Annotated in this window: 48 protein-coding genes and 1 pseudogene (1 of these 49 running past the window's edge); 29 read left to right on the top strand and 20 right to left on the bottom strand. The window is 65.9% G+C overall.

Annotated elements, in window-relative coordinates:
* The 4 genes from kdpD to Q8R75_RS10415 form a co-directional block, all read left to right on the top strand.
* Window positions 1–1,662: the 3' portion of a two-component system sensor histidine kinase KdpD gene (gene kdpD, locus Q8R75_RS10430; RefSeq protein WP_305614015.1), read on the top strand. Its footprint begins 1,140 nt before the window's first position; only the last 1,662 of its 2,802 coding nucleotides appear in the window; the start codon falls outside the window, past its left edge; it ends in the stop codon at window positions 1,660–1,662.
* Complete coding sequence (kdpE, locus tag Q8R75_RS10425; RefSeq protein ID WP_305614016.1) at window positions 1,659–2,375, top strand: two-component system response regulator KdpE; 717 nt, start codon at window positions 1,659–1,661, stop codon at window positions 2,373–2,375. The genes kdpD and kdpE overlap by 4 nt, the downstream gene beginning before the upstream one ends.
* 817 nt (window positions 2,376–3,192) lie before the next feature.
* Window positions 3,193–4,947, top strand: coding sequence for a PQQ-dependent dehydrogenase, methanol/ethanol family (locus Q8R75_RS10420; protein WP_305614017.1), 1,755 nt, complete (start codon window positions 3,193–3,195; stop codon window positions 4,945–4,947).
* 163 nt (window positions 4,948–5,110) lie between these two features.
* The gene (locus tag Q8R75_RS10415; protein ID WP_305614026.1) at window positions 5,111–5,470 is read left to right on the top strand and encodes a cytochrome c; all 360 of its coding nucleotides are present in this window, start codon (window positions 5,111–5,113) and stop codon (window positions 5,468–5,470) included.
* 60 nt (window positions 5,471–5,530) lie between these two features.
* On the opposite strand, the gene ppc is transcribed toward Q8R75_RS10415, so the two are convergent.
* Window positions 5,531–8,314 (bottom strand): phosphoenolpyruvate carboxylase, encoded by a 2,784-nt coding sequence (ppc, locus tag Q8R75_RS10410; RefSeq protein WP_305614027.1) that lies wholly within the window; start codon window positions 8,312–8,314, stop codon window positions 5,531–5,533.
* Window positions 8,315–8,496: 182 nt separating this feature from the next.
* On the opposite strand from ppc, the gene hemC reads away from it, so the two are divergent.
* The 7 genes from hemC to Q8R75_RS10375 all read left to right on the top strand — a co-directional run bounded on the left by hemC (window position 8,497) and on the right by Q8R75_RS10375 (window position 15,438).
* Window positions 8,497–9,504: a hydroxymethylbilane synthase gene (hemC, locus tag Q8R75_RS10405; protein ID WP_305614028.1), complete on the top strand. Its 1,008-nt coding sequence runs from the start codon at window positions 8,497–8,499 to the stop codon at window positions 9,502–9,504.
* A complete protein-coding gene (locus Q8R75_RS10400; protein WP_305614018.1) occupies window positions 9,501–10,304 on the top strand; it encodes a uroporphyrinogen-III synthase in 804 nt (267 codons plus the stop codon). The genes hemC and Q8R75_RS10400 overlap by 4 nt, the downstream gene beginning before the upstream one ends.
* Entirely contained in the window at window positions 10,301–11,416 is a 1,116-nt protein-coding gene (locus Q8R75_RS10395) for a uroporphyrinogen-III C-methyltransferase (RefSeq protein WP_305614019.1), read from the top strand. Before Q8R75_RS10400 ends, Q8R75_RS10395 begins: the two co-directional genes overlap by 4 nt.
* Window positions 11,416–12,579, top strand: a complete 1,164-nt coding sequence (locus Q8R75_RS10390; RefSeq protein WP_305614020.1) for a heme biosynthesis HemY N-terminal domain-containing protein — start codon at window positions 11,416–11,418, stop codon at window positions 12,577–12,579. The genes Q8R75_RS10395 and Q8R75_RS10390 overlap by 1 nt, the downstream gene beginning before the upstream one ends.
* 52 nt (window positions 12,580–12,631) lie before the next feature.
* Window positions 12,632–13,699, top strand: a complete 1,068-nt coding sequence (locus Q8R75_RS10385; RefSeq protein WP_305614021.1) for a YjgN family protein — start codon at window positions 12,632–12,634, stop codon at window positions 13,697–13,699.
* On the top strand, window positions 13,680–14,729 hold the full coding sequence (locus tag Q8R75_RS10380) for a M48 family metallopeptidase (RefSeq protein WP_305614022.1): 1,050 nt from the start codon (window positions 13,680–13,682) through the stop codon (window positions 14,727–14,729). The genes Q8R75_RS10385 and Q8R75_RS10380 overlap by 20 nt, the downstream gene beginning before the upstream one ends.
* Window positions 14,730–14,805: 76 nt before the next feature.
* Window positions 14,806–15,438, top strand: coding sequence for an OmpW family outer membrane protein (locus tag Q8R75_RS10375; RefSeq protein WP_305614023.1), 633 nt, complete (start codon window positions 14,806–14,808; stop codon window positions 15,436–15,438).
* Window positions 15,439–16,093: 655 nt separating this feature from the next.
* On the opposite strand, the gene hemF is transcribed toward Q8R75_RS10375, so the two are convergent.
* The 7 genes from hemF to Q8R75_RS10340 all read right to left on the bottom strand — a co-directional run bounded on the left by hemF (window position 16,094) and on the right by Q8R75_RS10340 (window position 23,928).
* Window positions 16,094–17,017 (bottom strand): oxygen-dependent coproporphyrinogen oxidase, encoded by a 924-nt coding sequence (gene hemF, locus Q8R75_RS10370; RefSeq protein ID WP_305615198.1) that lies wholly within the window; start codon window positions 17,015–17,017, stop codon window positions 16,094–16,096.
* On the bottom strand, window positions 17,014–18,276 hold the full coding sequence (gene purD, locus Q8R75_RS10365) for a phosphoribosylamine--glycine ligase (RefSeq protein WP_305615196.1): 1,263 nt from the start codon (window positions 18,274–18,276) through the stop codon (window positions 17,014–17,016). The genes hemF and purD overlap by 4 nt, the downstream gene beginning before the upstream one ends.
* A gap of 77 nt (window positions 18,277–18,353) precedes the next feature.
* Window positions 18,354–19,943, bottom strand: coding sequence for a bifunctional phosphoribosylaminoimidazolecarboxamide formyltransferase/IMP cyclohydrolase (purH, locus tag Q8R75_RS10360; RefSeq protein ID WP_305615194.1), 1,590 nt, complete (start codon window positions 19,941–19,943; stop codon window positions 18,354–18,356).
* Window positions 19,944–20,000: 57 nt separating this feature from the next.
* The gene (locus Q8R75_RS10355) at window positions 20,001–20,237 is read right to left on the bottom strand and encodes a helix-turn-helix domain-containing protein (protein ID WP_305615192.1); all 237 of its coding nucleotides are present in this window, start codon (window positions 20,235–20,237) and stop codon (window positions 20,001–20,003) included.
* Between the two features lie 49 nt (window positions 20,238–20,286).
* Window positions 20,287–21,321, bottom strand: a complete 1,035-nt coding sequence (gene dusB / locus Q8R75_RS10350; RefSeq protein ID WP_305615190.1) for a tRNA dihydrouridine synthase DusB — start codon at window positions 21,319–21,321, stop codon at window positions 20,287–20,289.
* Window positions 21,322–21,430: 109 nt separating this feature from the next.
* Window positions 21,431–22,606, bottom strand: a complete 1,176-nt coding sequence (locus Q8R75_RS10345) for an FAD-dependent monooxygenase (protein ID WP_305615188.1) — start codon at window positions 22,604–22,606, stop codon at window positions 21,431–21,433.
* A complete protein-coding gene (locus Q8R75_RS10340; protein ID WP_305615186.1) occupies window positions 22,603–23,928 on the bottom strand; it encodes an aminopeptidase P N-terminal domain-containing protein in 1,326 nt (441 codons plus the stop codon). The genes Q8R75_RS10345 and Q8R75_RS10340 overlap by 4 nt, the downstream gene beginning before the upstream one ends.
* A gap of 185 nt (window positions 23,929–24,113) precedes the next feature.
* On the opposite strand from Q8R75_RS10340, the gene Q8R75_RS10335 reads away from it, so the two are divergent.
* The 7 genes from Q8R75_RS10335 (at window position 24,114) to Q8R75_RS10305 (ending at window position 30,637) form a co-directional block, all read left to right on the top strand.
* A complete protein-coding gene (locus Q8R75_RS10335; protein ID WP_305615184.1) occupies window positions 24,114–24,785 on the top strand; it encodes a thermostable hemolysin in 672 nt (223 codons plus the stop codon).
* Window positions 24,782–26,257: an AMP-binding protein gene (locus tag Q8R75_RS10330; RefSeq protein ID WP_305615182.1), complete on the top strand. Its 1,476-nt coding sequence runs from the start codon at window positions 24,782–24,784 to the stop codon at window positions 26,255–26,257. Before Q8R75_RS10335 ends, Q8R75_RS10330 begins: the two co-directional genes overlap by 4 nt.
* Complete coding sequence (locus tag Q8R75_RS10325; protein ID WP_305615180.1) at window positions 26,244–26,924, top strand: iron-containing redox enzyme family protein; 681 nt, start codon at window positions 26,244–26,246, stop codon at window positions 26,922–26,924. The genes Q8R75_RS10330 and Q8R75_RS10325 overlap by 14 nt, the downstream gene beginning before the upstream one ends.
* Complete coding sequence (locus tag Q8R75_RS10320; RefSeq protein WP_305615174.1) at window positions 26,921–27,730, top strand: SDR family oxidoreductase; 810 nt, start codon at window positions 26,921–26,923, stop codon at window positions 27,728–27,730. Before Q8R75_RS10325 ends, Q8R75_RS10320 begins: the two co-directional genes overlap by 4 nt.
* A gap of 13 nt (window positions 27,731–27,743) precedes the next feature.
* Window positions 27,744–28,388: a tetratricopeptide repeat protein gene (locus Q8R75_RS10315; RefSeq protein WP_305615173.1), complete on the top strand. Its 645-nt coding sequence runs from the start codon at window positions 27,744–27,746 to the stop codon at window positions 28,386–28,388.
* 79 nt (window positions 28,389–28,467) lie between these two features.
* Window positions 28,468–29,151 carry a response regulator transcription factor gene (locus tag Q8R75_RS10310; protein ID WP_305615202.1) on the top strand — a complete coding sequence of 228 codons (684 nt, stop codon included), beginning with the start codon at window positions 28,468–28,470 and terminating at the stop codon, window positions 29,149–29,151.
* A gap of 19 nt (window positions 29,152–29,170) precedes the next feature.
* Window positions 29,171–30,637, top strand: a complete 1,467-nt coding sequence (locus Q8R75_RS10305; protein ID WP_305615171.1) for an ATP-binding protein — start codon at window positions 29,171–29,173, stop codon at window positions 30,635–30,637.
* On the opposite strand, the gene Q8R75_RS10300 is transcribed toward Q8R75_RS10305, so the two are convergent.
* Both Q8R75_RS10300 and Q8R75_RS10295 read right to left on the bottom strand, forming a co-directional pair.
* Window positions 30,624–31,319, bottom strand: coding sequence for an N-acetylmuramate alpha-1-phosphate uridylyltransferase MurU (locus tag Q8R75_RS10300; RefSeq protein WP_305615169.1), 696 nt, complete (start codon window positions 31,317–31,319; stop codon window positions 30,624–30,626). The genes Q8R75_RS10305 and Q8R75_RS10300 overlap by 14 nt on opposite strands.
* Before the next feature lie 10 nt (window positions 31,320–31,329).
* On the bottom strand, window positions 31,330–32,334 hold the full coding sequence (locus tag Q8R75_RS10295; protein ID WP_305663649.1) for a phosphotransferase: 1,005 nt from the start codon (window positions 32,332–32,334) through the stop codon (window positions 31,330–31,332).
* A gap of 210 nt (window positions 32,335–32,544) precedes the next feature.
* Here Q8R75_RS10295 and Q8R75_RS10290 point away from each other — a divergent pair, with 210 nt between their 5' ends.
* The 4 genes from Q8R75_RS10290 to rsmA are packed head-to-tail and all read left to right on the top strand — an operon-like array spanning window position 32,545 to window position 38,681.
* On the top strand, window positions 32,545–35,502 hold the full coding sequence (locus Q8R75_RS10290) for an LPS-assembly protein LptD (protein WP_305615165.1): 2,958 nt from the start codon (window positions 32,545–32,547) through the stop codon (window positions 35,500–35,502).
* Window positions 35,503–35,515: 13 nt separating this feature from the next.
* Complete coding sequence (locus Q8R75_RS10285) at window positions 35,516–36,844, top strand: peptidylprolyl isomerase (RefSeq protein WP_305615163.1); 1,329 nt, start codon at window positions 35,516–35,518, stop codon at window positions 36,842–36,844.
* Window positions 36,841–37,869 (top strand): 4-hydroxythreonine-4-phosphate dehydrogenase PdxA, encoded by a 1,029-nt coding sequence (pdxA, locus tag Q8R75_RS10280; protein ID WP_305615161.1) that lies wholly within the window; start codon window positions 36,841–36,843, stop codon window positions 37,867–37,869. The genes Q8R75_RS10285 and pdxA overlap by 4 nt, the downstream gene beginning before the upstream one ends.
* A gap of 2 nt (window positions 37,870–37,871) precedes the next feature.
* On the top strand, window positions 37,872–38,681 hold the full coding sequence (rsmA, locus tag Q8R75_RS10275) for a 16S rRNA (adenine(1518)-N(6)/adenine(1519)-N(6))-dimethyltransferase RsmA (RefSeq protein ID WP_305615159.1): 810 nt from the start codon (window positions 37,872–37,874) through the stop codon (window positions 38,679–38,681).
* A 5-nt stretch (window positions 38,682–38,686) separates the two neighbouring features.
* Here the strand turns inward: rsmA and Q8R75_RS10270 are convergent, their stop codons facing one another.
* A complete protein-coding gene (locus tag Q8R75_RS10270; RefSeq protein WP_305615157.1) occupies window positions 38,687–38,884 on the bottom strand; it encodes a DUF2892 domain-containing protein in 198 nt (65 codons plus the stop codon).
* A 192-nt stretch (window positions 38,885–39,076) separates the two neighbouring features.
* Between Q8R75_RS10270 and Q8R75_RS10265 the strand changes: the two genes are divergently transcribed.
* Genes Q8R75_RS10265 through Q8R75_RS10245 form a run of 5 tightly spaced genes read left to right on the top strand, consistent with a single transcriptional unit; the run spans window position 39,077 to window position 47,146 of the window.
* Window positions 39,077–40,702 carry a ShlB/FhaC/HecB family hemolysin secretion/activation protein gene (locus Q8R75_RS10265; protein ID WP_305615155.1) on the top strand — a complete coding sequence of 542 codons (1,626 nt, stop codon included), beginning with the start codon at window positions 39,077–39,079 and terminating at the stop codon, window positions 40,700–40,702.
* Window positions 40,699–41,517 carry a peptidylprolyl isomerase gene (locus Q8R75_RS10260; protein WP_305615153.1) on the top strand — a complete coding sequence of 273 codons (819 nt, stop codon included), beginning with the start codon at window positions 40,699–40,701 and terminating at the stop codon, window positions 41,515–41,517. Before Q8R75_RS10265 ends, Q8R75_RS10260 begins: the two co-directional genes overlap by 4 nt.
* A 12-nt stretch (window positions 41,518–41,529) precedes the next feature.
* Complete coding sequence (locus Q8R75_RS10255; RefSeq protein ID WP_305663648.1) at window positions 41,530–46,557, top strand: RNase A-like domain-containing protein; 5,028 nt, start codon at window positions 41,530–41,532, stop codon at window positions 46,555–46,557.
* Window positions 46,550–46,843: a contact-dependent growth inhibition system immunity protein gene (locus tag Q8R75_RS10250; RefSeq protein WP_305615150.1), complete on the top strand. Its 294-nt coding sequence runs from the start codon at window positions 46,550–46,552 to the stop codon at window positions 46,841–46,843. Before Q8R75_RS10255 ends, Q8R75_RS10250 begins: the two co-directional genes overlap by 8 nt.
* Before the next feature lie 18 nt (window positions 46,844–46,861).
* Window positions 46,862–47,146, top strand: a complete 285-nt coding sequence (locus Q8R75_RS10245; protein ID WP_305627337.1) for a hypothetical protein — start codon at window positions 46,862–46,864, stop codon at window positions 47,144–47,146.
* 98 nt (window positions 47,147–47,244) lie between these two features.
* Here the strand turns inward: Q8R75_RS10245 and Q8R75_RS10240 are convergent, their stop codons facing one another.
* The 4 genes from Q8R75_RS10240 to Q8R75_RS10225 are packed head-to-tail and all read right to left on the bottom strand — an operon-like array spanning window position 47,245 to window position 51,390.
* Entirely contained in the window at window positions 47,245–47,922 is a 678-nt protein-coding gene (locus Q8R75_RS10240; RefSeq protein ID WP_305615148.1) for a Crp/Fnr family transcriptional regulator, read from the bottom strand.
* Window positions 47,919–48,677, bottom strand: a complete 759-nt coding sequence (gene xth, locus Q8R75_RS10235; protein ID WP_305615200.1) for an exodeoxyribonuclease III — start codon at window positions 48,675–48,677, stop codon at window positions 47,919–47,921. The genes Q8R75_RS10240 and xth overlap by 4 nt, the downstream gene beginning before the upstream one ends.
* Before the next feature lie 11 nt (window positions 48,678–48,688).
* Complete coding sequence (locus tag Q8R75_RS10230) at window positions 48,689–49,264, bottom strand: glutaredoxin family protein (protein ID WP_305615146.1); 576 nt, start codon at window positions 49,262–49,264, stop codon at window positions 48,689–48,691.
* Window positions 49,265–49,314: 50 nt separating this feature from the next.
* A complete protein-coding gene (locus tag Q8R75_RS10225) occupies window positions 49,315–51,390 on the bottom strand; it encodes a M3 family metallopeptidase (protein ID WP_305615144.1) in 2,076 nt (691 codons plus the stop codon).
* A 201-nt stretch (window positions 51,391–51,591) separates the two neighbouring features.
* Between Q8R75_RS10225 and Q8R75_RS10220 the strand changes: the two genes are divergently transcribed.
* Both Q8R75_RS10220 and Q8R75_RS10215 read left to right on the top strand, forming a co-directional pair.
* Window positions 51,592–52,038 (top strand): Hpt domain-containing protein, encoded by a 447-nt coding sequence (locus Q8R75_RS10220; RefSeq protein ID WP_305615142.1) that lies wholly within the window; start codon window positions 51,592–51,594, stop codon window positions 52,036–52,038.
* Window positions 52,035–54,119, top strand: a complete 2,085-nt coding sequence (locus tag Q8R75_RS10215) for an EAL domain-containing protein (RefSeq protein WP_305615140.1) — start codon at window positions 52,035–52,037, stop codon at window positions 54,117–54,119. The genes Q8R75_RS10220 and Q8R75_RS10215 overlap by 4 nt, the downstream gene beginning before the upstream one ends.
* A 27-nt stretch (window positions 54,120–54,146) precedes the next feature.
* Here Q8R75_RS10215 and Q8R75_RS10210 read toward each other — a convergent pair whose 3' ends face one another.
* The 5 genes and pseudogenes from Q8R75_RS10210 to Q8R75_RS10190 all read right to left on the bottom strand — a co-directional run.
* Window positions 54,147–54,830 (bottom strand): hypothetical protein, encoded by a 684-nt coding sequence (locus Q8R75_RS10210; RefSeq protein ID WP_305615138.1) that lies wholly within the window; start codon window positions 54,828–54,830, stop codon window positions 54,147–54,149.
* 56 nt (window positions 54,831–54,886) lie between these two features.
* Entirely contained in the window at window positions 54,887–55,936 is a 1,050-nt protein-coding gene (locus Q8R75_RS10205) for a trypsin-like peptidase domain-containing protein (RefSeq protein WP_305615137.1), read from the bottom strand.
* A 14-nt stretch (window positions 55,937–55,950) separates the two neighbouring features.
* Window positions 55,951–56,820 (bottom strand): quinoprotein dehydrogenase-associated putative ABC transporter substrate-binding protein, encoded by an 870-nt coding sequence (locus Q8R75_RS10200; RefSeq protein WP_305615134.1) that lies wholly within the window; start codon window positions 56,818–56,820, stop codon window positions 55,951–55,953.
* 127 nt (window positions 56,821–56,947) lie between these two features.
* Entirely contained in the window at window positions 56,948–57,409 is a 462-nt protein-coding gene (locus Q8R75_RS10195) for a cytochrome c (RefSeq protein WP_305615132.1), read from the bottom strand.
* A gap of 72 nt (window positions 57,410–57,481) precedes the next feature.
* A pseudogene (locus Q8R75_RS10190) lies at window positions 57,482–57,671 on the bottom strand (PQQ-dependent dehydrogenase, methanol/ethanol family); the annotation flags it as partial.

Raw genomic sequence — 57,671 nt, 5'->3', positions numbered from 1 at the left:
ATCGAGTTCATGGTAATCGCGCTCGACGCGCCGCCGCAGGGGGATGCACCTCCGCCGTCGGCCGGCGACGAGCACGACCTACAGGCGCGTATGCTCAGGCGGCGCGGCTATGCATGGGCTGTTGCGTCGAGTGCCGCAGTGTCCCTGCTCGCCACGCCGCTGCTGCCATTCTTCGACCTGGCCAACATCGTCATGCTGTTCCTGCTGACGGTGGTCATCATTGCGGCGAAATTCGGCCGCCGCGCAGCGCTCGCCGCGGCGGTGATCAATGTGCTCGCATTCGATTTCTGTTTCGTGCCGCCTCGCTTCACCTTTTCGGTCAGTGACGCCCAGTACCTGATTACCTTCGCAGTCATGATGATTGTCGGTTTGATCATCGGTCAGCTCACGGCCTCGATGCAGTATCAGGCGCGGGTGGCACGCTACCGCGAAGAGCGTGCGCGCAGCCTGTTCGAAATGGCGCGCGAGCTGGGCAAGGCACTCACGCTCGAGCAGGTGACGGATATCGGGCGGCGCTATGTCGAACGCGCATTCCGAGGCCATGCGGCATTGATGCTGCCTGATGTGGACAACCGTCTTGTGCTGTTGCAGGGCGATGACGCGGCGGATTCAGCCGCCTCGCCGGCGCGCCCGCCCGACATCGGCCTGGCGCAGTGGGCGCACGATCACGGTGAGCCGGCCGGTCACGGCACGGACACATTGCCCGGCAGCCCGACGCTATATCTTCCGCTGCGGGCCCCGATGCGCACGCGCGGCGTGATTGCGGTCGAACCGGCCAACGCGCGGCTGCTGATGATTCCGGAACAGCGCCAGCTGCTCGACACCTATGCCGCGTTGGTCGCAATCGCCATCGAACGGGTGCATTTCGTGACGGTCGCGCAGGACACGCTGGTATCGATGGAATCCGAACGCCTGCGCAATTCGCTGCTTGGCGCGCTGTCGCACGACCTGCGCACCCCGCTCACCGCATTGATCGGGCAGGCGGAAAACCTGTCGGGCGCGCTGGCGCGCGACGGCTCGATGCACCGTGCCGGCGCGCAGGCCATCGTCGACCAGGCGCGGCGCACTGCGCAGCTCGTGAGCAATCTGCTGGACATGGCCCGGTTGCAGGCCGGCGCTGTAGCTCTGCGACATGACTGGCAGTCGCTGGAAGAACTGGCCGGCAGTGCGATCCGCTCTATCGCGGGCGCGCTGGCGCAGCATCCGGTCAGTATCCGCCTGCCGGACGATCTGCCACTGCTGTATGGCGACGCAGTGCTGCTTGAACGCGTGCTGGTCAATCTGCTGGAGAACGCAGCCAAATACACGCCGCCCGGCACACCGATACGGCTGACCGCACACAGCGCGGGCGATTCCGACGGTGACCCTCTCTTCATTGAAGTGACTGACGACGGTCCGGGCCTGCCGCCTGGCGACCCCGACCGGCTGTTCCGCACCTTCACGCGCGGCGACATCGAATCGAGCACGCCGGGCGTCGGCCTCGGGCTGGCGATCTGCCGCGCCATCATGCGCGCGCACGGTGGCGATATCGAAGCGACAAACCGTCCGCCGCCGGCGCACGGTGCGGTGTTTCGCTGCACCCTTCCGCAGCGCGCCGCACCGGCGAAGCCCGACCCACCGGACTCCACCGCGGTATCGGATGCGGCACACTCCGGCCGATGAACCTCGTGCACACGCCGCCTGCCCGCATCCTGATCGTCGAGGACGACCCCGGCATCCGCCGCTTCGTGCGTCAGGCGCTGGAAGAAGAAGGCCATCAGGTGTTCGACACCGACCGCCTGCAGCGGGGTCTGATCGAGGCGGGCACGCGCAAGCCCGATCTGGTCGTGCTTGATCTCGGGCTGCCGGATGGCGACGGCATCGACCTGATCCGGGATCTGCGTGGCTGGAGTCGCATGCCGGTCATCGTGCTGTCGGCGCGTGTCGGCGACACCGACAAGATCGAGGCGCTCGATGCCGGCGCCGACGACTATCTGGCCAAGCCGTTCTCGGTCGGCGAGCTGATGGCGCGCGTGCGCGTGGCGCTGCGCCGCATGGCCCGCAGCGCGGAGGCGGCGGCACCGCTTCGTTTCGGTGATTGCCAGCTTGATCTGGCGCGTCGCCTGATCACGCGCAGCGGCGAGCCGGTGCACCTCACACCCGTCGAGTACCGCCTGCTCGCACAGCTTGCCGCCCACGAAGGACAAGTGCTGACGCATCGTCAGTTGCTGCGCGAGGTGTGGGGGCCGAACAGCATCGAGCACGGTCACTACCTGCGCATCTACATGGGCCATCTGCGCCGGAAACTCGAGACCGATCCGGCACGACCGCAACATCTGCTGACCGAAACCGGCGTGGGCTACCGTTTCATCGTCGATCCGCCGGCGAAGGGCTGAACGCCTGCGCAGCCGGTTGGTCGCGCGCCCAGCCATAAGGTCGAGTGCAACAGTCGAGGCGCCTTTCGCAGGTTTCGCGTTGTGAAGGTGCCGGCGATCGGCGCGGCCCTGTTGGTCTGGCGCGTGCGGGCGCGACGGCTGTGGGAACGGCGGTCTCGCCGCGATCCGCACGCTGATCATCGACCATCACGGCGCTCATCGCGGCGAGGCCGCCGCTCCCACAGGACCTCCCGCTGCGCGCCTCGAAACAGATCGATCACGCCGTTTCACAGCGATCGACACTTGCCGCTCGCAGTGTCGGCCGGGTCAGGTCGATGGACTGCAAGTTCAATCCGTCGCCAGCGAGACGTGACCGCTCGCCCCGCCGAGGGGTTTCATCGGGCGTCGTGATCGGTGTCTTACCTCGCCGCTGCGAAAGCGTTCGACATCGATCAATTTCGCATGGCCGGGCGTCGTTCTCCTTTATCCAGTTGTGTTTTCACCGGGCTGCTGAGGTGTAATCCCTGGTGTCTCAAATTAGCCGTCTCGCATGAGACAGGCGTCGGCGGCGTGATGTGCTTCATCTGTGCCACGGCCGCGGGTGATCTTCCCGGCTCCGCTCTGCACACCCTGTTGCAGCGCATTGATTTAGAAACGGTTTTTCTTTTTCTCCCCGGATCGGCATGTCCCGCGTGCATGGCACGCAAACTGCGCTTCCGATTGCGCATGCCCGGCGTTCGCCAGCGTGCCGGCGAGCCCGTTCTCAAAGGGCTTTGCCGTTTCCATCAACAGGCGACCGGTGGAGAAGGAAGGCCGGCGTCCAACAGGAGGTTTGAACATGACTGTCCGCATCGTGAAATCGGCGCGCGCCCGGCGCTGCGTGCTGCCGGGGCTCGCGGCCCTGATGCTTTCCACGCAGGCCGTGGCCGCCGATCCGGAACCGCCGCTCGGCGTGAACAAGCTGGAAGCCACCTTCAAGTGGCGCCCGAACTACGTCAGCGAAGACATGCTGCTGAACGCCGACAAGGATGCGGGCAACTGGCTGAATTACGGCAAGGGCTACGATTCGACCCGCTACAGTCAGCTGGCGCAGATCAACCGCGACAACATTGAAAAGCTGGTGCCGATGTGGAACCTGTCCTTCGGCGTGAATGATGCGCAGGACAGCCAGGCCATCGCGGTCAACGGCACGCTCTATGTCACCGCCAGCCAGAACAAGGTGTTTGCCGTCGATGGCGCCACCGGTCGCATCAAGTGGAAATACGAGCACCCGCTGCCCGGCGATCTCGGCCCCTTCCTGTGCTGCGAGGCCATCAACCGCGGCGTCGCGGTGTACAAGGACATGGTCTACATGGCGACGCTGGACACCCGCGTGGTCGCGCTCAACGCCACTACCGGCAAGCTCGTGTGGAACGTGAAGCTCGGCGACTACACCAGCGGCGACATCTACACCTCGGCACCGCTGGTGGTGCGCAACAAGGTGATCGTCGGCAACTCCGGCGGTGACCTAGGCGGCAACGCCGGCCGCATTTCGGCGCTCGATCCGGACACCGGCGAAAAGATCTGGGAAACCTTCACCCGCCCGACCAGCCCGGATCACCCGATGGCCAAGACGTGGGCCAACGATTCGTGGGAGAACGGCGGCGCTTCGGCCTGGCTCACCGGTTCCTACGACGTCGAAACCAACACGCTGCTGTGGGGCGGCGGCAACCCGGCGCCGGACTTCGACCCGCACGTGCGCAAGGGCGACAACCTGTACAGCGATTCGACCATCGCGATGGATCCGGACACCGGCAAGATCAAGTACCACTTCCAGTACACGCCGAACGACGCCTGGGATTACTCCGGCAACAACGAAACCATCCTGATCGACGATGAGAAGGGCCGCAAGGTGTGGCTGCACGGCGACCGCAACGGTCACCTCTATTCGATCGACCGTACAAATGGCAAGTGCAACTGGGTGGTGCCGATCGCCCGCGTGAACTGGGTGAAGAGCTGGGCCGACAACTGCCGTCCCGTTGTGAATCCGGACAAGATCCCGCAATACGACAGGCTGGTCACCGACATCGCCCCGGTGCTCGACGGTGGCAAGGAATGGCACCCGGCCACCTACAGCCACAAGAGCAAGCTGGTCTATATCCCCTTCATCGACAGCTCGATGAACATCCAGCTGAAGAAGGAGCAGCAATTCGAACGCGGCAAGTGGTGGCTGCGCACGCGCGAGCTGACGGTTAACCCCTACACAGGCGGCGTCAAGGCTTTCAACGCCACCACCGGCAAGCTGGTGTGGACGCGTCCGCAGAGCTATCCGGCGACCAGCGGCCTCATCTCCACCGCAGGTGGTCTGGTGTTCGCCGGCGACGCGGCGGGTTTCCTAAACGCGCTGCATGACGAAACCGGTGAGGCGATGTGGCGCTTCAATGTCGGTGCCGGCATCCACGGCAACCCGACCACGTTTACGGTCGACGGCAAGCAGTACGTGGCCATCGTGTATGGCCCGGGCGGCGGCAGTCTGTGGCCGCTGGTCTATGACGAGTTCTTCCGGCACCAGAATCGCGGCGGCGGAATGATGGTGTTCGCGCTGCAGAAGTAAGCGACCACGGTACGGGCCGCCGATGCGGCCCGTACCGTGTATCCCGAAGAATCACTGGAGTCAGGATTTCATGCTGAAAGATTTCGTTGAAGGCGGTGGCCGCGTACAGCGCGCGCTTTCGTGTGTGCTGGCCACCGTGTGTGCGCTGCTTGCCCCGCAGGTGATGGCGATGGGCGCCGGCAATGGCGGTGGCCCGGACGCGGTGTCCGTTCCGGTCGCCGATGCCCGCAAGGGCGAAGAATTGTTCGGTCGCAACTGCCAGCAGTGCCACAACTCGCGCGGCAAGGGCGGCAAGGGGCCGCAACTGGTCAAGGGCGCCTGGGCACCCGGCGGTGCGAATTCGGACGACTACATGTTCAAGGTCATCGCCGACGGGCGGCCCAACACGCAGATGGGCGGCTGGCGCAACAGTCTGAGCGAGCAGGAGATGCGCCAGATCGTCACCTTCCTACGCGAAGAGGCGAAGCGCGTCGCGATCACCGACCAGAAGTCCGACCCCGACGACGAAGGTCAGTGGTACTGAGGCGATGGGCGAGGCCCGAGCGAAGAACGTCGCAACATCGACGTTCTTCGCTCGGTTTCCCTACCCGCTGTTGCGCAGCGCCGCAGCCACGCCATTGATGGTGAGGTGGATAGAGCGGCGCGTGCGTTCATGGCGGTTGCCGCTGCGGAAACGGCGCAGCAGTTCGACCTGCAGGTGGTTCAGTGGCTCCATGTAGGGGAAGCGGTTGCGGATCGAGCGGGCGAGCAGCGGATTGGTGGACAGCAGCTCCGGTGCGCCGGTGATCTGGCTGACCGCGTCCAGCGTGGCCTGCCATTCAGCGCGGATGCGCGAAAAGATGGCGCTGCGCAGTGCCTCGTCCTCGACCAGTTCGGCGTAGCGGCTGGCAATCGCGATGTCGGTCTTCGACAGCACCATGTCGATATTGGAAATCAGCGTCGCGAAGAACGGCCATTCGTGCACGATGGCCTGCAGCCGTGCCAGACCATCGGCGTGCTTGGCGCGATATTCATTCACCGCGGTGCCGAAGCCATACCAGCCGGGCAGCATGAGGCGGCACTGCGACCACGAAAAAACCCACGGAATTGCGCGCAGGTCCTCGATCTTCTGTCCCTTCTTGCGAGAGGCGGGGCGTGAGCCGATGTTCAGTTCGGCGATTTCCGAAATGACCGTCGATTCCCAGAAGTACTTCTCGAAGCCTTCGGTTTCATAGACCAGGTTGCGGTAGGCCTTGAAGGCGTAGCCGGACAACTCTTCCATTGCGTCGGTGAATTCCGGCGGCGCATCACCTTCGCGCTTGCCCAGCAGCGTCGCCTCGAAGGTGGCGGCGGCCAGCACTTCGAGGTTGCGGCGGCCGACGTCCGGGTTGGAGTATTTCGACGCGATCACCTCGCCCTGTTCGGTCACGCGGATCTGGCCCTGCACTGCGCCGGCCGGTTGCGCCAGGATCGCCTGGAAGCTGGGCCCGCCACCCCGGCCGACCGAACCGCCGCGGCCGTGGAACAGGCGCAGCCGCACGCCGTGCCGCTTGAACACCTGCACCAGCCGTGTTTCCGCCTTGTACAGCTCCCAGCCCGACGTCAGGAAGCCGCCGTCCTTGTTCGAATCGGAATAGCCGAGCATCACTTCCTGCGTCGTCGAGCGGGCATCGAGCAGCACGCGCCAGATCGGGATGGTGAAGATGCGGTCCATCACGCGCGGTGCATTGCGCAGGTCGCCGATGGTTTCGAACAGCGGAATGATGTTCATCGCCGAGCGCCGCTCATGCACGTTCAGCAGCCCGACTTCCTTCAGGATGAGCGCCACTTCCAGCATGTCGGACACGCCGTCGGCCTTGGAAATGATGTAGTTGGGCAGCGCTTCCGGGCCGTACAGCGCGTGCATCTGCGCCGCCGTGCGGGCGATCGCCAGCTCACCTTCGGTTTCTTCCGAAAACTGCATGAAGCTCGACGTCAGCGGCCGTGGCGTGCCCAGCTCGTTGATCAGCACTTCGATGCGCTGCTCTTCGCGCAATTCGAGGTAGTTGTTGCACACATGCGCTCGGGCCAGCAGTTCGGCGATCACCCGCTCGTGCACATCCGAGTTCTGCCGCAGGTCGAGCGCGGCCAGATGAAAGCCGAACACGCGTGCCGCGTGGCGCAGGCGGCGCAGCCGGCCGCGTGCGATCAGGCGCGACTTGTGGCCGATCAATGACTCGTGGATCACGTCGAGGTCGCGCACGAATTCGGCGGCGTTGCGATAGGGGTCGGCGTCGCCGACCGCCTTCCACAGCGCCTCGTGCTGGTCGAGCGTGCGCGCGGTGGCGGCCAGCCGGGCATAGATACCGGCCAGCGCGCGCCGGTACAGTTCGTCCTCGCGGTGCGGCGACTTGTCCGGCGCAGTGGCGGCCAGCACGCGCAGTTCGTCGCTGACATTGTTCAGCATCATCGTCGAACACAGATCGGTGTCGAGGATGTGCACCTGGGTCAGGAAGTAGTCCAGCGCACGGGCCGACTGCACGCGCAGCGTCGAACGCAGCACATCGGCCGTGACGAACGGGTTGCCGTCGCGGTCGCCGCCGATCCACGAGCCCATGCGCAGGAAGCTGCCGATGTGGCGCTTGTGCTCCGGAAACGCTGCTTCGAGCTGGTCTTCGACCGCGTTGTAGACGCGCGGCAGTTCGCGCAGGAAGGTGTAGTCGTAGAAGGACAGCCCGTTTATCACCTCGTCGGCGACCGACAGGCGCGTGCGACGCAGCATGCGGGTCTGCCACAGCGACGTGATGGTCCGGCGCACGGCTTCGTCGTGGTCGGCAAGTTCATCCGGCGTCAGCCGGGTGCGGTCGCGCTCGTCGATCAGCCGGGCGATCTTCATTTCCTGACTGAGAATGCTCTTGCGCTGCACCTCGGTCGGGTGCGCGGTCAGCACCGGCACCACCAGCGCGTCGCGGAAGAAGCCGAGGATTTCCTCGGCCGGCACCTTGGCGTCGAGCGCCTTGCCCAGTGCATTGGCCAGCGTGCCGGGCCGCGGTGCGTCGCCGGCGATGGCGTGCGCGCGGGCGCGCCTGATGTGGTGCTGGTCTTCGGCAATGTTGGCCAGGTGCAGGAAGTAGCTGAACGCGCGCACTACGATGATGGTGTCGTCGTCGCTCAGGCCGTTCAGCAGCTTGGCCAGCTCGGCGCGTGCTTCGAGGTCGTCATCGCGGCGGAAGCGCACGCACAGCTGGCGCACGTTCTCGATGATTTCGAACATGCGGCTGCCTTCCTGCTCGCGCACCACGTCGCCCAGCATGCGGCCGAGCAGGCGGATGTCGTCGAACAGCGGCTGGTCCTTGTCGTGCGCGGCGCGTTCGTGCGTCGCAACCGGCGTCTGGGCCTGTTGATTCACGTGCAATCCTTCCAGAAGATCGGTCAGGTCGGGAACAACGCTGCCAGCCTTCATTGGCGGGGCAGTGCGTTCCATTCAGGGCTGCTAGAATCCGAGGCCGTTTCGCGCGCTGTCCGCAGGAGCCGGTGGGGCTCCTGATCACGCTGGCGCGCGGTGTGTTCACCTCACGCCCCTTATCCCTCATGGACTACCCGGCCGGCCTGGAGAACGTGATTTCGGATCTGTCGAATTCCGTCCCGCAGCATGAAACCCAAGCTTACCCGAAGCCCGCGCGTATCGTGATCGCATCACGCGAATCGCGGCTCGCGATGTGGCAGGCGGAACACGTGCGTGACAGATTGTCCGCCCTGTACCCTGGCACCCACGTCGACATACTGGGCATGACCACCCGCGGCGACCAGATTCTTGACCGCCCGCTGGCCAAGGTCGGTGGCAAGGGCCTGTTCGTCAAGGAGCTCGAAGCGGCGTTGCTCGAAGGTCGCGCCGATCTGGCCGTGCATTCGATGAAGGACGTGCCGATGACACTGGCCGACGAATTCGCGCTGGTGGCGACGCTGGAGCGCGAAACGCCGCAGGATGCTTTCGTATCGTCGCGCTACGCCAGTCTCGACGAGCTGCCCCCGGGCGCCGTGGTCGGTACCTCCAGCCTGCGCCGCGAAGCGCAACTGCGTGCCCACTTTCCCTACCTCGCTGTGACCAGCCTGCGCGGCAATCTCGATACCCGGCTGCGCAAGCTCGACGAAGGCCAGTACGACGCGATCATCCTCGCCGCTGCCGGCCTGAAGCGGCTCGGCCTCGGCGGTCGCATCCGCGCGACCATTCCGGTCGAACTTTCGCTGCCGGCAGCGGGGCAGGGCGCGCTCGGCATCGAGGCACTTTCGTCGCGACCCGAGGTGGCGGCCTGGCTGGCGCCGCTGGTGTGCGGCCCGTCTCAGGCCTGCGTGCGCGCGGAGCGTTCGGTTTCCCGCGCGCTGGCAGGTTCGTGCGAGGTGCCGCTGGCCGCCTATTGCGTGGTCGATGGCGGCGCGCTGTGGCTGCGCGCCCGGGTCGCGCTGCCGGATGGCACGCGCATCGCGGCCGCCGAAGTGCGCGGCAATATCGCCCAGCCGGACGAACTGGCTGCTGAATGCGTGGCACTGCTGCGTGCCGATGGGGCGCAGGACATCCTCGACGCCCTGGACACTCGATGACCGGGGCAGGCAGTGCGCTGGCCGGACGCCGTGTGCTGGTCACCCGCCCGCGCGCCCAGGCGGCTGCGCTGGGCGAGGCGATCTGCGCGGCCGGCGGTGAGCCGCTGCTGCTGCCGCTGATCGACATCGAGCCGCTTGACGACGTACAGGCGGTGGCTGAAGCCGCCGGCCGGCTCGACACGCTCGCGCTGGCCATCTTCGTCAGCGCGAACGCGGTGGCGCAAGCACTGGACGTGATGCTGCCGCTACACCCGTGGCCGGCGTCGCTGCCCGCCGCCACCGTGGGCGAGCAGTCGGCCCAGGCGCTTCGCGCGCGCGGCATACCGCGGGTCATCGTGCCGCCAGGCCGCTCCGACTCCGAGGCGCTGCTGGCATTGCCGGAACTGTCTGCCGCCGCGCTGGCCGGCCGTCGAGTATTGATATTCCGCGGTGACGGCGGTCGCGAACTGCTTGGCGACACCCTGCGCGAACGCGGTGCAACGGTTGGTCACGTCACCTGTTACCGTCGACGTGCGCCGACCGAAGGCGCTGCCTTGCTGCACGAAACGGTGATGGCCGGCAAGCTGCATGCATTGACGCTGACTTCGTCCGAGTCGGTGCGCAATCTGCGAGCGCTCGCGACACCGGATTGTTTCGAGCGGCTGTGCGGCCTGCCGCTGTTCGTGCCGCATGCGCGCATCGCCGAACAGGCAATGGAACAGGGTTTCACGCGCGTGATCGAAACGGCTGCCAGCGACGCCGGCCTGATGGCCGGCCTGACCGACTATTTTTCGCATTACGCCTCGACCGAATCGACATGACAGACCCCTCCCCGAATTCCGCCGCACCGATGCCGCTTGCAGCCAGTGCTGGCCGGACCGACGCCGCGCCCGAGACCGCAACAGATGTGCGTGCGGCGCGTGAAACCCGCCTGCCAGGCTGGCTGCTGCCGGTCGTCGTGTTTGTGCTGATCATCTTCGGCCTGCTCAGCTTCTTCATGGTGCAGCGCATGCGCGTGCTCGAAGCCGAACTGAACAAGCGGGTGGCGGCAGTGGGCGCCCAGGCGGTTGAAGCGAGCCGCGCGAACGAGCAGGGCGCCGAAGGCATGGCCAGTCATGGCGAGCGACTGGGCAGCCAGGAAGTGCAGCTGTCCGAACTGCGCGCACGCATCGACGCCTACGAGTTCCTGGCGGACGATCTCGTGCGTACCTATGACGAGCGTGCGCTGGCCGAGGTCGAGCATGCGCTGGTGCTCGGCCAGCAGCAGCTGCAACTGGCGGGCGATGCCAAACTGGCGCTCAAGGCCCTGTCCAGCGCCGAAGCCCAGCTGGCGCGAAGCGATACCGGCCGCTATCTGCCGCTGCGGCGCGCGATGGCCAATGACATGGAACGCCTGCGGCGCGCGCCGATGGCTGATCTGTCCGGCCAGGCGCTGCGCATCGACACCTTGCTGGCCGCCATCGACACGCTGCCGCTGGCCTTCGAGCGTTCGCCTTCGGAACCGCCTCCTGCGCCGGCCGTTCCCGCCGCCGACCAGACCTTCATCGACCGCTTGCTGCAGGACATCTGGGGCGAATTCCGCCAGCTGGTGCGGATCGAGCGGCTGGATCGCCCGGATCCGGTCCTGCTGGCGCCTTCGCACAGCTTTTTCCTGCGCGAGAACCTGAAGCTGCGACTGATCAATGCACGCATTGCGCTGCTGCAGCGCAATGGCGCGATCTGGCGCGAAGACATCCGCCAGGCCGGCGAGTGGGTGGAGCGTTATTTCGACACCCGCGCGCGCGCCACCGAAAACGCATTGACCACATTGCGCCAGCTCGGCATGGTCGATCCCGGCGAGGCGCTGCCTGACCTGAACGAATCGATGAGCGCGCTGGCACAGCTGAAGGCGAGCCGCCAGCGCGTGCCGGCCGTGCGCGAGGGGGCGAACTGATGGTGCGCCTGCTGCTCTGGCTGCTCGGCCTGTGCGTGCTGGCGGTCGGCCTGGTGATCGCGGCACGCGAGAACGACGGCTTCGTGCTGCTGCAGTGGTCGCCCTGGCGCGTCGAGCTTTCGCTGAATTTCTTCATCGTCGTGCTGCTGTTGGGCGTCGCCGCCCTGTACAGCCTGTTCCATTTCATCGACGCCCTGCTGCGCATGCCGGCGCGCGCGCGTCGCTACCGCCTGCGCCAGCGGCGCCACCGCGCCGTCACCGCGCTGCGCGATTCGGCACGGCTGTATTTCGAAGGCCGCTACGGCCAGGCGCAGCGCAGTGCCAAGGTGGCGGTCGAAGGCGGGGAGTCACCCGGACTGGCTTCCTTGATCGGCGCCCGCGCGGCGCATGAGATGCGCGAGTCAGACCAGGTTGATGACTGGCTGGCCCAGGCGTCGCAGCACGACGATCTGCGCACGGCCCGGCTGATGACCGAAGCGGGCATCCTGACCGACCGACGCGATTTCGCCGACGCGCTTACCCGTATCGACGCGCTGCAGTCCGGCGGCCAGCGCCACGTGGCCGCGCTGCGGCTGGCGATGCGCGCGCGCCGCGGGCTGGGCGACTGGGTCGGTCTGCTGCGTGTGGTACGCCTGCTGCAGAAGCATCGCGCGCTGACGCCGGAGCAGGCCGCGCCGGTGCGCCGTCAGGCGCATATGGGCGCGCTGCGTGAGGCCGATCCGTCCGAGCTCGATGCCTACTGGCGCGAACTGCCGGCGCTTGAGCGGGAAGATGCGCAGGTGGTACGCGCCATGTGCGAAGCGCTGATCGCCGATGGTCAGCACGCGCAGGCGCGCAAGCTGATCGAGGCGCAGCTTGACCGCGAATGGGATTCCGCACTGGTCGTGCTGTACTCCGAAACCGACGGCAGCGATGTGCAGGCCCGCATCGGTCGCGCCGAAGCCTGGTTGCGCGTGCATCCGGGGGACGCCGGTCTGCTGCTCGCGCTGGGCCGGCTGTGCCGTACGCAACAGCTGTGGGGCAAGGCACAGAGCTATCTCGAAGCAGCACTGGCCGTGCAGCCGACGCGTGGCGTGCATGTCGAACTGGCGCTGCTGCACGAACACCTCGACCGCGGCGAAGATGCGCGCAGTCATTTCCGCTCGGCCGCGCTGATGAGTTGAACCTTCATGCCATCTGGCATGATGCGGTCATTCCGCCAACTGCCCATCGATCATGGACAATCCGTTCGAACACGCCACGGCCGATGCGGCCGGCGGCAATCCCTTCGCCGCGGTCGCGCCGGCGCTGCAGCGCGAGCCGATCACGTTTTCCGGACGCGGCGGCGAATACTTCGGCATCTGGATCGTCAATCTGGCATTGACACTGCTTACGCTCGGCATTTATTCGGCCTGGGCCAAGGTCAGGCGGCTGCAGTATTTCTACCGCCACACAACGCTTGGCGGCTCAGCCTTCGATTACCACGGTGACCCGCGCGCCATCCTCAAGGGCCGGGTCATCGGCTTCATGCTGCTGCTTGCTTACAACGTGTCGTTCCAGTTCTCGATCATTGCAGGCATCGTCGTGGCAGTTGCACTGGCGGCCGTCATGCCGGTACTCCTGATGCGTTCGCTGCGCTTCCGGGCGCGTTACTCCAGCTGGCGCGGTCTTCGTTTCGGTTTCGACGGCGGTACCGGCGGCGCCTATTCGGTATTCCTGAAGTGGCCGATCTTCAGCGTGCTGACGCTCTATCTGCTCGGGCCGATGTGGCACCAGCGCATGAAGGCCTACCAGTTCAACCATGCGCGCTTCGGCAGTGCGCACTTCACCATCGATGCGCCGGTCGGCGCCTACTACCGCATCTACGGCGCGGCGATCGCCGTTGTGCTGCTCGGCATGGCGACCATCGGTGCGCTGCTCGCGGCGCTGGCCGACGGCAGTCCGGCCGTGTTCGGGCTGGCGCCGTTGCTGTTCATCCTGTTGCTGCTGTTCGTGCAGCCCTATCTGTCGGCGCGCCTGCAGAATCTGGTGTGGAACCACATGCAGCTTGGCAGTCACCGTTTCGAGTCGGCGGTCAGTGCGCGCCGGCTGTACTTGATCATGCTCACCAACCTGATCGGCGTGGTGGTCACTCTTGGCCTTTTCCTGCCGTTTGCGACCATCCGGCTGGCGCGCTACCGGCTGCAGAGCGTCACGATGCTGTGCGCCGGCCCGCTCGATGATTTCATCGCCGGCCAGGCGCAGGATGCCGCCGCCACCGGCGAAGAGGCAGCGGACCTGTTCGATGTCGACATCGCCCTCTGATCCGGCGACCGGCGTCGCCGCGCTGTATTTCGACGGCCGCAGCGCGCGGGCGCATGCCGTCACGCTGAACGTGAGCGACGGCGTGCTGCATGTCGAAAGTGACGACGTGTCGCGCTGCGAGCCGCTGGGTGCGCTGCGTGTATCCGAGCCGATGGGCGATGCCGCACGCCTGATCAGCTTTGCCGACGGCGCCCATCTGGAAGTGCGCGACCACGCCGCACTGGCGCATCTGCTCGCAGCCACCGGCCATCGCGATGCTGCGGTCGTGCGCTGGGCATTCGAGCCGCGCATGGTGGTCATCATGCTGTCGGCGTTGCTGCTGTCGGTCTGGCTCATCATGCAGTACGGGCTGCCCTGGGCGGCCCGTGCCACCGCGCCGCTGGTGCCCGACAGTGCGATGACCGCGCTTTCGGAACGCACACTTGAATGGCTGGACCAGGCGCTGACCCGCCCGACGACCTTGCCATCGGCACGCCAGCAGGCGCTGCGCCAGACGCTCTCGTCGGTGGCGTCGATAGAGGGTCAGCCCATCCCGCACACACTGCTGTTCCGCAGCGGGGGGCAACTGGGCGCGAATGCCTTCGCGCTGCCCGACGGTACGCTCATCGTCACCGACGAACTGGTTGCGCTGGCCGGGGCTGACGCACCGGTGCTGGCTGTGCTGACGCACGAACTGGGGCATGTGCACGAGCGCCACGGCGTGCGCATGCTGTTGCAGGGCTCGGCGACCGCACTGTTCATGGCCTGGTATCTGGGCGATGTCAGCAGTCTGCTGGCAGGTGCCCCGGCTGCGCTGGTCCAGGCCGGCTATTCGCGCGACATGGAGCGCGAAGCGGACGACTTTGCCGTGAAACTGCTGCGTGCCCGCGGACAGTCAGCCGAATTGCTGGCCGGCATGCTGGAGAAACTGGCCGCCGCGCATGGCGAGGGCCAGGCGAGCCGTTCCGGACCGATGGGCTGGTTGTCCAGCCATCCGGATACCGCCGAACGCATCGCGCGGCTGCGCGACAAGGACTTCATCATCCATTGACCCTGATCAAAGTGGGGTTTATTGCTTCGCGGATACTGCGTACAACACATGCAGTTTCAATTCCCCGGAGCAGAAAATGAACGCAATCAAGTGGGTGGGCGTGGCAGCACTGGCAGCAGTGGCGGGTGTCGCACAGGCGGCTGAAGAGGGCGACTGGATGGTGCGCGTTCGCGCACTGCACATGAATGTCGACAACGGCAATTCTGGTGGCCTCGGCCTGCCGATCGACGTCGAAGCGGAAAACAAGACCTTTCCGGAAGTCGACATCACCTATTTCTTCACGCCGAACATCGCGGCCGAACTGATTCTGACGTATCCGCAGAAGCACGACGTCGAACTCGGCGGCACCGGCATCGGCTCGGTCAAGCATCTGCCGCCGACGCTGACGCTGCAGTACCACTTCAACCCGACCGGAACCATCCGTCCCTACGTCGGCCTGGGTGCGAATTACACGCGCTTCTCCAGCGTCGATCTGGATGCCGGCACCGTGCTGGGTGGCAGCGTGCCGCTGCGCATCGACCGCAGCAGCTTCGGCTTCGCCGCACAGATCGGCGTTGACTACCAGATCGCGCCGAAGTGGTTCCTGAATCTCGACGTGAAGTACGTGACCATCGATACCGACATCTTCGTCAAGGGTGCTGGTACCAAGGTAACCAAGCTGGACATCGATCCCATCCTGATCGGCGTCGGTGTGGGTTACCGGTTCTGAGCAGCAATGCCTGACTGCCAGCCCGGGGCCACAAGCGCCGGGCCTGGCGGGCAGGTCCGGGGTCTGTTGACCATGCATCGTGGCACACGGTGCATGGTCAACAGACCCTGAAGAGTTCTTCCTGTGGTCCCGGTTCGGGCGCCTTTGAGGTGCCCGTTTTTTTTTGCGTGTTGGACGCGAAAGGCCGGGGAGGGGAGGGGCGGTGAGGCAGACCTGTGGGAAGCGGTGAAAGCCGCGAACGGGCGCATGGTCCGCTTCCACGGCGATCGCGCCGCGCATCCGCCGGCATGGGCTGCGTCTTTATGGGTTGCGGTTTTCAATGCGTCGGGTGTTGGGCATCGCTGCGCTCACCCCAACCTACGCCGTGCGGAACGTTGGTGGGGGTGTGCGCTGCGATGCCCAACACCGGGCCGGAAGCGGCGCTTCGCAACCCCTGTTGCGTCCACGGCTGGCTCGATACAGCCAGCCGGTTCCGCGGGCGCAGCGAGTGCGCTGCGAAACCCCGATGAAACGGAGGTTGGCTTTGTACAGCCAACCCGTTCGGCAGGCGCAGCGCGTGCGCTGCGAAACCCCGATGAAACGGAGGTTGGCTTTGTACAGCCAGCCCGTTCGGCAGGCGCAGCGCATGCGCTGCGAAACCCCTGCCTCACCCCCGCTACACCCATTCCCTCGGGGGTAGGAAGTCGGTGTAGAGCTTTGCTTCCGGCGAGCCCGGTTCCGGGTGCCAGTCGTAGCGCCACTTCACGATCGGCGGCATGGACATCAGGATGGATTCGGTGCGGCCGCCCGACTGCAGGCCGAACAGCGTGCCGCGGTCAAATACGAGGTTGAATTCGACATAGCGGCCGCGCCGATAGGCCTGGAAGTCGCGCTCGCGTTCGCCGTACGGCAAATCGCGCCGGCGCTCGACGATGGGCAGATAGGCGGCCAGGAAAGCGTCGCCGACCGCCTGCGTCACACCCCAGCCGTGGTCGAAGCTGACTTCGCCATCGGCACCGAGGTCATCGAAGAACACGCCGCCGATGCCGCGCGCCTCCTTGCGGTGCTTCAGGTGGAAGTACTCGTCGCACCACTGCTTGTAGCGCGCATGGGTGTCGGCGCCGAACGGCGCCAGTGCGTCGCGGCAGGTGCGGTGGAAATGCGTGGCGTCTTCTTCGAAGCCGTAGTAGGGCGTGAGGTCCATGCCGCCACCGAACCAGGACACCGCGTCGCCGGACGGCGGCTGCGCGGTGAAGAAGCGCACGTTCAGGTGCACCGTCGGGATGTAGGGGTTGCGCGGGTGAAGCACCAGCGACACGCCCATCGCCTCGAACGACGCGCCGGCAAGTTCCGGCCGGTTGGCCGAGGCCGACGGCGGCAGGTTGGGGCCGCGCACATGCGAGAAATTGCAGCCGCCGCGCTCGAACACATTGCCTTCTTCGACCAGCCGTGTGCGCCCGTCGCCCTGCAGGCGCTCTTCCGGGCCGCGCACCCAGCTGTCGGTGATGAAGGGCTTGCCATCTGCCGCCTGCAGACCGTTGATGATGCGGTCCTGCAGACCGAGCAGCCAGCTGCGTACCATCTCTGCGCGCGCGCTCATCGCCGTGCCGCCCGGTAGCCGATGTCGCGGCGGAACTGCATGCCGGCGAACTGCACCTTGTCACAAAGCAGGTAGGCGGCGCGCTGCGCCTGCTTCACCGTGTCGCCGAGCGCGGTCACGCACAGCACACGACCACCGGCAGTCACCACTTCGCCGTCCTGCGCGGCGGTACCCGCGTGGAAGACATGGTTTTCGGCCGTGTCGGGCGGCAGGCCGCTGATGGGGTCGCCCTTGCGCGGCGTATCGGGGTAGCCGGCAGAGGCCATGACCACGCCGAGAGCGACGCGGCGGTCCCAGTCGGTGTGCGCTTCGGACAGGCGATTCTCAAGCGCGGCTTCCATCAAATCGACCAGGTCGGTTTTCAGCCTCATCATGATGGGCTGGGTTTCCGGGTCGCCCATGCGACAGTTGAATTCAAGCACCTTGACGTCTCCTTCCGGAGAAATCATCAGGCCGGCATACAGGAAGCCGGTGAAAGGCAGTCCGTCGAGCGCCATGCCGGTCAACACCGGCTGGATCACTTCGCGCATCACGCGGGCATGGATTTCCGGCGTGACCACCGGCGCCGGTGAATAGGCGCCCATGCCGCCGGTGTTCGGGCCGGCATCGCCGTCGAGCAGACGCTTGTGGTCCTGGCTGGTGGCCAGCGGCAACGCGGTGACGCCGTCGCACATGGCGATGAAGCTGGCTTCCTCACCCTGCAGGAATTCCTCGATCACGACGCGCGAGCGGCCGCTTTCGTTGTCGGCAAGCATCATGCCGATGGCGCCGTGCGCTTCGGTCAGTGTCATCGCCACCACCACGCCCTTGCCGGCTGCCAGGCCGTCCGCCTTGATGACGATGGGCGCGCCCATCTCATCGACATAGGCATGCGCGGCCGCCGCGTCAGTGAAGGTTTCATGGCGCGCAGTCGGGATGTTGCTGCGGACCATGAACTGCTTGGCGAAATCCTTCGAGCTTTCGAGCTGGGCCGCCTTGCGGGTCGGACCGAAAATCTTCAGACCGCGCACCCGGAAGCAATCGACCACGCCGGCGGCCAGCGCCGCTTCAGGGCCGACCACGGTGAAAGCGATGTTTTCACCTTCGACGAAGTTGATCAGCTCGGTGAAATCGGTGATCGGCAGATTTTCCAGACCGGGCTCGAGCGCCGTGCCGGCATTGCCGGGCGCGACATACACCTTCTGTACGCGCGGACTTTGCGACAGCTTCCAGGCTATCGCGTGTTCGCGTCCCCCTGAACCGATGACCAGCAGCTTCATGATGAATCCTTGAAAAACCGTTCATGCCGGCCGGCAGCCTTCCAGGCTTGTGGCCCGGTCCGGCTGCTGCCGGAAAATCAGTGCCTGAAGTGCCGCGTGCCGGTGAACACCATGGCCAGCCCGTGTTCGTTCGCCGCCGCGATCACCTCTTCGTCGCGCATGCTGCCGCCGGGCTGGATGATGGCCTTCGCACCGGCTTCGGCCAGCACGTCCACGCCGTCTCGGAACGGGAAGAAGGCGTCCGATGCCACTACCGAACCGGCGATCGTCAGGCCGGCGTTTTCCGCCTTGATGCGGGCGATGCGTGTCGAATCAACGCGGCTCATCTGTCCGGCGCCGACACCGACTGTCGCCCCGTCGCGGCAATACACGATGGCATTCGATTTCACGTACATCGCCACGCGCCACGCGAAGGTGAGATCAGCCATTTCCGCGCCGCTCGGCGCGCGCTGCGTGACCACTTTCAGCCGGCCTTCGAGCGACTCCGGTTCGTCGGCAGTCTGGATCAACAGACCGGAGCCGACGCGCTTCGTGTCATGCGAATTGCGGCCGCGCGCCCAGGCGGATGCGCCTTTCGGGTCGACGCCGTCGAGCGGAATCTCGAGCACGCGTACATTGGCCTTGGCTGCCAGCACCGCCAGCGCCGCCGCTTCGAAGGCAGGTGCCATCAGCACTTCGACGAACTGGCCGCTGACCGCTTCGGCGGTCGCGGCATCGACCGGACGGTTGAACGCGATGATGCCGCCGAAGGCCGAGGTCGGGTCGGTGGCGAGCGCCTTGCGGTAGGCCTCGAGCGAGGAGGTGCCGAGTGCCACGCCACAGGGGTTGGCGTGCTTCACGATGACGCAGGCGCCGGTGTCGAAACTCTTGACGCATTCCCATGCAGCGTCGCTGTCGGCGATGTTGTTGTACGACAGTTCCTTGCCCTGCAGCTGCTTCGCACTGACCAGCGAGCCGGGCGCCGGGTAAAGGTCGCGGTAGAAGGCGGCGCGCTGGTGCGGGTTCTCGCCGTAGCGCAGGTCCTGCACCTTGACGAAGCGGCCATTGGACTGCGCCGGAAACTCGGCGCGCGTACCGTCGGCGTTCAGCGAAGACAGGTAGTCGCTGATCGCCGCGTCGTAATTCGAAATACGATTGAACGCAGCCACCGACAGCGCGAACAGCGTGGCCTGGGACAGCGTGCCCGAGGTTCGCAGCTCTTCGAGCACGCAGGGGTACTGTCCGGCATCGGTCAGCACGCCGACACCGCGCCAGTTCTTGGCCGCCGAGCGCACCATGGCCGGACCGCCGATGTCGATGTTCTCGATTGCGTCTTCCAGCGTGCAGCCGGGTTTGGCGACCGTTGCTTCGAACGGATAGAGATTCACCACCAGCAGGTCGATGACCGGAATGTCGTGTTCCGCCAGCGCCTGCATGTGCGCGTCGACTTCGCGCCGCGCCAGCAGGCCGCCGTGGATGCGCGGATGCAGCGTCTTGACGCGGCCATCGAGCATTTCCGGAAAGCCGGTGTGCTCGGCCACCTCGGTTACTTTCAGGCCGGCTTTCGCCAGCAGCGCGGCGGTGCCGCCGGTGGACAGCAACTCGACGCCGAGCCCGGTCAGGGCGGTGGCGAATTCAACGATGCCGGTCTTGTCGGACACGCTGATCAATGCACGCTGTATCTTCATGCGCTTTTCCGGGAGGGGAGGTTGGGGGCGGTGCGGGACGGGACGGCGAGGAATGGGCTAGATCATGCCGTGATCGGTCAGCTTGCGCCGCAGCGTGTTGCGGTTCATGCCCAGCATGTCGGCGGCGCGCGTCTGGTTGCCTTCGGCTTCGCGCATCACCACTTCCAGCATCGGTCGCTCCATCTGTCTGAGCACCATGTCATAGATGCCGCTTGCGGCTTCGCCATCCAGATCCTGGAAATAGCGTTCCAGCGAATGGCGGATGCATTCGGCAATATCACTTCGTCCGCTCATGGCGGCATCTCCCTGATGGTCCGGCCTGCTCCGTCGCCCTGTTGGGCAATCAGGCGGCCAGTTCCTGCGCGTGTTCGTCCAGTGCATCCGGCTCGTAGGCCAGACGATGGTTGTCGGCCGCCATGCGGCCGAAGAAGTCGTCGATTGCCGCCAGTTGCCGGTCGGTGCCTTCGAGCTGGTTCATCGCATGGCGGAAGGCGGCTGAACCGATCAACCCCCTGGTGTACCAGGAGATGTGCTTGCGCGCGATGCGCACGCCCGACTCGATGCCATAGAAACCGTAAAGGTCTTCGATGTGCTCGCGGCACACGCGATGGATTTCCGACACCTCGGGCGGCGCCAGCAGCTCACCGGTGACCAGGAAGTGTTCGATCTCGCGGAAGATCCATGGCCGACCCTGCGCGGCGCGGCCGACCATGACGCCGTCGGCGCCGCTGATGGAGAGCACGTCGCGTGCCTTCTGCGGCGTCGTGATGTCGCCATTGGCAATCACCGGGATGTTCACCGCGGCCTTGACTGCGCGGATCGTGTCGTACTCGGCCTGGCCGGTGTATTGGTCGGCGCGCGTGCGACCGTGGATGGCCAGTGCGCGGATGCCGCACTGTTCGGCCATGCGCGCCAGTATTGGCGCGTTCCTGTTGTCGCGGTTCCAGCCGGTGCGCATCTTCAGCGTGACCGGGGTGTCCGGTACGGCCCGCACGACGGCCTCCAGAATGCGTTCGACCAGCGGTTCGTCCTGCATCAGCGCCGAGCCGGCCATCACGTTGCAGATCTTCTTGGCCGGACAGCCCATGTTGATGTCGATGATCTGCGCGCCGCGATCAACGTTGTGGCGCGCCGCGTCACCCATCATCTTCGGATCGGCGCCAGCGATCTGCACCGAAATCGGCGCCACTTCGCCGTCGTGGTTGGCGCGCCGCTGCGTCTTCGCGCTGCCGTACAGCAGCGAATTCGACGTGACCATTTCGGACACGGCCAGCCCGGCGCCCAGCTTCTTGCACAGCTGGCGGAAAGGGCGATCGGTCACGCCGGCCATGGGCGCGACGAACAGGTTGTTTCGCAGGTTGAAGCCAACGAATTGCATGGGGTACGGGGGTAATGCAGACGAACAGGGGCGCGATTCTAACCCGATGCGCGGCCGGGGCGAAGCGTGTCCGTCACGCAAATGCGGTCGAAATTTCTGCCGGCCGTGGCTACCAGCCGCGTGCGCCGAACATCATGCGCCGGCCGATGAACTGGCGGGCCGGCGGACAGGCATCCAGCAGTGCGAGCGCGGCGCCCCGCGCATGGCCGGCGAGGGCGCCCAACCCGGGTTGTCTGCCGCCGAAGCCGAAGATGCGCACCAGACCGTCGGTGAATCGGCCGGTGGCCATCCGGTCGGCACGGCGCAGCCGGGCGTACGCCTGCAGCGCCACGGCCGGATCACCCGCATGGCGCGCCAGCGCAGGCAGCAGACAGGCGGACAGCTGGGCGACATCGCGCAGGCCGAGATTGAGGCCCTGGCCGGCCACCGGGTGCAGCGTCTGCGCTGCATTGCCCAGCCAGACCTGGCGTCCGCTGACGATGTCGCGGCGCATGCGCAGGGTCAGTGGCCACGCGCTGCGCGGGCCGATGGCTGAAAACTCGACGCGTCCACCCAATGCGTCACTCACGCGCGCGCCGAATGCGGCATCGGATTCGGCAATCAGCGTCTGGACATCGTGGCTGGCGCAGGTGTACACAAGCGCGTAGTCACGGCCACACGGCAGAAGTGCCACCGGGCCCTGCGAGGTGAAGCGCTCGTAGGCCACGTTGTCGTGTGGCCGGACCGGCGTGACCAGCGCGATCACGGCGTGCTGGTCGTAGTCACGCTGTTGTGACAGCAGCTCGTCATCGGCGATCCGCCCTTCGCACCACAGCAGTGCGCGCGCCGTCATGTCGCCCCCCGCAGTGCGGACGCGCACCGTCTCGTTGGCCTCGTGCGCACCGAGCACTGCGGTGTCGTGCTGCACGGTCAGACCGAGCTGACCGGCGCGTTCGCGCAGTGCGCGCACCAGCGTGCCGGCGCGCGCCACATGGCCGAGCGCCTCCAGACTGAAATCTTCAGCGCGCAATTCGGTGCGGCCCAGGTGGCCGCGCTGCGAAATATGGATGCGCCGGATCGGCGTGGTGTCGGCAACCGGCCAGACCTGCAGGCCGCGCAGTATGTCGCGCGAACCGGCCGACAGCGCGATCACGCGCGTGTCGTCGAGCGCGCGCCCGACGGGGCCGGCGTCCAGCACCGCCACGTCGAGCCCGGCGGCGCGCAGCGCACAGCCGGCAGCCAGCCCGACCGGGCCGGCGCCGACGATGACGGCGTCGCGCACAATCGCAGTGGGTGCGTCACTCATCCGCGTGCCTCGCGCATGACCGCCTCGACCTCGGCGATCGTCTTCGGCGTGGCCGAGGTGTAGATATCGCAGCCGTCGGCGGTCACCACCACGTCGTCTTCGATGCGGATGCCGATGTTCCAGAACGCTTCCGGTACGTCGTCGGCCGGGCGCACGTAGCAGCCGGGTTCGACGGTGAGCACCATGCCGGCTTCGAGCGTGCGCCAGTCCTGCTCGCCGGCGCCGGCACTGCCCGGTCGCGGTCGGTACTCGCCGGCGTCGTGCACGTCCATGCCCAGCCAGTGGCCGGTGCGATGCATGTAGAAGCGCTTGTAGGTGCCCTGTTCGATCACGCTGTCGGCGCTGCCTTCGAGCATCTTCAGGTCGATGAAGCCCTGGGCGAGCACGCGCACGGCAGCATCGTGATAGTCGATGAAACGCGCCCCCGGCCGCACTGCGGCAAATGCGGCGTCCTGTGACGCCAGCACAAGCTGGTACAGGTCGCGCTGGGCCGCGCTGTAACGCCCATTCACCGGCCAGGCGCGGGTGACGTCGGACGCATAGCCGCCCAGTTCGCAGCCGGCGTCGATCAGCAGCAGGTCGCCATCGCGCAGGAGCGCATTGTTCGACACGTAATGCAGCACGCAGGCGTTGGCGCCGCCCGCCACGATGGAGCCATAGGCCGGCGCTTCCGAACCGGACCGACGGAATTCGTACAGCAGTTCGGCTTCGATCTCGTATTCGAAGGCGCCCGGCCGCGTGGCCTGCATGGCGCGCCGGTGTGCGCGGGCGGAAATTTCGGCCGCACGGCGCATGAAGGCCAGTTCGTGCGTGTCCTTGATCAGCCGCATGTCGTCCAGCGGCTGGCGGATGTCCAGCAATTCTGACGGGGCAAACTTTCCCGCTCGGCTCTGCGCGCGCACCGCATTCAATGCCGACATCATGCGGCTGTCCCACGCGGCATCTTCACCGATCACGTAGTGCAGGCGCGGCTGGTTGGCAATCAGCTCGGCCAGCTTCGCGTCCAGCTCGGCATAGCAGTGCGCCTCGTCGAAGCCGAATTGTTCCCGTGCGGCATCCGGCCCGTGCCGCCAGCCGTCCCAGATTTCCCGTTCTTCGTTCTTTTCGCGGCAGAACAGGATGGCGCGAGGCGCATCGCCGGCGATCAGCACCAGTACCGCCTCCGGTTCGCTGAATCCGGTCAGGTAATAGAAGTAACTGTCGTGGCGGTAACCGTAATGCGTGTCGCGGTTGCGCAGGTGTTCGGGGGCCGTGGCGATCACGGCGACACCGCTGCCCATGCGTTCGATCAGGCGGGCGCGGCGTTCTGAATAGGGGTGCATGGCGGGTTCCGGCGTTCGATCAGGACGGGAGTTTAAAGCCAACAGACCCGGGGCTCCGGAAAGCGTTCCGGCGCCTGACGCCCCACCCGGTCCGGAAACGTCCTGTTTCATGTCGCGGCGGATTTGCTTAAGTCTCCATTAATGTTCGCCGGCAAACATGCACTCCATCCCAATGGAGGCACGCGATGAACCAGGCCGCAACACTGAGTACCCTTGCAGGAAAGTCCGCCGCGCATTCGGCCAGTGTCCGTGCGTGCGTGCTGGGTCGCGGCATGGCGCCCGCGTTGTCCGACCCGGCGCTCGAAGTCGTCGGCCGGCTGCACCCTGAACGTGCTGCCCTCGAGCACTTCATCGCCGGCTGCTTCTTCCGCGGCTACGGCGCAGCGATCACGCACTTTGCCGACACGCTGCTGGGCGTGCGCAACAGCGAGGGTCAATGGGCGGCCGGACTGGGTTACAGCCTGCCGGGCGTGCGTCCGGTATTCATCGAACAGTATCTCGATGTACCGCTCGAAAGCGCGTTGGGCGGCGTGCTGGGCGAGCGCGTCGCCCGCGCTGCGGTGGCCGAAGTAGGCAATATGGCGTCGACGTCCGCCGGACTGGGGCGTCTGCTGATTGCGCTCGCCACGCAGCATTTCTATGCGCAGGGCCTGGATTACGTGGTGTTCACGGCCACGCGCGCGCTGGCCAATTCATTCGTGCGCCTGGGCATTCCGATCTTTCCGGTGGCGGTGGCCGACCCGGCGCGGCTGCACGATGGTGTCGGCAACTGGGGCAATTACTACCGCAACAGCCCGACCGTCATGGTCGGTCGCATTGCCAGCGGTCTGCACACCGTGGTCGAGGACGCCGCGTGAGCCGTCAGGCTGTGCTGATCGATGCGCAGGGTGCGGTCGATGACGCGACCATCGCTGGCCGCGTCGACGCGCTGAGCGAACGGCTGGCCGGATGTCCGGCGCACGTCGTTGCCCTGCTGGCCGACAACGGCATCGACTGGCTGGTGGCCGATCGGGCGATCCGGCAGGCCAACCGGGTCGCGCTGCCGCTGCCGACGTTCTTCACCGATGCGCAGTGCCGGCACGCGCTCGATGCGGCCGGTGCGCCGGTGCTGCTGACGGATGACCCGTCACGCGCCGTGCGTCTCGGGCTGAGCGCCGACACGAAGTCATTGCCGGGTCTGTCGATGTGGACACGGCGCGATGAATCGGCCGTCGTCGTGCCGCCGATGACCACGAAAATCACCTTCACGTCTGGTACGACCGGCCAGCCCAAGGGGGTCTGCCTGACGGCGGCGCAGCTGTCGGCGGTCACCGGTTCACTCGAGCAGGTTGCGCGCGAGCTGGGCATCCGGCGTCACCTGTGCATGCTGCCGCTGGCCGTACTGCTCGAAAACGTGGCGGGCGCCGATGTGGCCCTCGCGCTCGATGGCGAATGCGTGGTGCCGCCGCTGGCCGACGTCGGGTTGCACGGTTCGAGCAGTTTCGATGTGCGGGCGGCGCTGGCCGCGCTGCATCGCTGGCAGCCGGACAGCATCATCCTGCTGCCGCAGATGCTGACCGCGCTGGTCGCCGCCGCCGAGGCCGGTGCGCCGGTTCCGCACGGCCTGAAGCTGGTGGCGGTAGGGGGTGCCCGAGTGTCGCCCGATCTGATCACGCGTGCGCGGGCGCTCGGTTTTCCGGCCTGCGAAGGGTATGGCCTGTCGGAAGCCGGATCGGTCGTGGCGCTGAACCGGCCGGACGATGCGCCCGGCGCGGTCGGCCGGGTGCTGCCGCATCTGCGTGCGGAGATCGCTCCAGATGGCGAAATCCTGCTGCATGGCAGCCGACTGGCTGGCTATCTGGGCGCTGCCGCGCCAGCAGACGGACCGCTGCACACCGGCGACATCGGCCACATTGATGCGGGTGGCCTTCTGCACGTCACCGGCCGCGTCAAGCACCAGATCATTACCGGCTTCGGTCGCAATGTGGCGCCTGAATGGCCGGAAGCGGAACTGCTTGCGGCACCTGCCGTGGCGCAGGCGGTGATGTTCGGCGAGGGCAGGCCCGGTCTGGCCGCGGTCATCGTGCCGCGCGGCGAGGTGACCGATGAAGCGCTCGCCGCCGTGGTGGCCGCGGCCAACGACCGCCTGCCCGATTACGCCCGGATCATTCACTGGCTGCGTGCCGACGCACCTTTTTCCGCGCTCAACGGGCAGGCGACCGACAACGGCCGCGTGCGCAGGGATCCCATCTTCCGGGCCTACGGCGAACGGCTCGCCGTGCTGTACGCAACACCTAGCGAAGCACACCTTCCCTTCACTGCGGAGACCTTTACCGATGTCGTTTCATGAACGCCTGCAGCGCGAAACCGCTGCCGAACGCGCCCATCTGCTGAGCGCCCCCATCCTGCAGGACGCTGTATCCGGTCGCGTGACGCTGGCGCAGTACCGTGCCTTCCTCGGTCAGGCTTTTCATCACGTACGACACACCGTACCGCTGCTGATGGCCTGCGGCGCGCGCCTGCCGGCGCGCCACGAAGCGCTTCGGCACGCCATTGCCGAGTACATCGACGAGGAGATCGGCCACGAGGAATGGATACTCGACGACATCGCGGCCTGTGGCGGGCAGCGCGAAGTCGCCCGCAACGCGTTGCCCGGGGTCGAGGCCGAACTGATGGTGGCCTACGCGCACGACTGGATTGCGCGCAAGAACCCGGTCGGATTCTTCGGCATGGTGCATGTGCTCGAAGGCACCAGCGTGTCGATCGCGACCAGCGCGGCCGAGCGCATCGCGCACAGCCTGCATCTGCCGCCGGCCGCTTTCACCTACCTCAATTCCCACGGCACGCTGGACCAGGAGCACGTGCGCTTCTTCGCCACCCTGATGGACAGCCTGGACGACGAGGACGACCGGCTCGCGGTCATCCATGTGGCACGTGTGATGTACCGGCTGTACGGCGACCTGTTTCGCTCGCTGACTCGCTCGCTGACGCCGCAGCAAGTAGCGGTCGCGGCATGAAGGCAGATCTGCGCGGGGTGCTGACCGGCGCGACGGGCGGCATCGGCGCGGCAATTGCGAAGGCGCTGGCTCCGCGCTGTGCCGCGCTGCTGCTGGTCGGTCGCGACGTGGTGAAACTGGCGGCGCTGCAGGCGGAATTGACATTCGCATTTCCCGCGCTGGACGCGCGCATCGTGCGCGCCGACCTGACGACAGCAGCGGGCCGTGGCGCCGTGCTGGTGGCCGCCGAAGCCTTGCCGGACGGTGCGAACCTGCTGATCAACAATGCCGGTGTCGGCCAGCTCGCATGGTTCGAGGACCAGTCAGCCGAACAGATCGAACACATCCTGCACACCAATGCGCTGTCGCCGATGCTGCTGGTGCACGCGTTGCTGCCGCTGCTGCACCGGCAGCCTGAGGCGCGCGTGGTGAACATCGGCTCGATCCTGGGCGATATCGGTCATCCGGGCAGCGTTGCCTACTGCGCGAGCAAGTTCGCGCTGCGCGGCTTCAGCGAAGCGCTGCGCCGCGAGCTCGTCGGCAGCCGTATCGAAGTGCAGTACCTCGCGCCGCGTGCCACGCAGACCGCACTGAACAGCCCGGCCCAGGTCGCGCTGAACCGCGAACTGGGCGTTGCCAGCGATACGCCTGAAACCGTCGCGCAGGCGCTGCTGGCGCTGCTCGACAACCGGCGTCCGGAAGGCCACCTGGGCTGGCCGGAACGTCTTTTCGTCCGGATCAACCGTATGCTGCCGTCGCTGGTCGATTCCAGCCTCGCAAAGCAGCTGCCGGTCATTCGTCGTCATGCACAAACAGTCAGCAAATGAGAGGAGTCCGCAAATGAGGATGTCGATCAAGTCCTTCCTGTCCGTTACCGCCCTGTTCCTGATCACGCCGGCCTGGGCAGGTCTGGACGAGTCGATCACCCGACTGCAGTCGGAGTGGGAACAGATCAAGTACAAGCAGCCGGCCGACAAGCATGAAAAGGCCTACGAGGCGCTGACCAAGGATGCCGCCGCTGTGCGCGTGGAGCACCCGGACCGCTCCGAAGCGGACATCTGGTACGCCATCGCACTGGCCAGTCAGGCGGGTGCGAAGGGCGGGCTCGGCGCACTGTCGCTGGCCAGGGAAGCGCGCACCGTGCTGGAACAGTCGCTGGCGCGCAATCCGGAGGCGCTGAACGGCTCGGCTTACGTGACGCTGTCGTCGCTGTACTGCCAGGTGCCCGGCTGGCCGATCGGCTTCGGCGACAAGGACAAGGCGCGCGAACTGCTGAACAAGGCCCTCGCGCTCAACCCGAATGGCATCGACCCGCACTATTTCATGGGTGATTGCCTGTACCGGGCCGGCGAGTATGAGAAGGCGCGTGCGTCGCTCGAGACGGCGCTCAAGGCGCCGGCCCGGCCGAACCGCCCGCTGGCCGACGAAGGGCGCCGCAAGGAAATCGAAGCCCTGATGGTCAAGGTGAAAGAGAAGCTCAAGTAGTCCGCCTGACACCGCATGACCGGCCGCAACGCGTTTTGGAGCGACAATGACGCACTTCCGATATGGCGCCATCCGACCGATGAGGGTTCTGCTGGTTGAAGACGACGAGTTGCTCGGCAGCGGCATCTGCGACGCGCTCGAGCGCACGCGCTACACCGTCGAGTGGGTGCGCGATGGCGCGCAGGCGCTTGAGGCGCTGCGTGGTTCGGGCGTCGATCTGGCCGTACTCGATCTCGGCCTGCCCCGGATGGACGGCATGGAGGTGCTGCGCCGCGCGCGAGAGGCCGGCGTGACCACACCGGTGCTGGTGCTCAGTGCGCGCGACACCACGCTGCAGCGTATCGGTGGCCTGGACGCCGGCGCCGATGACTACCTCACCAAGCCGTTCGATCTGGACGAACTGATGGCGCGCATCCGCGTGCTGGAGCGGCGCACCCGCGGCGCCGTCGTCAACGTGATCCGCCACGGCGATATCGAAGTCGACACCTCGGCTATGACGGTCAGCGTCGAGGGCCGCAATGTGGACCTGCAGCGCCGCGAATACATGGTGCTGCGAAAACTGCTGGAAAACATCGGCCACGTGCTGAGCCGGCAGCAACTGGTGGACAACATCTACGGCTGGGACAGCGAACTCGAAAGCAATGCGCTTGATGTGCATATCCACAATCTGCGGCGCAAGTTGCACCCCGGTCTGATTCGCACCGTGCGTGGTGTCGGCTACGTGATCGATCCGCTGCCGGCGGCCGCCCGGTCAGACAGCTGAAGTGGCATCGCCGGGACGCGTGTCGATACGTCTGCTGCTGCTGGCCGGCAGCGCAGTCATCCTGCTCGGCGTGCTGGGCAGCACCGTGTGGCTGGCCGTCGTGGCCGGGCGCGACGAGGCGGACGAGCTGTTCGACGCCCGCCTCGCCACGTCGGCCCGTGTGCTCGACAGCCTGATGGTGCGCCAGATCGAGCACGCTACCCTCAATGCGCCGCTCGTCATGGATCTGCCGGCACCGATCCGTGCCGGGGCCCGGGCGCACGAAAGGGCGCTCGAAGCCGGGGCGAACATGTCTTTTTCGTGGCAGCTGCAGGACTGGCTGTTCGGGCATCACGATGTCGAGTCCTCACTTGGCCACGAATACGAAACCCATATCGCCTACCAGATATGGAGCGAAGGGGAGGAGGGCGCCGCGGCTCTGCTCGCGCGCTCCTCGTCCGCACCGGCGGCACCCTTTGCACCGCTGCGCAAGGGCTTCAGCGACCACACGCTGGAGGACGGTGTGTGGCGCGTGTTCGTGCTGCATTCGGGCGACGTGTGGATACAGGTTGCCGAGCGCGCCGACGCGCGCGAGGAACTGTCGGCCAAGCTGGGCTGGGCCACCGGTGCGCCGCTGCTGATCGGCTTGCTGATCGTGCTGCTGCTGACCGGCCTGCTGATCGGCTACGGGCTGGCGCCGCTGTCCGAACTGGCTGAACGCATTTCAGCCCGTCGGCCGCAGGACGACGAGCCACTTTCGCTGACCCGCGTGCCGAGCGAGATCGCACCGGTGCTGAGCGCGCTCAACGGCCTGTTCGGCCGTGTGCGCAGCACGCTGGAACGCGAACGTCGCTTCATCGATTCCGCCGCGCACGAGTTGCGGACACCGCTGGCCGCATTGAAGATACATGCCCAGAACGCCCGCCGCGCGGAAGACGCCGCACAGCGTGACGCCTCGCTCGATCACTTGCTGGCCGGCGTGTCGCGCTCGGTGCATCTGACCGAACAGATGCTTGCGCACAGTCGCGCCGGTCGTCAGGCTGACTGCGTGCCGGTGTCGCTGCGCGAAGTGACCCGCGACGCGGTGGCGCAGCGCCGGCCGGGTTGCGACGCGAGCGGACATCCGCTGGAACTCAATCTGTGCGACACATCGTGCATGGTGCTGGCGGACGCGACCGGGCTGTCGAGCATGGTGGGCAACCTGATCGACAACGCGCAGCGCTATGCCCCGTCAGGCAGCACGATTCAAGTTGCGCTGAGCGCGCGCGGCGGGTCGGCAGTGCTGACGGTCAGCGACGCCGGGCCGGGCATTCCGGCCGAACTGCGCGAACGCGTGTTCGAGCCCTACTACCGAATACCGGGTTCGGCCGGCAGCGGCAGCGGCCTCGGGCTGGCCATCGTGCGCGAAGTGGTCGAACGTCTCGGCGGCCAGATTGCGCTGCTCGATGGCGAAGGCGGCCAAGGCATGCGCGTGGAACTGACGATTCCCTTGCTCAGCGAGCGCTGACCGAGCGCACCAGCGCGTCCACGTCGGCCAGTCGCTGTGGCGTTCCGACGTCGAACCAGTGGCCGGTGTGCAGCGCGCCGGTCACGCGCCGGTCACGCATCGCTGCGCGCAGCAGCGGTGCCAGCTTCGCCGGCGCATCCGGGTCGAGCGCGGCAAACATTGACGGGTGGTAGGCCGCGACGCCGGAAAACGTCAGCTTCGGCCCGCCGGTTTCGCCCGCCTGCCCGTCGACCAGCGTGAAGTCGCCGTCGGGGTGATGCGGCGGATTCGGCACCAGAAGCAGATGGGCCAGCGTGCCGTCCGCCTGCGCCGTGTCGGCAGCGCGTTGCAGGGCGGCGACATCGACATCGCACCAGGTGTCGCCGTTGATCACGATGAAGGGCCGTGCCCCGAGCAGCGGCATTGCATGCGCGATGCCGCCCGCGGTTTCCAGTGCGCCCGGCGGCTCGGCCGACCAGCGGATGGCTGCGCCAAATGCCGCGCCGTCGCCCAGCGCTTCGACCAGCTTGTTGCCGAGGTGGGCGTGGTTGATCACCAGATCGGTCACGCCGGCCGCCACCAGCCGCTCGATGTGCCACACGATCAGCGGCTTGCCGCCGACTTCAAGCAGCGGCTTGGGCAGGTGATCGGTCAGCGGCCGCATGCGTTCGCCGCGTCCGGCCGCGAGGATCATGGCCTTCATCGAAGTCGTCTCAGAAGGTGTAGCCGGCCTGCGGCGTGATGCCTTCCAGCCGCTGCAGCAGGCGGGCGAGCGGCGCCAGGTCGCGGTAACGCAGGCTGGTCTGCAGCAGATACTTCATCACCCGCGGCAGGTCCTCCAGGTAACCGTCCTTGCCGTCGCGGTGGTGCAGGCGCGCAAAAATGCCCAGTACCTTCAGGTGGCGCTGCACGCCCATGAATTCGTAATCGCGGTGGAAGTCGGCAAAGTCGGCACGCACCGGCAGGCCGGCGCTGCGCGCGCCCTGCCAGTAGCGGATCAGCCAGTCGAGCACCTGATCCTCTTCCCAATCGATGTAGGCGTCCTTGAACAGGCTGACCAGGTCGTAGCTGATCGGGCCGTAAACGGCGTCCTGGAAGTCGATCACGCCCGGGTTGGGCAAGGTGACCATCAGGTTGCGGCTGTGGTAGTCGCGGTGCACGAAAACCTGCGGCTCGGCCAGATTGACCGCAAGCACCCGGTCGAACACCTCGTACAGCGCGTTCGCTTCCTTTTCATCGAGCTCGGCCTGCAGGTGGCGGCCGACGTACCAGACCGGGAACAGTTCCATCTCGGCCAGCAGCCGGTCGTGGTCGTAGGCCGGCAGCACGTTCGGGCGGCTGGCTTTCTGGATGTCGATCAGCGCGCGGGTCGCGTCGTGGTACAGCGCGGCAGCGTTGTCGGCGTCGAGCACGTCGAGATAGGTGGTATTGCCAAGGTCGGACAACAGCAGGAAGCCGCGTTCGACATCCTGCGCGAGCACCGCCGGCACGTGGGCGCCGGCCGCTTCGAAGAGCGTCTGCACCGCGAGAAAGGGGCGGCAGTCTTCCTGTGGCGCCGGGGCGTCCATTGCAACGTGACTGGTGCCCTCGTCCAGCGTCACGCGGAAATAGCGACGGAAGCTGGCGTCGGCCGAAGCGGGGCGGATGTCGAGCGGACGACCGGGAAACTGCTGCTGCAGCCAGCCGGTCAGGGCGTCAAGGCGAAGGTCTTGTGTCATGGGGCGGGTGTCGTGGGCGAGCTGAGGACGAGCTGTAGGCGTCCGGACGGGCGGATGACGGCAAATTGTTGCCGATGCGGGCCGGGAAGCGGGTGGCGTTTGATAAGATGCGCGATTCTATAACGCGGCTGCGGACAGTCCGGCAGATGCACGCCGTGACGCTGTTGCCGTCATCCAACCGCGATCTGCCCGCTTCCAGTTTCCTCATTCGTGCTCAGGCGTTCCGTCACTTTCTATCTGGTCTGGATGTCCTGCGCCGCGCAGGCGGCCGACGCGCTGCCGCAGTTGAAGGTCGATCCTTCGCTGGTGCCGCAGTCGCGCCGTCCGGCGGCGACCGTGAAAGGCACGACACCGCCGAAGCCGGGCAGCACGCCTGCCGCGACGCCGACTGCGCCTGCCCAGCCTGCGACGGTCGAAACCGTGCCGGTGCCGGCGCCCGACGAAGTTGTTGCGACCCCTGTTTCACCGAACGAAGCGGTCGGAACTCCGGCGGCTGCCACCGTGGCGGCCCCCGCCGCAGCAGTGCCTGCCGAGGCCTCGGCCGAGCCGGTGAAGCCGGTGAAGCCGGCCGAACGCGCCGTGACTGCCGTACCCGCTGCACCGGTCGACGCTGCTACCGCGCCGGCCCCGCGCAATCTGCCGGCGCTCAAGGTCGACCGGGCACTGCTGCGGCAACCGTCTTCGATCGCGCGCCGCGCTGCGCCCGGCGTGCAGCCGCCGGACGACATTCCGGTGCGCGGCAATGTGAGCACGGCGCGCAACATGCCGCCGCTGAAGGTCGATCGCGCACTGATGGGCGCGCCGCCCGTTGCGCGCCGCGTGAAGCCTGCGCCGGCGGAGGGCATCGCCGCCGCAGCCGCGGTGCCCGGCGCAGCAGCCGTCGCCGAGTCGGGCATGCCGGGTGCCGCCTCGCTGCCGAGCCTCGTGCCCGAGGGCGATGCGTCGCAGATGATGTACGGCAAGATGACACTGTCGGAGTTCGTTGCGCGCAATCCGGATTCGCGCGTCACGCTGCTGTCGGCCGAATCCGTCAGCGGCACCACCGACGAAGTCATGCGCGCCGAAGGCAACGCAGAATTGCGTCGCCCCGGCACCACGCTCACCGCCGACCGTATCAACTACGAACCACCGACCGAAGAGCTGCAGGCCGACGGCAATGTGCGTCTGGTGCGAGGCGAAGACCGGATCGAGGGCCCGTCGCTGCGCTACCGGCTCGATCGCAGCGAAGGGGTGTTCGAAAAGCCGCAGTACTCGCTGCGCCGCAACCTGCAGACCGGCGAGAACTTCAGAACGACCACCGGTACCGGCCAGGCCGACCGGATGGAGTTTCTGGGCGAGAACCGGGTGCGCATGACGAACGCCACCTACTCGACCTGCGGGCCGGACAACCCCGACTGGTATGCGAAGGCGGAAACGCTGGACCTGAACTTCGAATCCGATGATGGCGAGGGCCGCAACGGCACGATCTATTTCAAGGATGTGCCGGTGCTGTATTCGCCCTGGCTCGATTTTTCGCTGAACAACCGTCGCAAGTCGGGTTTCCTGTCGCCGACCTTCGGTACGACCAACCGGACCGGTTTCGACTTCCTGCTGCCGTACTACTGGAACATCGCGCCCAATATGGACGCGACGATTGCACCGCGTGTGCTCGGTACGCGCGGCCTGATGATGAGCAACGAGTTCCGCTATCTGAACCACAACTACAGCGGCATCGCGCGGCTCGACTACCTGTTCAGCGACCGCATACTGGATCGCGATCGCCATGCGCTGAGCCTGCAGCACACGCACCGGATCACCAACCGGCTGACTGCCAGCCTCAACTACAACGAAGTGTCGGACCGCAACTACTACACCGACCTGGGCACACGCCTCGCGATCACGTCGATCAGCTACCTGCCGCAAGACGCCGCGCTGACCTACTCCGGTGACTGGTGGAGTGCCACGGCGCGCGTGACCGAGTACCAGTCGCTGGCCAATCTGGCGCCGCTGTATTCGCAGATGCCTGCGGTCACGCTGAATGCGTTCCGCGCGGATCTGCCTTTCGGTTCCGTGTTCCAGATGAAGAGCAGCTATACCGACTTTCGCATCAGCGACTTGACGCGCGACGAAGGCCGCCGCATCGTCGTCTATCCGCAGTTGTCGTTGCCGATGCAGACTTCCTACCTGTCGGTGACGCCGAAGATCGGCGTGCATTACAGCAATTACGATGTCACGCGCGGCAGCAACAATGCCGGGCTGGACACCTCGCTGACGCGCGCCATCCCGATATTCAGTCTCGACGCCGGCACCGTCTTCGAACGCGATTCCGACCTGTTCGGACAGGGTTACGTACAGACCCTCGAGCCGCGTCTGTATTACGTGCTGTCTTCGTACAAGAATCAGTCCGATTTCCCGGTGTTCGACACCGCACTGGCCGACTTCAACTTCGCACAGATCTTTTCCGAGAATGTGTTCGTCGGTCAGGACCGCATTGCCGACAGCAACCAGATCACCGCCGCGACCATCTCGCGTTTCATCGATCCGGAAAATGGACGCGAGCGCGCCCGTGTCGCCCTCGGGCAACGTTTTTATCTGAGCGATCAGTTGGTCACGCTGCCGGGCGGAACGCCGCGCACCGAGCGCATCGCGAGCACGCTGGCTGCGGTGTCGGGCGAGTTGCTCAAAGATACGTATCTGGACGCTGCGATCCAGTACAACACCGACCTTTCGCAGACCGAGCGCTACAGCGTGTCGGCCCGCTACAACCCGCGTCCGGCGCATGTGTTCAACGCGGCATACCGCTTTCGCCGCTCCAACAATCCGGCAATCAATGATGTGCGCGACGTCGACTTTTCGGTGCAGTGGCCGCTGACCAACCGCTGGTATGCAGTGGCGCGGCACAACTACTCGGTCGCCGATCGCCGGCTGGTCGAAGGCCTCGGCGGCCTGGAATACAACGGCGGCTGCTGGGTCGGTCGCATCGTGTTCCAGCGGATTGCCCTCGGTGCGCGGCTGCCGGGGCAGACGACGACCGAGCTGCGCACGCGCACTGCACTTTTCTTCCAGCTCGAACTCAATGATTTTTCACAGATCGGCTCGAACCCGCTGGATGCGCTCAAGCGCAGCATTCCGGGCTATGGCCAGATCAACCAGAGCGCCGCCGATCCGATCTTCGGCGGTGATTACTGATGGACCTCCGAACATGCTGAATAAAATCCTCACCTTCCTGCTTTTGTCAGCGTTGGGTTTCGCCTCGGCGGGCACCGCGCAGGCGCAGCCCGCCGAGCGGCCGGACATTGTTGAAGTGGATCGCATCGTCGCCGTGGTGAACGACGAAGTGATCACGCTGCACGAATTGCGGTCGCGCATTTCCGAAACGTTTGCGCAGATGCGCAGCCGCAATGTCACGCCGCCGCCGGCCGAAGAGTTCGAGCGCCAGCAGCTCGAACGCATGATTCTTGAAAAGGTGCAGCTGCAGCACGCCGCCGAGACACAGCTGCGTGTCGACGACCGGCTGCTCGACGCCAGCCTTTCGCGCATCGCCGAAAGCAACCGCATGGACGTGCCGCAACTGCGCGCGGCCATCGAGCAGGACGGCATGCCGTGGGCGCGCTTCCGCGAAGACATCCGCAAGCAGATCGTCATGAGCCGCCTGCGCGACCGCGAGGTCGAAAGTCGCGTCGTGGTGACCGAAGGCGAGATCGCCAACTTCATCGCGAATCCGGAGCGCAAGCCGGATCAGAACGAGGAGTACAACGTGTCGCATATCTTGCTGCGGGTGCCGGAAGGCGCGAGCCCCGAGCAGCTGATCCGGCTCAAGGCGCGTGCCGACGCCGCACTCGAACAGATCCGCAAGGGCGAAGAGTTTTCGCGCATCGCAGCGTCGTATTCCGACGCGCAGGACGCCGTCAATGGCGGCAGCCTCGGCTGGCGGTCGCTCGATCGCATGCCGTCACTGTTCGCCGATGCGGTGCCGAAGATGAAACTGGGTGAAGTGAGTGATGTGATGCGCAGCCCGGCCGGCTTCCACCTGCTGTTGGTGGTCGACAAGCGCGGGGGCAGCGGCAGCAGTGACGAGTCGCGCGTCACGCAGACCCATGCGCGCCACATCCTGATCAAGACATCCGAAGTGCTCAACGACGCCGAGGCGCGTCGCCGGCTGGCCGGGCTGAAGGAACGGCTGGACAACGGCGGCGATTTCGCCGAACTGGCGCGCACCAATTCGCAGGATCTGTCCTCGTCAAAGGGCGGCGATCTGGGCTGGCTGTATCCGGGTGACACGGTGCCGGAGTTCCAGCGCGTGATGGACGGTCTGAAGGTGGGCGAAGTCAGCGAGCCGGTGCAGTCGCCATTCGGCTGGCACCTGATCCAGGTGGTCGAGCGGCGCGTCGACGAAGTGTCGCTCGAGCGCCAGCGCGCAGCTGCCCGCATGACGCTGCGTGATCGCAAGGCCGAAGAGGTGTATCAGGACTGGGTACGCCAGCTGCGCGACAACGCCTACGTCGAAATCCGGCTGGCCGACGAACGGTGACGCACCCGCGCCCCTGCATCGCCCTGACCAGCGGCGAGCCGGCGGGCATCGGGCCGGAATTGTGCGCCGCACTGCACGCGCGCACGTCTGTCGCACGACTGGTCGTACTCGGTGACGCCGGGTTGATCGCTGCGCGTGCGCCGCAGGGCGCCGGACTGTCGGCGCCGATGGTTCCTTATTCGGCTTCAGGTGACGCACCGGCCGGCGCGATCGAAGTGCTGCACATTCCGCTGCGTGCCCCGGCCGTACCGGGCCGGCTTGACACCGCCAACGCGCCCTATGTGCTCGAACTGCTCGACCGCGCCCGCGATGGCTGCCTGCGCGGCGAATTCGACGCCATGGTCACGGCACCGGTGCACAAGGGCGTCATCAACGATGCCGGCATCCCGTTTTCCGGCCACACCGAATACCTGGCCGACACCACCTCGACACCGCGCGTCGTCATGATGCTGGCGGGCCGGACTGCCGAAAACGACACCGCGCCCTGGCTGCGCGTGGCGCTGGCCACCACCCACCTCGCGCTGGCCGACGTGCCGGCCGCCATCACGCGTGAATCGCTCACCACCACGCTGCGCATCCTGCACGACGCGCTGCGCCGACAGTTCGGCATCGCGCAGCCGCGCATCCTGGTGGCGGGGCTGAACCCGCACGCAGGCGAGGGCGGTCATCTGGGTCGGGAAGAGATCGACGTCATCACGCCGGTGCTGAACGCCCTGCGCGCCGAAGGCATGCAGCTCGACGGGCCGCTGCCGGCCGACACGCTGTTCGTGCCGCGCCTGCTGGCCGGCGCCGACGCCGTGCTCGCGATGTATCACGACCAGGGCCTGCCGGTGCTCAAGTACGCCACCTTCGGCCGCGGCATCAACATCACGCTCGGCCTGCCCATCGTGCGCACCTCGGTCGATCACGGCACCGCGCTCGACCTCGCCGGCACCGGCCGTGCCGACGCCGGCAGCCTGATCGAGGCGGTCGATGCCGCCATCGCGATGGCGGCGGCTGCGGTTGGCATCAGAGTGGGCGGCTGAGCATGGAAGAACACCGCGCCCGAAAACGCTTCGGCCAGAATTTCCTGGTCGATGGCAACATCATCCGCAACATCGTCGCCGCCATCGACCCGAAGCCGGCACAGGCCATGGTCGAGATCGGCCCCGGTCTGGGTGCCATGACGCGCCCGCTGGCGGCACAGCTGGACCGCCTGCACGTGATCGAAATCGACCGCGATCTGGCGGCGCGGCTGCGCGAGGGCGATCTGGCGGACCGGCTGGTGATCCACGAACAGGACGCGCTCAAGTTCGACTTCGGCGCCCTGAGCGTCGAGCTCGGGTCAGCGCTGCGCGTGGTCGGCAACCTGCCGTACAACATTTCCAGCCCGCTGCTGTTCCACCTCGCCGATCACGCGACCTGCGTGACCGACCTCACCTTCATGCTGCAGAAGGAAGTGGTGGACCGCATCGTGGCCGCGCCCGACACCGAAGCATTCGGCCGCCTGTCGGTCATGCTGCAGTACCGCTTCGAGTGCGCGCACGTGTTCGACGTGCCGCCCGGCGCGTTCCGGCCCATGCCCAAGGTGATGTCGGCCATCGTGCAACTGCGGCCGCGCCCGGTCGAGCAACTCACTGCACGCGATCCGCAGTTGATGGCCGACATCGTCAAGGCCGCCTTTGGTCAGCGCCGCAAGACGCTGCGCAACACGCTGCGCGAGTGGCTGTCTCAGAACGACTGGGACGCACTTGCCATCGACGCCTCACGACGCGGCGAAACCCTCGGTGTCGCCGACTACGTGCGCATCGCGAATCACATCAGCGATCGCCGCGCAGGCACGCCCACCAGCGCCTGAACCGCTCAGGCTGGTTTCTTCACGCCGCAGCTGTTGATGCCCAGAAGCGAGTAGGCCGGGCAGAAATTGAACAGACCCGTGAGCAGCGGCACAACACCGATATACCCCCACACCCCGACGGTGCCGGTTGCAGCCAGCGCGATCAGCGCCAGGCCGATGACGATGCGAGCGATCTTGTCGATTCCGCCGACGTTGGATTTCATGATGAAGCTCCCTGTGGGTTGAAAAGGTGACTTCATATTGCGCCGCGGACGGGGTGCGGTCTGTGACTGCAGTTACATGACTGGCGCGCGCACGGCCGGCGACCGCGCGGTCACCTAACCAGGCTGTAGAGTGTTTTTGACTCCGGGAAATTATTATGTAATATGACATAAGGATTTAACGGAGCGTTGTCGATGCACGCCTTTTGTCGTCTCTTTCCGGTCGTTTTGCTGGTCAGCCTGCCGTTCGGGCTCGCCGCATCGCCGGAGCCGTCTGACCGGTTGATCGACGAAAGGCGCGCATCGGAGCGCGATGCACGCTGGAAGCGCGCGCCCACGCCAATGCCGGCGCAGCCGCAGCCCGCGCTGCACAGCCATCCGGCCGACGTCGATGAAACCGGCGCAACGTCGCGCTTCCGCGCTATCCGCATTGAAACGTCCGGGCTGCTCCCGGACGCATCGGTCAATGCCTTGATGGTGCCGTTTCTCGAGCTGCCACTCGGACGCCAGCGGATCGAACTGCTGCTGCGCCAGCTCGATGCGCAACTGGTCGAAGCGGGCTGGATCACCAGTCGCGCGCGTCTGCTGTCGCTCGACGCGCAGGCGGCTGAGCTGGTCATCGAGCTGGTACCCGGGCGGATCGAATCGCTGCGCGCACCGGGCATCGATGCAGCCGCCCTGGCACGTGCCTTCCCGTTCGCCGTCGGCGAGGCGCTGTCGCTGCCGGCGCTCGAACAGGGGGTGCAGCAGATCAACAGGCTGCGCATGTATCAGGCGCAGGTTCGCGTATTGCCGGGCAACACGGCCGGAACGAGCCTGCTCGATATCGTGCTGAACGAGGGGCGCGCGTGGTCGATGGCCTTCGGCGTCGACAATCAGGGCTCATCGACCACCGGCGGCGAGCGCCTGCGCGTCACGGCGCGGGCTGGCAATGTGTTGGGCTGGCTGGACGACCTCCAGCTTGCACTGCTGCACAGCACCGGCAGTGACGCCGTGTTGGCGTCGCTGTCCGTACCCGATGGCTACAACCTGTGGTCGGTGACCGTTTCCGGCTCCCGCGCATCGTTCGACATCGCGGGGCTGAACGTCACCAGCCGGTCGGCCAGCGCGGTACTGGGCTGGAGTCGAGTGCTGTGGTCGTCGGCCGGCGGTCGCAGCGTCATCGATGTGTCGCTGATCCGGTCGCGGCTGGCGCGCGACATCGAATCGGTCGCGCTGCAGACCGAGCACAGCACGGTCAGCCGTGCCGCCTGGATGCACATCCTGCGCGGCGAGCGCTGGCAAGTGTTCATCGAACCCTCACTGTCGGCCGGTCTGCCGCTGCTTGGCGCGACGCATGACCGTCCTGACCTGTCGCGCGGCGACACGCACCGCCAGTTCCTCAAGTGGGCGATCGCCGCGGGTGCCGTCGTCCGCAGTGCGTCGGATGAGATCGAATACGCGGTGCAGCTGACGGCGCAGCGTGCCGGCGAAAGCCTGATCGGCGCCGAACAGATCCACCTCGGCGGCTTTGCCAGCGTCAGAGGCTTCCGCGAAGTGTCGGTGTCGGGCGATACCGGTCACGTGCTGCGCTCGGAACTGAGGCTGCCGCAGGCGTTCAGGGCGGCGGGGCTTCCGGTCGTTCCCTTCGTGCATGTCGATCATGGCGCCGCTCGGCAGTCTGAAGGTCGGCGCAATACGCTGGCCAGCGCTGGCCTCGGTGCTCGCGGCGCCGGCCGGGGCATGCTGTGGGAAGGCGTCGTCAGCGTACCCATCGCGCGCGAAACCGATCTGCCGTCGCCCGGTTGGCGCGCGCATCTGTCGCTGTCGTTCGAAATATGAACGCCCTGCTGCGGCTCTGTCTGGCGGCACTGCTGGTCAGCCCGACCACTCACGCTGCCTCGACTGCCAGACCGGTGGCGCAGGTCAATGGCATCGATATCCCGCGCGCGGCATTCGACGCCGAAGTCACCCGCTTGCAGTCGACCGGCATGGCGGTCGATGCGGCAACGTCGAATGCCGTCCGCCACCGCCTCATCGCACGCGAATTGCTGTGGCAGAAGGTGCGCGCGAGTGGAATGTGTGATGCGTCCGGCGTGTGCGATGACACTTCGCGCGACGCGCTGATCGAGGCCTATGTGAATCGCCATGTGCCGGTGGTCGAGGTCAGCGAACAGGCGATCCGGGCACGCTACGACGACATCGTTTCCCGCCTCGGGCAGCGCGAGTTCCGTTTCAGCGTGATCGGGATGAATGACCCCGACGCGCTGCGTGCACTGGCAAAACGTATTGCGGCAGGCGCCGATTTCGCACGCGAGGCGCGCACACACTCGCATTTCGCTTCGACGTCGAAGGGTGGCGAACTCGGCTGGCACAGCTTTCCCGAACCAGTGATCGATGGCCGGACAAACGGCGTACCCATCCGCATCGCGCAGGCACTGGCGGGCATGCAGCCCGGGCAGGTCAGCCCGCCGCTGAAGGCAGACGAGGGCTGGGCCGTCGTCCGGCTCGATGCGGTACGCCCGACGCTGATGCCGGACTACGCAACCGTGCGCGAAACCTTGCGCAGTCTGCTGGCCGCGCAGGCGCGCGAGGCGCAGCTGCGCGAACTGATCGTCGACCTGTTGCGGCACGCCCGCATCACGGTCAGCGACTGAGGGCTGCTTCGAATGCGCACCGCACTCAGGGAGTTGCTACAGCGGTCAATCAACCCGCTGACGTGGTGCGGGGCGGGCGTCGTGCTCACGGCGATGCTCGCCCATGCATCGCCTGTCTGTGCCGATGCCATCGTCGACCTGGCGGGCCCGGCAAGTCAGCAGGCTGTCGTGACCCGGGTGGGCGAGGTGCCGGTGATCGGCGTCGCCACGCCCGATGCGGCGGGCATTTCGCACAACCGCTGGACAACGTTCAATGTGTCGCGCCACGGTCTGGTGTTCAACAATTCGGTCGGCGATGCAAGCAGTTTGCTGGCCGGACCGCTGCCGGCGAATGCAGCGCTGAACGGATCGGCGGCACGCGTCATCCTGAACGAAGTGAGCGGCAGCCAGCCCAGCCTGCTGCTGGGCAGCATGGAAATTGCCGGGCAGGCGGCACGGCTGGTCATTGCCAACCCGAACGGCATCACCTGTGACGGATGCCGCTTCATCAACACGCCTCACGTCCAGCTCACGACCGGCCGCATCGAGCGACTGAACGACGTCCTGAGCTTCGACGTGACCGGCGGGCGGATCGATATCGGTGCCGGCGGACTGTCGGCACTGGCGACCCGGCTCGACCTGATCGCCCACACCCTGCGCAACACCGGCCGGATTGCGACCGGCTCGACGCTCGAAGTGATCGCCGGGCGCACCCGGGTCGATGCCGACACGCTGGCCCTCGGCAATGCAGACGCGCAGCTTCCGGACTATTTCGAGACGTTTTCCATCGACGTCGGCCAGAGCATCAGCGCGGCGAGCATCCAGCTGATCGCGGTCGGTGGCGAGCTGGGGGTGCGCAGCACCGCGCCGCTGATCGCACTGGACGATGTGGTGATCGCCACGCGCGGACACATCGAACTGAGCGGCGACGTGTCCGCGGGGCGCGACATCGCGCTGTACAACATCGGTGCATTCGAATCGGTGCTGCAGGGCGCGCTCATGGCCGGGCGCGACGTCACGCTGCTCGCAACCGGCATCACGCTCGCCCACAGCGGGCGCATCGAGGCGGGCCGCGACATCGGCCTGGGATTCGTTGGCGACAATTCCGACCGATGGAGCGCCTTCCACAATGACGGCCTGATCGACGCAGGCACTTCATTGACGTTCGCCGGACCCGGCACGGGCCTCAACACGGGCGTCATTCTCGCCGGCGCATCGATCGATGCAGCGTCCGGCAACGTGCAGGTCCGAGCGGGTGACGTCGGGCTACCGGGTAGTCATGGCGAGCACGCCGTAAAAGTCGACGGCGTCACGCTGGCGAATTCCGGCGTGATCCATACAGCTGGCGACCTGTTTCTGAACCTGATCGACAACAGCGGCGACATCTCGGCCGGGCGCGATGTGTTCCTGTCGCAGACACGACGCGGCCAGCCCGGCTTCCTTGCGCCGGAGAACATCGACCTCGCCGGGGAGGTGAATGCGGGACGCGACCTGTTCATCCACACCCCCGCCGAGGGTGCGCAATGGCTGGACGGTGCGCGCCGGCAGTCTTTCACCGCAACGCGAAACCTGCACCTGATCGATCGCCCCTGGCTGTCCGACGCCGGCACGCCGGCAGAAGCCGTGGCGCGGCACCCCTACGTGAATCGCGACCGGCTGACCGCCGGCCACGACGTCGTGATCGCGCTGAACGCCCACTTCATCAATCCGTCGGTCATCGATGCAGGCCGCGATCTGCTGATCGGCGCGCGTGGCATCAGCAATGAAACCGCGGTCGGCAGCCGGCAGGCCTCATTCGACTACCCTTTCTATCCCGGCTGTCGCACGGAGTACGCCGGCCTGTGCACGACGACCACCGAAGTGCCGTCGTCACACGCACTGATGCTGGTCGGGCGGGATCTGGTCGCCGCGACGACCTTCTTCCACAACCGCGGTGCATCCATCCTCGCCGGTCGCGACATCCGCATCGACGCGCCGGATGTCGTGAACGAAGATCGTCGCTACGGCGCCATCTGGTCGTCGAGCTATTACCTGATCGACGTCGACGCGCAGCTTGGCGGAACACCATGCACCAGCGACTGCGTCGCCGACATCAACTGGCGGCGCACCGACAGCGGCACGCTCGAACTGGGCGTGCTGCCCGGGGTGATCCAGGCGGGTGGCAGCTTCGTTTCGGATGGCGGTCCGGCCAGCCCGCCCTCAACGACCCCCACGCTTCCCGCTCCCGATGGCCCGGCGGCTGCGCTGCCGCCAATCGTGTCGGGCACGCTTACCGAAGCGCTCGCCCGGATGCTGTCGACGGGTGTGCTCAGCCTGACCGACACGCCTCCCCCGCTTTCGTCCTTCGTCAATACCGGCAACATCCACGCCGCGAGCATCGTCGTCCGGGCCGCAGACATCCGCAACGGCTTCGACGTCGTCGCGGACTACTACCATCGCACTGCCGAGCCGACCGTCCCGCCTGCGCAGATCGACGTCGCCGTTTTCGGTATTCACGGCAGCTCGCTGCTGCCGGTCCTGACCGCGGACCGCTACAGCGGTGCTGCGCTGATGCGCCTGCTTCCGCCCGGGCTGGCGAGCACGCTGCCCTTTGCGCTCACGCCGGCAGAAGAGGCGGCGGCCTTGCGCAACGCCTTCCTCGCGACCACCCGCCGCGGCTGGATACTGCCCGGCCTGACATGGGACGTGCTCACCGGGCAATCGCCACCACAGCAGGAGCACACCATCCTTGCGGCCAACGGCGCCGCGTTTGCCATCGAACACGGCATTGCGATGGGGGCCGATCTGACGGCGGCTCAGCAGTCGCTGCTGGGCGCACCGGTGCTCTGGTACGCCGCACGCGGCGGCCAACTGCACCCCATCGTCTATCTGCCCTCCGACTGGCAGGCACAGCTGGCCGTCGTGCCTGGCGGCGAGCTCGATGCCGGCGTCGCGATCGAGCTCACGGGCGAGCGAGTCGACAACACCGGCTTCGTGCTGTCCGATGGTGCGCTGACCATCACGGCCGACGAGTTACTCAACCGCAAGCGGTCCGCCTACTTCTACGAAAAGCGCAAGGTCAGTGGCGGCACGCTGACCATCGAAGGCGATACCGTGCAGCCCGGCGGCTTCATGCAGGCTGCCGTGTGGAATCTGAATGTGTCTTCGGTGCATTCGGTGTCCGGCGAATTCCGTGTGCTGGGCGAAGACGCAGCGCACACCGGCGCGTTGAGTCGCGCCTTCGAAACGCAGATCGCTGCCGAACTGGGCGACGCCTACCGCTACGAAGAGGCGCGCGACAACCTGCGCTACCGCTTCCGCAAAAGTGGCGGCTTCGGCGATCTGGTTAGTGTGATTGCGGTCTATACCGCCAGCATGCTGATCGGCCCGCAGATGTCGAGTCTCATCGGCAACCTGGCCACGAGCTTTGGCCCGGCTTGGTCGGCGGCAACAGCGTTGGCGGCGCCCGGTCTTGCCAACACCGTCGCCACAGCCGCTATCACGCAGACACTGTCGAGCGCGATCGGACAGTTCGTCGCGACCGGCCGCATCGATGTCGACTCGGCCCTCACCAGCGGGCTGGCCGGCGCCCTCACGGCGGGCACCGGCGCCTTGGCGAACGCGCACATCGAGTCAGCCGTGGGGCGCTGGTCCATCCGCGCACTGACCACCGGCGCCGTCGGCGAACTGACCGGCGCCGGCTTCGAAAACGCGCTGTTCAATGCCGTCATCAACGAAGCGTCCGCACTGGGGGCCAACCAGATCGGTCATGGCAACTTCGGCCCGCAGGGCAGTCTCGGCCACACGCTGGCGCATGGCGTGCTCGGCGCACTGACCGCCGCCGCCCGCGGCGGCGACCCGTACTCCGGCGCCCTCGGCGCGATCACCGCCACCCTTGTGGAAGCGCCGCTCGACGATGCCCTCGATCTGAGCGGTCCTGACCGGGAGATTGCGCTGACCGCGTTTTCGATGCTGGTCGGTGGCACGGCATCCGGACTGGCCGGCGGCGATCCGGTGACGGCTGCATGGACGGCGCAGAACGTCACGCTTTTCAACTACCTGAAGCATCAGGAACAGGATCGCTACGCCGATGCGAAGAACGCATGTGGCGGAGACGCGGCGTGCCTGAACGCGGTCGACGCCGAGTTCAGTCAGAAGTCGCAGGCGAACAAGCGTGCGCTGGCGGACGCGCGTGAAGCCTGCGAATCGACCGGCTTCTGTACCGATTACTACCGCCTGATGACCGAGGCCATGCCACTTGGCAAGGGTGCGCATCTTCCGGGCGACATGGACCCCGAAAACCCGTGGCTCGGCGCGCAGCAGAACGCCGACGCCATCGCTCACAACCTGTCCCTGTTCGACCGCCTGATGGCGCGCCCGCTGTCCGATGAAATCGTGCGCCACGATTTCGCACCCGACCCCGAGGCGTACGCCTTCACACCGCAGGGCAGCAGCCAGTACGTCGGCGCCATCACCGCTCAGAACATCGACAAGGTGATCGTGCTGTCAGCGGCGGGTGCATCGCTGTTGCTGCCCGGCCCGGAGGATCTGGTCGTCGGTGCCGTGCTGATGACGAAGGCCGGGCAATATGTTGCGCGGGTGATCGAGGTTGGAGGGCAGAAGCTGCTGCGGTGGGCGGATGGGAGCGTAGATAATGCAATCGATGCGGCAACCGGTGAAGGTGCGTTCAGCAGGATAGTCCCCGGCGGCGGACTGCAAGCGCATGAAAGTGCCGGTGGTCACCTGTTACTCAAGCATGTCGGGCAGTCTGAGGAAGCTCTTATGAAGCGCCTCGCTAAAGAACCAAACATCACCGGCTCGTCATCCTTTTTTGATCGAGCCGCGGCAGAGTGGGGCGTCTCTGGAGCCCTCGATGCGCGGCAGACCGAAATTCAGACATGGTTAGCTAGCAAGAAACCGGATTTGAAGATTGAATTCTCCATGCCGAAACCGGTAGGCATCACCATCAGCAGAACTCGTATGCAAGCGACGGAAACAACTAGGCTCAGACTGATTCTGCGCCGCAATTCTTCCGCTCCCGATGGCTATAGCATTCTTACTGGGTTCCCAATCAATGAATGATGACTTTCCGAATTTGGGTGAGTTTCTTGGATGCTATTTTCACCAAGACTGGCCATGTGATGATGAATCGGCAATCGCCGTCGTTGAACGCTATCTGCGCGAATGGCCAAGCGACGAAGTACAGGTAGTCGTGAAAGAAATTGGACAACTGCTGGAAGAAGCTGAAAGTGAAGAAAACCTGCGCACAACAGTTATGAAGCTCGGCTCCTACTACGAGGTAGGTGCTGACGGGCTGACATATCGGGACTGGCTAAAGTCGGTAAGCGACCGACTAGCAGCCGGATAGATTCCGGCACGGCTAGGTGTGATCGAAATTGACAGTGTCTTGCATATGCTCAAGACCATTTTCAACGTTGACAGCGGACTGTCTGAAGCGGCCGCGATCAACATTTATCGACGCTCCGCGCAGTCAAGCGGAAAACTGGAAGCGCTTCTAGAGGAACTGGGCTATGCGTTAAGCGACCCAAGTGTTTCTTGGAAAGCGTTGCTCGCGAACAGTGATTATGAAGTGTTTGATGCCGAAACGGAGGAGCAAGCAAAAGCCTATGCAAGAAGAGTTCTCTGGGAGCCTTTGCAGGGACTTAAGTAAATTACTTGGCGCGCACTTGATGCACACGAGATGGCCGTTCATGACTGAGAGCCCGACATGACGTTCTCACAGGATCGTGGATGCACGGCGCCCCACATTCACTTCTTCTCCGCCGCAACCCCCCGCAGTCCTGCAGCGTCAAGAATGTCGATCTGATTCCGCCCCAGTGACACCAGTCCCTGATCAGCAAAACTCTTCAGCAGGCGGGTGACGATTTCGCGCACGCTGCCGAGTTCGTCGGCCAGTTGCTGGTGGGTGGTGTGCAGCGTCTTGCCGTGGCCGAGCAGCAGGCTGGCGAGGCGCTGGTCGAGGCGGTGGAAGGCGATGGCTTCGACCAGTTGCATCAGGTCGGCGACGCGTTCGGAAAACAGGCCGAACACGAAGCGGCGGAAGTCGAGCTCGGCCAGCAGTTCTTCGAACAGGCCGGCCGGCACCACCAGAAGCTTGAGCGGGGTTTCGGCGACGCCGTAGGCGTTGTAGTCGTTGTGGCCGAGCAGGCAGGCGCTGGAAATGACGCAGGTCTCCCCCGCATGCACGCGGTACAGCGGCAGTTCGCGCCCGCTGGCCGAAGCCTTGGCCACTTTGACCTGACCCGATAGCACGAACGGAAAGCCGGTGCACGGCTGGTGCTCGTCGAACAGGCGGGTGCCGGCCGGCACGTCGAGCAGCCGGCCTTCGGTTTCGATGCGCTGGCGCGCCGCGGCCGACAGGCCGGACAGCAGCGGATAGAGCGCGGTCAGTGCGCCAGCGGTGCTGCTGGGTGCAGGCGTGCTCACGACAGTGTGGCGATGACAGGTGCGTGGTCGGACGGGCGCTCCAGCTTGCGCGGCGCCTTGTCGACGACGCAGGCGGTGCAGCGGGCGGCCAGCGGGGCCGACAGCAGGATGTGGTCGATGCGCAGGCCGAAGTTGCGGCGGAAGGCGCCGGCGCGGTAGTCCCACCATGACCAGCTCTTTTCCGGCTGATCGAACAGACGGAAGGCGTCGGTGAGGCCGAGTGCCTGCAGGCCGGCGAAGGCGGCGCGCTCGGGCGGCGACACGTGGATTTCGTCTTTCCAGTCCGGGTGCGCGTCGCGCGGCTCGGGTGCGATGTTGTAGTCGCCGAGCAGGGCGAGCTGCGGGTGGCGGGTCAGTTCGTCGCGCAGCCAGGCGGTGAGCGCCGCGAGCCAGCGCATCTTGTATTCGAACTTGTCCGAGCCCACGGCCTGGCCGTTCGGGAAGTAGGCGCACACCACGCGCACGCCGGCGACGGTGGCGGCGATGACGCGCCGCTGTTCGTCGTCGAAGCCGGGGATGCCGGCCTGCACGTCTTCGGCCGGCTGCTTCGTCAGGATGGCCACACCGTTGTAGGTTTTCTGGCCGCTGATCGCGCTGTGGTAGCCCACCGCCTCCAGGTCGGCGCGCGGATAGGTGGCGTCTTCGGTCTTGGTTTCCTGCAGGCACACCACGTCAGGCTGCTCGGCGGCGAGCCAGTCGGTCAGGTGGGGCAGGCGGACTTTCAGCGAATTGACGTTCCAGCAGGCGATCTTCAAACCGGTCTCCATCAACGTTCGGCGGGCTGCCAGTTGCCGTCATCAGCCGGTTCGGCATCGGCGTTGGCGGAGCCAGGCGCGGCGGCCGGCGCCTTGGGTGCGACCCTGGCCGTGCCCTTGGCCGGGTAACCGGCGCGGTTAAGCAGCGTCGTCCAGGCGTCGGCCCGGAAGCCGATGAGGTGGTCCTTGCCGGCGTTGATCGCCGGCACGCGCGCCTCCTGCAGATTGAAGCGCTTTACGAAGGCCTGTTTCTGCTCGTCGGTGATGATGCGCTGTTCGGTATAGGCGATGCCGCGGTTCTTCAGGAAGGCGAGCGCCGATTCGCACAGCGCATCGCATTCGTTGCCGAGCCAGAGCGTGACCGGTGCCGTGCGCGTCGCTTCACGCTCGGCGTAGCTCGCGCCCTGCTCGACGACGCTGGGCTGCAGCTTCTTTTCGGTGGCCGAACGGGCGTCGGGCGGTGGCGGGGTGCCGCTGTAGTGCGTGTTGCCCTGGGCGTCCTTCCACTTGTAGGTCTGAGCCCAGACCGGGCCGGTGAGCAATGTGCCGGCGATCGACACGCAAAGCAGCATGCGCAGATTCGTCATCGAGAGGCTCCCTGTTGGATCGGCGGGCGGATGAGTAGTCGGGGCGTCAATCAGGCCGCCACCATGCCGCTGTGGCGCAGCAGGGCGTCGGGGCGCGGTTCGCGGCCGCGGAACGCCTTGAACGATTCGAGCGCCGGGCGCGAGCCCCCAACGGCGAGGATTTCGTCCCAGAAGCGGCGACCGGTCCGGGTGTCGAGCACGCTGCCGGACTGCTCACGCGCCTCTTCGAACGCTTCGAAGGCGTCGGCCGACAGCACCTCGGCCCACTTGTAGCTGTAGTAGCCCGCAGCGTAACCGCCGGCGAAGATGTGGCTGAAGCTTTGCGGGAAGCGGTTCCAGGCCGGCGGGCGCACGACGGCGATTTCGTCGCGTACCTCGTCGAGCAACTGCAGCATGGTCTGTTCGCCGCCCGGCACGAATTCATCGTGCAGGCGCAGATCGAACAGCGAAAACTCGACCTGGCGCAGCGTCTGCAGGCCGCTCTGGAAATTCTTTGCGGCGATCATCTTGTCGAACAGCGCGCGCGGCAGCGGCTCGCCGGTGTCGACGTGCGCGGTCATGCCGCTCAGAACGTCCCACTCCCAGCAGAAATTCTCCATGAACTGGCTCGGCAGTTCGACCGCGTCCCATTCGACGCCGTGGATGCCTGACACCGCGAGATCATCGACCCGCGTCAGCACATGGTGCAGGCCGTGACCCGATTCGTGGAACAGCGTGATTACGTCGTCGTGTGTGAAGGTGGCCGGCTTCGGCTTGCCGTCCTTTTCGCCGACCGGCGACGGGAAATTGCAGTTCAGGTAGGCCACCGGCGTCTGCACGCCCGAGGCGACGCGCCGCCGCGTGATGGCTTCGTCCATCCAGGCGCCGCCGCGCTTGGTGTCGCGCGCGTACAGGTCGAGGTAGAACTGTCCCACCAGTTCGTCGCCCCCGGCACCGGCACGTTCGATGCGGAAGAACCGCACGTCCGCATGCCAGACCGGCGCCGTGTCGGGCTTGATGGTCACGCCGTACAGCCCTTCGATGACGCGGAACAGGCCTTCGAGCACCTTGTGCTCCGGAAAGTACAGCTTCACCTCGTGTTCGGAAAAGTTGTAGCGGTGACTGCGCAGCTTTTCCGACACCCAGGTCATGTCCCAGGACTGCAGTTCGTCGAGGCCGAATTCGTTGCGCGCGAACGCGCGCAGCTCGTCAAGGTCGCGTTTGCCGTGCGGCTTGGCGCGCGCACCCAGGTCGCGCAGGAAGGCGGTGACCTGGGCCGGCGTGTCGGCCATTTTCGGCACCATGGACAGTTCGGCGAAACTTTCGAAGCCGAGCATTTTCGATTCTTCGGCGCGCAGCGACAGGATGCGGTCGATCAGCGCCGTGTTGTCGCGCGCCATATCGCCGAATTCGGACGCGCGGGTCGCGTTGGCGCGGTACATGCGCGCGCGCAGGTCGCGGTTTTCGGCGTACTGCATCACCGGCAGATAGGACGGCATGTGCAGCGTGAATTTCCAGCCGTCGCGGTCGTCGCGCTGCGCCGCCTCGCGGGCCGCTTCGACGCTGTCCTCGGGCAGGCCGGCCAGCAGCGCCTCGTCGGTCACGTATTCGGCGAAGGCATTGGTCGCATCGAGCAGGTTTTCCGAAAACTTCGCCGACAGCGACGCCAGTTCTTCCTGGATCTCCTTGAAGCGCGGCTTGAGTTCTTCGGGCAGCTCGGCGCCGGACAGGCGGAAATCGCGCACCTCGTTGTCGAGAATGCGCTGGCGCGCCGGCGACAGCGTCGCGTATTCGGGCGAATCGTGCAGCGCGCGGTACTTCGCGAACAGTGCGAGGTTCTGGCCGAGCGAGCTGTAGAAGCGGGTGATGTCGGGCAGCGATGCGTTGTACGCCTCGCGCCAGGCCGGCACGTCATTCACGCCGTGCAGGTGGCCGACCACGCCCCACGCGCGGCCCAGCTGCTCGCCCATGTCGGTGATCGGCGCCGCGAAACCGTCCCAGGTCGGGGCTTCGGGGCGCGCGATCAACTCGTCGATCAGCGCCTGATAGCGGCTCAGCAGGTCGGTGATGGCCGGTGCAACGTGCTCCGGCTGGATGAGGTCGAAACGGGGCAGGGCGGAAAAATCGAGCAGCGGGTTCGTGTTCATGGGGTTCCGGAAGCGTTGCGGTCAGTCATGTGATTGACGGGGTGAGATCGATTCTAGCCCGGCGCCCGGCGACACAGGCTCAAGTTGCATCCCGGACCGCCGAAAACGAGGTGTGGAAAGCGATGTTCCCTCCCGCAGTTGCAGGACACGCAGCGCGGAATCAAGTTGCGTCCGAGCTGCTTGCTATCGAAAGTTTGTCAGATGAATGTGCGGATTCCCCCTCAGCAGGACGATTTCGCCGCCGTGCCCGTGCCCGTGCCCGTGCCCGACGCCGATGCCATGCTCGACCTGCGCATCCTGTTCAGCGTTCCCGGCATGCGCGAGAACCGCGCCGGTCTGCGCACGCGCGTGCTGGCGACCTGGCGCAATGAAGCGGCAGCGATCATCGATGCACTGCGTGATGCCGCTGCAGCGGGTGACCCCCACGCGCTGCGTCTGGCGGCACACCGGCTGAAAAGTTCGAGCGGCGCGCTCGGTGCCATATATATAAGCAATCTCGCCAGCGGCATGGAAAATGCCGCACGTGACGGTCGCGTCGCCTTCGACGGGCAGATGCGGTTGCGACTCGAACAGGCCGTGCAGCAGACACTGGCTGCTTTCGGCGCGCTGGACGATCCCTCCTGCGGCGACCCGGGTGTACGCTCATGATTCTTCTGGTCGACGATGACGTGATGGTGCGCCTGATGGCGACCGAAGCGCTGATCAGCGCCGGCTTTGAAGTGATGGACGCTGCCAGCGGCGAGCAGGCACTCGAGCTGTTCGACAGCCACGGGTTTTCGCTGGTGCTGCTTGACGTGAACATGAGCGGCATGGACGGCTTCGAGGTGTGCCGGCGCATCCGCGAGCGGGCGCACGGGCGGCGCCTGCCGGTCATCATGCTGACCGGCATGGACGACACGGTATCGATCGACAGTGCCTATTCGCTCGGCGCGACCGATTTCGTTACCAAACCGCTGAACTGGACGCTGCTGGTCTATCGCGTTCGCTATGCACTGCGGGCGGCCAGCACGGTGATGGAACTCGAAGTGTCGGAACGCCGGCTCGCGGTGGCGCAGCGCGTGGCGAGGCTGGGCGGCTGGATCTGGCATGTCGAGGAAGACCGCTGCGAGCGCAGTGCCATCTGTCTCGACCTGTGGGGCGATACGCGCGCGGCGGCCCAGCAGGTTCCGTTCGGCCTGCTGTCACGCGTGCTCAGTCCGGATCGGCAGCATCTGCATGCCTCAATGGAGCGCGCCCGCGAAGGTGTGCCCTATCAGATGAGTTTCCGCGTGCAGCGTGCCGACGGCTCGCTGGTGACGCTGTTCGAACAGGCGCTGCCGGTGCGCGACGAATTCGGCCGCGTGGTGCGCATCGAAGGCGTGACCCAGGACGTGACCGAGCGCGAACTGGCCGAGCAGCGCATCCGCTTTCTTGCCTACCATGACAGTCTGACCGGTCTGGCCAATCGTCAGATGTTCCGCGAAATGCTCGACCATACGCTCGCCCGCTCGCGCCGACTGGGCAAGCGCTGCGCCTTGCTTTATCTCGATCTCGACCGCCTCAAGCGCATCAACGACAGCTTTGGCCACACGCTGGGCGACCAGATACTGCGCGAAGTGGCGAGCCGCCTCCTCGGGTCGGTGCGTTCGGCCGACTTCGTCGGGCGCGAGGGCCTGCAGCCGGACGAAGTTGTCGCGCGGCTGGGCGGTGACGAATTCACCGTGCTGCTGACCGATCTGGCGCACACCGAAGATGCCGCCCGCGTGGCGGCCCGTATCTGCCAGGAACTGGGGCAGTCAATTCATATGGATCACGTCGAGCTGGTGGTGACAGCGTCGGTCGGCATCGCGCTGTTCCCGGAGAACGGCGACGACGCCGAAACCCTGCTTCGCCATGCGGACATGGCGATGTATGCCGCCAAGCAGCGCGGCCGCAATACCTTCGAATTCTTCACCGAAACCATGCAGCAGCGGGCAATCGAGCGCTTGTCGCTGGAGCAGGACATGGCACACGCACTCGAGGGTGGCCAGTTCGCGCTGCACTACCAGCCGCAGGTCGATGCAGTCACCGGGCGCATCGTGTCGGCCGAGGCGTTGCTGCGCTGGAGCCACCCGCAGCGCGGCGCGGTGTCACCGGTCGAGTTCATTCCGGTGGCCGAAGAAACCGGTCTCATCGTGCCGCTGGGTGAATGGGTGGTGCAGGAAGCCTGCCGGCAGATTGCACAGTGGCGCGATCAGGGCCGGCCGGTGGTACCGGTCGCAGTCAATCTGTCAGCCATCAATTTCCGTTCCGACTCGCTGCTGCCGCAGATTGTCGAGGCGCTGGAATCGAACCGGCTGTCGAGCCACTTCCTGCATGTGGAACTGACCGAAAGCGCCGTGATGCACGAGCCGCAGAGTGCGCTGGCAAAGCTGGCTGCGCTGAAGGCGCTCGGACTGACGCTGTCGATCGACGATTTCGGTACCGGCTACTCGTCGCTGTCGACGCTGAAGCAGTTTCCGATCGATCTGCTGAAGATCGATCGCAGCTTCGTGCGGGACCTGCCGGACGACGAGAGCGATGCGTCCATTGTCGATGCCATTCTCGCCATGGCGCATGCGCTCGGGCTGCGTGTCGTCGCCGAGGGCGTCGAGACCGAGGCGCAGCGGGCCTTTCTCGCGCAACGCAAATGCAGCCTGATGCAGGGCTATCTGTTTTCCCGACCCTTGCCGGCGGAAGACTTCATGCGACAGATCGAGGCGGCCCGCTGATCCGGTCACCCGATCCGCCGCATGCGGTCAGCCTTTGATGCCGCTGCCAGCCAACATCATGTCGTCCTCGATCAGCACCGCGTTGCCGTCCGGCTTGCTCAGATCGGGAATCTGGCTGTCGACCCGGTAGATGCCGCCCGGTACCGCATCGGACAGCACGAATATGTAGGTCTTGCCGACATACTTCGGAAACTTCTGCTTGTTCGGGTCGTTGCTGTAGGGCGTGATGCGGTATTCCCGCGCATCGACGGTCTTGCCGCCGAAGCTCACCTTGACCGGCTTGGCAGTCGGGCCTTCCGACAGCGCCAGACGGATGCGCTTGCGGAAGTAGGCCGCCTTGCCGCCGGTCAGTCGTTCCATTTCGGCGATGTCGCGTTCGAGGAAGCACATCAGTGCCGGATTGCTCAGGCCGCCATCGACCTCGGGCATTTCCTTCTTGTTGGTGCCGCTGAGACAGGCCGTATTGACCTTGCGCGTGCCAGCCTCTTCGCTGATGCGCACCTCCACCTTGTCCTCGAACGGCTTTTCCAGACTGCCGCTGCGCTTGAATGTGTAACTCAGCGTGGTGGGCGCCTTCAGTGACGACAGCTGGTCACTCATGAACAGCTGTTTCTCGGCTTCGGTGATTTCGTCGCTCGGTTCGGCATGGGTGTTGCCGGCTGCAATAGCCAGCGCCAGCAGCAGCGCAGAAAGCTTGATGTGCTTGATCATGGAGGTGACTCCTCGTGATGGATAAGCGGACCTCTTCGTGTCCGGCGGGGTTGTATTCAGCATTCAGTCTCGGACTTGACGGCACAGCTTTGCAGCCGCTGGTCGAGCAGGCTCAGCGCGCCCGGTGAAAGCTCGGCGAGCCGCGCCCGCGTCCGGGTGTAGCCGGCTTGGTCACGCTGGCCGAGCTGGGCAGTGGCGAGATCGGTCAGGAAGACCGGGTTGTCGGCGTCGAGCGCATTGGCGCGCTCGAGTGCAGCGATGCCATCCACCGCGCGACCCTGCTTGACCTGCGAACGACCCAGCGCATGCCAGGCCGACGCATCGGCAGCATTGCTGGCAATCCAGAGGCGGGCGCGCGATTCCAGTTCGCCCCAGCGTGCTTCGGTCTGCAGGCGCAACGTCTGCAGGAAAGCCGGCAGGGCGGCTTCGCTTTCGCTCCAGAAGGCCTGACCGCTCAGCGGCGCGACATCGGCGCCGACAGGCAGCGCCATCCCTTCGCGGATCCAGGCGACCGGCAACGAAAACTGGTTGTCGGTGCCGCTGCGGAACTTGAAGGTCATCACGCCCACCAGCCGGTGCTCGCGATCGAACAGGCCGCCGCCACTGGCCCCCGACGTGAAGGGCGTGGTGCTCTGGATGACGCTCGCGCCGTCGTGCGGATGCAGCTGCAGTACCAACCCGCTGCTCACGCGGGGCGCCACGCCAAGGATGTAGCCCAGCGCGACCAGTTCCTCGCCCGGCTTGAGCGGCGTGCTGCGCAGCTCGACCACCGGAACCTGGGAGGCGCCGGGTACATCAAGCAGACACAGGTCGCGCCCGACCTGCGCTCGCTGCGAACTGACCTGCATGCGTTCGCCGTTGCTGACCACGCGGATGGTCGTTGCGCGGGCGGTCACATGACAGGCGGTGGCGATGATGCCCGGGCCGACCGCCACACCGGTGCCGACCGACACATTACCGCCGGCGTCCGACGCTTCAACCTTCAATACGCTAGGTCGCAGCTTGATCAGCGCCGCGATGTCCTGCTGGTCCAGCGCTGTGGCCGGAAACGACCACAACGCAAGCGTCAGCAGGCAGGCAGCGGCAGGCTGGAGGTGGCCCGACATGGCGGTCGCGGTGGTCAGCGGTCGGCAGCCGTCTGGCTGGCCTGCGACTCGGCGATCAGCGGGACGCCGTACGAGGTCAGGATGGCCTGGATGCCGGGAAGGTTGCGCTGCACCGTTTCTTCGATCTTGTTCTTCCAGTCTTTCTCGCCGTAGCGCACCGCCATCGTGATTGCGTAATCGAACTTCACCGTGTTTTCCGGCGGGAAACCGATGGTGACCAGATCACCGGCCTTCGCGTTGCGACCGAAGTAGCCCGCGATCGGACCCCAAGCCATCGCGACATCGACCTTGCCGGCGACCAGATCCTTCTCGACGATTTCACCCGGGTAGGCACCGGGGTCGCCGGACTGGCGCTGATAGGAAATCGCCTGGTCGAACAGCTTGTTGCGCAGCAGCCAGTCCACCGGCGGCGTCTGCGAAAACACGCCGAACTTCAATGACCTGAGTTTTTCGGGCGGCAGCTTGAGCAGGTCGTCCGGCACCTTCACCTCGTCCAGACCGATGCCCTTCTTGAACACCATGGCGTAGGTCGAGCGGAAATAAGGCTTGATCGTAGCGCCCATGTCGAAGCCGACGGGCACCCCGATGATCAGGTCGCATTTGTAGCGGCCGGGCAGCTTTTCGTGCTTGGCCTTCAGGGTCATCCGGATGAAACCCATGCGGTGCGGGAAGTAGGTGTACTCGAGCGCGTAGCCCATGTCCTTGGCCAGCAACTCGGCAATCTTGTTCTCGAAACCTTCACCCTTGTCGTTCGACAGCGGCAGGTTGTTCGGGTCTGCGCAGACGCGCAGCACCTTGTCGTCGCCGGTTTCCTGCGCCTGCAGCGCCGGTGCAGCAAGTCCGGTGCCCAGCAGGAAGGCAGCAGCGATCAGGGAATGTTTCATTGTTTCAGGTCTCCTCCGGATGAATGAACCCTTGCTGGGCAACAAAGCCCTGGGTTCTGCTTGAATTCTTGTCCCGTGCGTACCACCGAGAGCCGGTGTGACAGTGCGGCCGCGGTTTTGTTTTCGCTCAGTCCATCTTTTCGATGCGGCCGGGCCGGATCGCTCCATCGGAACGACCCTTCAAGTAACCGTACAGACCGTCGAGATTGTCCATGACCTGCCTTGACCCATCAAAGTTCGGCATGCCGCGGTCCACGCGACCCTTTGTCACGACCGTCTTGAAGTCGTCGCGTCCAAGTGTCTTGAGGCTGACGATCAGAGATGGCCCCACCATGCCCTCCTGATTCGGGCCATGGCAGCGTTCGCATGCCGCGTTCCGCCACGCGCGCCAGCCTGCCAGCGTGGCGTCATCCACCTTGTTTCCGCCCTGCACCTGATAGGGCGTGGTTTGTGCCATCGCCATGTGAGCCGAAGTCATCAGCGTCAGCACGACTGCCTGCATGAACTGCATTTTCATCATTCTCCCCTGGTTTGCCGGACGCTCATGACACCGATCGCGAGCATTTTGCGGACAAAAAAAGACTGGCACCGGCGTTTCCGCACAGTGCCAGTCCGGGGACTTTGCGGAAAGCGCACTCTGCGCTTTCCGCTCAACGCACGATTACGGCAGTGCGAAGACAGTCATCGTGCCGCCCAGCTCGGTGTAGCTTGAGAGTTCGGCGTAACCACCCACGGCGCCCAGACCATCGGTCGGCTTTTCGAGACCGGCTGCGAGGCCGATGCCGGCCCAGCCGCCGATACCCGACAGGATACCGATGTACTGCTTGCCCTTGAATTCCCAGGTCGTCACG

It is taken from the genome of Methyloversatilis sp. (assembly GCF_030696805.1).
GTDB lineage: Bacteria > Pseudomonadota > Gammaproteobacteria > Burkholderiales > Rhodocyclaceae > Methyloversatilis.
This window is presented reverse-complemented; position numbering and strand designations above follow the sequence as displayed.

Excerpts from the sequence above, each read along its gene's own strand:
- kdpE (WP_305614016.1), top strand. The coding sequence starts at position 1,659 with ATGAACCTCGTGCACACGCCGCCTGCCCGCATCCTGATCGTCGAGGAC.
- Q8R75_RS10420 (WP_305614017.1), top strand. The coding sequence starts at position 3,193 with ATGACTGTCCGCATCGTGAAATCGGCGCGCGCCCGGCGCTGCGTGCTG.
- Q8R75_RS10415 (WP_305614026.1), top strand. The coding sequence starts at position 5,111 with ATGGCGATGGGCGCCGGCAATGGCGGTGGCCCGGACGCGGTGTCCGTT.
- hemC (WP_305614028.1), top strand. The coding sequence starts at position 8,497 with ATGGACTACCCGGCCGGCCTGGAGAACGTGATTTCGGATCTGTCGAAT.
- Q8R75_RS10400 (WP_305614018.1), top strand. The coding sequence starts at position 9,501 with ATGACCGGGGCAGGCAGTGCGCTGGCCGGACGCCGTGTGCTGGTCACC.
- Q8R75_RS10395 (WP_305614019.1), top strand. The coding sequence starts at position 10,301 with ATGACAGACCCCTCCCCGAATTCCGCCGCACCGATGCCGCTTGCAGCC.
- Q8R75_RS10390 (WP_305614020.1), top strand. The coding sequence starts at position 11,416 with ATGGTGCGCCTGCTGCTCTGGCTGCTCGGCCTGTGCGTGCTGGCGGTC.
- Q8R75_RS10385 (WP_305614021.1), top strand. The coding sequence starts at position 12,632 with ATGGACAATCCGTTCGAACACGCCACGGCCGATGCGGCCGGCGGCAAT.
- Q8R75_RS10380 (WP_305614022.1), top strand. The coding sequence starts at position 13,680 with ATGTCGACATCGCCCTCTGATCCGGCGACCGGCGTCGCCGCGCTGTAT.
- Q8R75_RS10375 (WP_305614023.1), top strand. The coding sequence starts at position 14,806 with ATGAACGCAATCAAGTGGGTGGGCGTGGCAGCACTGGCAGCAGTGGCG.
- hemF (WP_305615198.1), bottom strand. The coding sequence starts at position 17,017 with ATGAGCGCGCGCGCAGAGATGGTACGCAGCTGGCTGCTCGGTCTGCAG.
- purD (WP_305615196.1), bottom strand. The coding sequence starts at position 18,276 with ATGAAGCTGCTGGTCATCGGTTCAGGGGGACGCGAACACGCGATAGCC.
- purH (WP_305615194.1), bottom strand. The coding sequence starts at position 19,943 with ATGAAGATACAGCGTGCATTGATCAGCGTGTCCGACAAGACCGGCATC.
- Q8R75_RS10355 (WP_305615192.1), bottom strand. The coding sequence starts at position 20,237 with ATGAGCGGACGAAGTGATATTGCCGAATGCATCCGCCATTCGCTGGAA.
- dusB (WP_305615190.1), bottom strand. The coding sequence starts at position 21,321 with ATGCAATTCGTTGGCTTCAACCTGCGAAACAACCTGTTCGTCGCGCCC.
- Q8R75_RS10345 (WP_305615188.1), bottom strand. The coding sequence starts at position 22,606 with ATGAGTGACGCACCCACTGCGATTGTGCGCGACGCCGTCATCGTCGGC.
- Q8R75_RS10340 (WP_305615186.1), bottom strand. The coding sequence starts at position 23,928 with ATGCACCCCTATTCAGAACGCCGCGCCCGCCTGATCGAACGCATGGGC.
- Q8R75_RS10335 (WP_305615184.1), top strand. The coding sequence starts at position 24,114 with ATGAACCAGGCCGCAACACTGAGTACCCTTGCAGGAAAGTCCGCCGCG.
- Q8R75_RS10325 (WP_305615180.1), top strand. The coding sequence starts at position 26,244 with ATGTCGTTTCATGAACGCCTGCAGCGCGAAACCGCTGCCGAACGCGCC.
- Q8R75_RS10320 (WP_305615174.1), top strand. The coding sequence starts at position 26,921 with ATGAAGGCAGATCTGCGCGGGGTGCTGACCGGCGCGACGGGCGGCATC.
- Q8R75_RS10315 (WP_305615173.1), top strand. The coding sequence starts at position 27,744 with ATGAGGATGTCGATCAAGTCCTTCCTGTCCGTTACCGCCCTGTTCCTG.
- Q8R75_RS10310 (WP_305615202.1), top strand. The coding sequence starts at position 28,468 with ATGAGGGTTCTGCTGGTTGAAGACGACGAGTTGCTCGGCAGCGGCATC.
- Q8R75_RS10300 (WP_305615169.1), bottom strand. The coding sequence starts at position 31,319 with ATGAAGGCCATGATCCTCGCGGCCGGACGCGGCGAACGCATGCGGCCG.
- Q8R75_RS10295 (WP_305663649.1), bottom strand. The coding sequence starts at position 32,334 with ATGACACAAGACCTTCGCCTTGACGCCCTGACCGGCTGGCTGCAGCAG.
- Q8R75_RS10285 (WP_305615163.1), top strand. The coding sequence starts at position 35,516 with ATGCTGAATAAAATCCTCACCTTCCTGCTTTTGTCAGCGTTGGGTTTC.
- rsmA (WP_305615159.1), top strand. The coding sequence starts at position 37,872 with ATGGAAGAACACCGCGCCCGAAAACGCTTCGGCCAGAATTTCCTGGTC.
- Q8R75_RS10270 (WP_305615157.1), bottom strand. The coding sequence starts at position 38,884 with ATGAAATCCAACGTCGGCGGAATCGACAAGATCGCTCGCATCGTCATC.
- Q8R75_RS10265 (WP_305615155.1), top strand. The coding sequence starts at position 39,077 with ATGCACGCCTTTTGTCGTCTCTTTCCGGTCGTTTTGCTGGTCAGCCTG.
- Q8R75_RS10260 (WP_305615153.1), top strand. The coding sequence starts at position 40,699 with ATGAACGCCCTGCTGCGGCTCTGTCTGGCGGCACTGCTGGTCAGCCCG.
- Q8R75_RS10255 (WP_305663648.1), top strand. The coding sequence starts at position 41,530 with ATGCGCACCGCACTCAGGGAGTTGCTACAGCGGTCAATCAACCCGCTG.
- Q8R75_RS10250 (WP_305615150.1), top strand. The coding sequence starts at position 46,550 with ATGAATGATGACTTTCCGAATTTGGGTGAGTTTCTTGGATGCTATTTT.
- Q8R75_RS10230 (WP_305615146.1), bottom strand. The coding sequence starts at position 49,264 with ATGACGAATCTGCGCATGCTGCTTTGCGTGTCGATCGCCGGCACATTG.
- Q8R75_RS10225 (WP_305615144.1), bottom strand. The coding sequence starts at position 51,390 with ATGAACACGAACCCGCTGCTCGATTTTTCCGCCCTGCCCCGTTTCGAC.
- Q8R75_RS10220 (WP_305615142.1), top strand. The coding sequence starts at position 51,592 with ATGAATGTGCGGATTCCCCCTCAGCAGGACGATTTCGCCGCCGTGCCC.
- Q8R75_RS10215 (WP_305615140.1), top strand. The coding sequence starts at position 52,035 with ATGATTCTTCTGGTCGACGATGACGTGATGGTGCGCCTGATGGCGACC.
- Q8R75_RS10210 (WP_305615138.1), bottom strand. The coding sequence starts at position 54,830 with ATGATCAAGCACATCAAGCTTTCTGCGCTGCTGCTGGCGCTGGCTATT.
- Q8R75_RS10205 (WP_305615137.1), bottom strand. The coding sequence starts at position 55,936 with ATGTCGGGCCACCTCCAGCCTGCCGCTGCCTGCCTGCTGACGCTTGCG.
- Q8R75_RS10200 (WP_305615134.1), bottom strand. The coding sequence starts at position 56,820 with ATGAAACATTCCCTGATCGCTGCTGCCTTCCTGCTGGGCACCGGACTT.